The sequence below is a fragment of the Streptomyces mutomycini genome, from assembly GCF_001700505.1.
Lineage (GTDB): Bacteria > Actinomycetota > Actinomycetes > Streptomycetales > Streptomycetaceae > Streptomyces > Streptomyces mutomycini.
Window position 1 is genome coordinate 1 of record NZ_MAPV01000029.1, and the last position, 50,872, is coordinate 50,872.

Sequence of the window (50,872 nt, forward strand, 5' to 3'; positions counted from 1 at the left end):
GGCCGGCGGTCAGCGTGACGGCGGCCGTGGTGGCGAGCGTGACGGCGGCCGTGGCGGCGAGCGCGGCGGAGACCGTCCCGCACGTCCCGCCGGCCAGGGCGCACCGCGCCCCGGCGGCGCGCGTCCGGCCGGACCCCGTCCGGGCAACAACCCCTTCACCAGCGGCGGCTCCACCGGCATGGCGCGCCCCCAGGCGCCCCGTCCCGGCGGTGCCCCGCGCCCCGGCGGCGGTCAGGAGCGCCCCGGCGCCCCGCGTCCGCAGGGTGGCCCCGGCGGCGCCCCGCGCCCGCAGGGTCAGGGTCAGGGCGGCGCACGTCCGTCCCCGGGCGGCATGCCCCGTCCGCAGTCTCCCCGTCCGGGCGGTGCCCCCGCGGGTAACCGTCCGAACCCGGGCATGATGCCGCAGCGTCCCGCCGCGGGTCCGCGTCCCGGCGGTGGCCCCGGCGGTGGCCGTGGTCCCGGTGCCGGCGGCGGCGGTCGCCCCGGTGGCGGCGGCGGTCGTCCCGGTGGCGGCGGCTTCGCAGGCCGTCCGGCCGGTCCCGGTGGCGGCGGTGGCGGCTTCGCAGGCCGTCCCGGTGGTCCCGGTGGCGGTGGCGGCGCAGGCCGTCCCGGTGGTGGCGGCGGCTTCGGCGGTCGTCCCGGATTCGGTGGACGTCCCGGCGGCCCGGGTGCCCGTGGTGGCACGCAGGGTGCGTTCGGCCGTCCCGGTGGTCCCGCGCGTCGTGGCCGGAAGTCGAAGCGTCAGAGGCGCCAGGAGTACGAGGCCATGCAGGCCCCGTCGGTGGGCGGCGTCATGCTGCCTCGCGGCAACGGGCAGGCTGTCCGGCTGTCGCGCGGTGCGTCCCTGACCGACTTCGCGGAGAAGATCAACGCCAACCCGGCGTCGCTCGTCGCCGTGATGATGAACCTCGGCGAGATGGTCACCGCCACGCAGTCCGTCTCCGACGAGACGCTGAAGCTCCTCGCGGACGAGATGAACTACGTCCTCGAGATCGTCAGCCCGGAGGAGGAGGACCGCGAGCTGCTCGAGTCCTTCGACATCGAGTTCGGCGAGGACGAGGGCGGCGAAGAGGCTCTGGTCTCGCGTCCGCCGGTCGTGACCGTCATGGGTCACGTCGACCACGGTAAGACCCGACTGCTGGACGCGATCCGCAAGACGAACGTCGTCGCGGGCGAGGCCGGCGGCATCACGCAGCACATCGGTGCGTACCAGGTCTCCTCCGAGGTCAACGGCGAGGACCGCAAGATCACCTTCATCGACACCCCGGGTCACGAGGCGTTCACCGCCATGCGTGCCCGTGGTGCGAAGTCGACCGACATCGCGATCCTCGTGGTGGCGGCCAACGACGGTGTGATGCCCCAGACGATCGAGGCGCTGAACCACGCCAAGGCGGCCGAGGTGCCGATCGTGGTCGCGGTCAACAAGATCGACGTCGAGGGCGCCGACCCGACCAAGGTGCGCGGTCAGCTCACCGAGTTCGGTCTGGTGGCCGAGGAGTACGGCGGCGACACCATGTTCGTCGACATCTCCGCCAAGCAGGGCCTCAACATCGAGGCTCTTCTGGAGGCCGTCGTCCTCACCGCCGACGCCTCGCTCGACCTGCGGGCCAACCCGGAGCAGGACGCGCAGGGTATTGCGATCGAGTCCCACCTCGACCGCGGTCGCGGTGCCGTCTCGACCGTCCTGGTCCAGCGCGGAACGCTGCGCATCGGTGACACGGTGGTCGTGGGCGACGCCTACGGCCGAGTCCGCGCCATGCTCGACGACAACGGTCAGAACGTCCAGGAAGCGGGTCCCTCGACCCCCGTCCTGGTGCTCGGTCTCACCAACGTCCCGGGCGCCGGCGACAACCTCCTGGTGGTCGACGAGGACCGTACGGCCCGTCAGATCGCCGAGAAGCGTGCCGCCCGTGAGCGCAACGCCAACTTCGCCCGCAAGGGCGTCCGGTTCTCCCTGGAGAACCTGGACGAGGCGCTCAAGGCCGGTCTGGTCCAGGAGCTCAACCTCATCATCAAGGGCGACGCGTCCGGTTCGGTGGAGGCCCTCGAGTCCTCGCTGCTCCAGCTCGACGTCGGCGAAGAGGTCGACATCCGGATCCTGCACCGCGGTGTGGGTGCGGTCACCGAGTCGGACATCAACCTGGCGACCGGCTCCGACGCCATCGTGATCGGCTTCAACGTGCGCGCCGCAGGGCGTGCCGAGCAGATGGCCGAGCGCGAAGGCGTGGACGTCCGGTACTACTCGGTCATCTACCAGGCGATCGAGGAGATCGAAGCGGCCCTCAAGGGTCTGCTCAAGCCGGAGTACGAAGAGGTCGAGCTCGGCACGGCGGAGATCCGCGAGATCTTCCGCTCGTCCAAGCTGGGCAACATCGCCGGTGTGCTGGTCCGCTCCGGCGAGGTCAAGCGCAACACCAAGGCGCGCCTGCTGCGCGATGGCAAGGTCATCGCGGAGAACCTCAACATCTCCGGTCTGCGCCGCTTCAAGGACGACGTCACCGAGATCCGCGAAGGCTACGAGGGCGGTATCAACCTCGGAAACTTCAACGACATCAAGATCGACGACGTCATCGCGACGTACGAGATGCGCGAGAAGCCGCGAGGCTGATCAACGGGGATTCCCGGGGGAGCCCCCCGGGCTCTCCTGCACGGTCGGGGCCGGTCGACGGGTCGTTATTTCCGTCGATCGGCCCCGGCCGTTGCGTGTACGGTTCTGAGGTCCCCGCCAAGCGATGGCGGGGCGCGACCCCGAACCGGCGGGACATCCGGACACACATGTATGTGGGGACACTGTCCTTCGATCTGCTCCTCGGCGACGTACGGTCGTTGAAGGAGAAGCGCTCGGTCGTCCGCCCGATCGTCGCCGAGCTCCACCGCAGGTTCGCGGTGAGTGTCGCGGAGACGGGCGACCAGGACCTCTACCGCAGGGCCGAGATCGGTCTTGCCGTGGTCTCCGGGGACACCGGGCACCTCACAGACGTACTCGACCGGTGCGAGCGAATGATCGCGGGCCGGCCGGAAGTGGAGCTGCTGTCCGTACGACGGCGGCTGCACAGCGACGAAGACGATTGAGCACGTTCAGATAGGAGACGGACCAGTGGCCGACAACGCGCGGGCAAAGAAGCTGGCGGACCTCATCCAGGTGGTGGTCGCCGAGAAACTGCAGCGCGGTATCAAGGACCCGCGTCTGGGCACGCACGTGACCATCACGGACACCCGTGTCACCGGCGACCTGCGGGAGGCCACGGTCTTCTACACGGTCTACGGGGACGACGAGGAGCGGGCCAGCGCGGCCGCCGGACTGGAGAGTGCCAAGGGCATCCTGCGCTCGGCGGTCGGTGCCGCGGCGGGGACGAAGTTCACCCCCACCCTGGCCTTCGTGGCCGACGCCCTGCCGGACAACGCCAAGGCGATCGAGGACCTGCTCGACCGGGCACGCGCCTCGGACGCCAAGGTCCGTCAGGCGTCCTCCGGTGCCACGTACGCCGGCGGCGCCGACCCGTACCGCAAGCCCGAGGACGAGACCGACGAGAACGACGGGGACTCGCCTTCCGCATGACGCAGAACAAGCAGGACAGGACGCCGGACGGACTTGTCATCGTCGACAAGCCGTCCGGCTTCACTTCGCACGACGTCGTGGCCAAGATGCGCGGCATCGCCCGCACACGGCGGGTCGGCCACGCCGGCACGCTGGACCCCATGGCCACCGGTGTCCTCGTGCTCGGTGTGGAGAGGGCGACCAAGCTGCTCGGTCATCTCGCGCTCACCGAGAAGGAGTACCTGGGGACGATCCGGCTCGGCCAGGACACCGTCACCGACGACGCGGAGGGCGAGATCACCTCGTCCACCGACGCCTCGGGGGTGACCCGCGAGGGCATCGACGCGGGGGTCGCCGCACTGAGCGGCGCGATCATGCAGGTGCCGTCCAAGGTCAGCGCCATCAAGATCGACGGCAAGCGGTCCTACGCCCGGGTGCGCGGCGGCGAGGAGTTCGAGATCCCGGCCCGCCCGGTGACCATCTCGTCCTTCCGCGTCTACGACGTGCGCGAGGCGGTCGCGGAGGACGGCACCCCGGTCGTCGACCTGGTCGTCTCCGTCGTGTGCTCCTCGGGTACGTACATCCGCGCCCTGGCCCGTGACCTCGGCGCCGGGCTCGGTGTCGGCGGGCACCTGACCGCGCTGCGCCGCACGCGCGTCGGACCGTACGGCCTCGACGCGGCGCGGACGCTGGAGCAGCACCAGCAGGAGCTGACCGTGATGCCGGTGGCCGAGGCGGCCGCCTCGGCCTTCCCGCGCTGGGACGTCGACGAGAAGCGCGCCAAGCTGCTGCTCAACGGCGTAAGGCTGGACATGCCGTCGTACCCGCCGGGGCCGGTCGGGGTATTCGGGCCCGACGGGGCGTTCCTGGTGCTCGTCGAGGAGCAGAAGGGCAAGGCCAAGAGCCTCGCCGTCTTCGCCTGACGCGACGTCCCCATGGGCTCCGCCCATCGTGGAGCGGGCCCGCCCCCTCGGGTGCGAGCCCGCTCCACGATCCCCCTCCAGGGACCATCCCTGTCCAGAAGAACCCGCCGATTCACCCCAACGGGCGGGCGCTCGGAGTGACTGAGGGGTGCGAGGGGGGCGCTTTCGTCCCGCGCGTTTCCGGTGGCGATCACCTGGGACCTACCGTCGGAGCATGGGCAGCGGGGACCGGTCGAAACTTGTGAGAATCTGCGATCAGGCAGGCCGGCCGCGGGGGACCGGATTCGTCGCGGACGACCGGGGCACTGTCGTCACCAGCCACCAGGCCGTGGGGCGCTCCACGCACCTGACGCTGCACGCCGCCGACGGCCGCAGTCGCACCGTCGGCCCCGACGACATCACGGCGCTGCCCGCTCTCGGCCTCGCCCTGCTGCGCACCGGTGGCCCGGAGGCGCTGGGAGTCGAGCCGCTCCCCATCGCCGTACGCGAGCAGATCGACACGGGCACCTATGTCCGGATCGCCGCCCACGGCTGGCGTGAGGCACGGGTGCTCGGCACGACCCCGGCGACGTATTCCGAGGGCGGACACGAGCACGCCGTGGGCGACGCGCTGGAGCTCGCCCTCGGTACGGACGGGCGCGACGCGCTGCGCTCCGGCGGAGCCGCCGTCGGCGGGCCCGTGACCGACCCGCGCACCGGGGCCGTCCTGGGCGTGCTCTCGACCGCGCTGAGCGCCGGGCGCGAGACCGCCGGCCTCGCGGTGACGCTGACGCCCAGGGACACCCCTGGGCCGCTGGCCGAGGTGCTCCGGCGCAACGCGGGCGGTGTCCCGGGGTACGGCTGCGACCTCAACCTGGCGGGCGCGCTGCTGCTGACCGCCACCTCGCTGGGCCAGGCCGACGGCCGGCCCTGCGGCACGGAGGCCGTCGAACGTCCGGAAATCAGCGTGGAGTTCACCGCCTTCGAGGCCGGGACGGGGCCCGTGCTCGGTCTGGTCGGAGCCCCGGGAACCGGCCGCACCACGGAGCTCGCGGCCCTCGCCGGCCGCCGTGCCCGCGGGCCCGTGCCCGCCCTGACGCTCTGGCTGCGCGGAGCCGATCTGCTGGCCGACGACCTCTCGGTCGCCGACGCGATGACCCGGGCGCTGGAGCGCTCCGGGAGGATCGTCACCGCTGCGGGCGGCCGGGGCGACATGGAGGCAGCCACTCCGGAGCGGGTGGCCCGCCTCGCCGCGGCCTCCGGGAACCCGCTCCTCGTCGTCGTGGACGGCCCGGAGGAGATGCCGCCCGTGCTGGCCCACCGGCTCGCCGGGTGGACCGTGGCGACGGCCGAGTGGCTCCTGGCGCACGAGGTGCGGATGGTCGTCGCCTGCCGTCCCGAGCACTGGGAGACCGCCGGTGCGCTGTATCCGCCGGGCGCCCTGCACAGGCCGGAGCGGGCGGAGGAACCGGTCGGGGGGCTGCCGCCCGCCGTCCGGCTCGGCGACCTCACGGCGGAACAGGCCGAGCGGGCGGGCGAGCGGTACGGCATCCCGCCCGGCTCGATCGCGCAGGGTCACGACCGGCACCCCCTCACCCTGCGCCTGCTCGGCGAGGTGCGTGCGGCGCTGCCTCCCGACGTACCCGGCGTGCCCGGGACAGAGGAGGTCTTCGCCGCCTATCTGGACCTCGCCTGCGTCCGGGTCGCCGTCCGCATCGGCGCCCGGGCCGAGCCCCGGCTCCGGGGCGCCGCGGTCCGCAGGCTGGCGGCGAAGGTCGCCGGCCAGGTCCACGAGGCGGCCAGGCGCTGCCTCGGTCCGGGGCAGGGCGAGCTGGACCGTGAGACCTTCGAGGAGATCTTCCCCTGGCGCACGGGATGGGCCCCGGCCGTCCTCACCGAGGGGCTGCTGGTCCCGGCCGGTGCGGGATACCGCTTCGCTCACGAGGAGCTGGGCGACTGGGTGCAGGGCGCGCACCTCGACCTGGACGCGGCGCTGCACTCGCTGGTCCACCGCTGGCACGCGGACGGCGCCGCCGCGGCGCCCGCACCCGCCCCGCAGGACCCGGCGGAACCCGGCAGCCTCCCCGTGCCGCGCCATCGCATCGGCCCGGTGCTCCAGGCGATGCTCCTGCTGGAGCGGCGGCAGGGACACGCGGCGCTGGCCCACCGGATGGCGGACCTGATCGAGGCGATGGACCGCCTGCCGTCCGCACCCGGCGCACACGAGCGCCTCACCGACGCGGCCTGGTGGGCTGCCCGCCTGCTCCGTGAGAGCCTGCTCCGCGTGCCGGACGCCCGGCCCTGCCTCGGGGTGCTGCGGGTGCTCGCGGGCCGGATCACCCGGCGGTCCCTCTCCGGCGGCCAGGCCGCCCTCGGCCCCTACGCCGAATTCGGGCCCTGGTTCTGGCGCCGGATCCGGCTGCCGGAGGACGACCGGATCGACCTCCTGCGCCGCCTCCTGCCCGCCGACGGCGCCCCGCGCACGGAGGGCGGCGAGCGGTATCTGGATGCCGTGTCCCGGCGCCTCTCCGCCCGCCCCAGGACCGTCCAGGCCCTGCTGTGCCGCTGGTTCACCGACGAGACCCCGCTGCCCGCCGAGGAGGGTGTGCCGATGAGGCTCACCGTGGCCGCCGCGGCACAGGCCCTCCTGTACGCCCGCCGGGACCTCGCCGTCGACGACCTGACCGAGGCGCTCGTGGACACCGCGCACCCGCGCGCCGCCGAACTGCTCGCCGCCCTCGCCGAGGACGGGACCGGCGCCCTCTGCCGGGCCGTCGACCGGTGGGCACGTGACGAGGAGCGGCCCGCCCGGCGCGCCGCCGCAGCCCTCCACGCCACGCTCGCCGCCGTCCGTACCCACTCCGAGTCCGACCGCGCACTGCTGCGCGGCGCGGCGCTCACGCTGCTGGCCCGGCCGGACGACACCGCCCTGCACGCCCAGGCCCTCACCGTCCTCGTAAGGGACCCGGGGGCAGGGCGCCGCTACCTGCCGCAGGCCCTCCGGATCTTCGCCGCCGGTGACCCCCGGCTGCCGGTGGCGCTGCTCACGGAGGTGTTCCCCGAGCACCCCGAGCCGGTACTGGCCGCACTGCGCGCCCGTCTGTCCCTCCCCGGGAACGGCGCCGACGGCGTACTGCGGGAGCTGGCCTCCCTGGACACGCCCGCCCTGGCGCTGCACGCCCCCGGTCTCGTACGCCACTACGTCGAGAGCCGCGGCCGTGCCGGCCAGGACGCCGCTGCTGAGACCGCCGCCTACGTCGGCCTCAGGCTGGAGCACAGCCCGGCCGCCCGCGCCCTGCTGCTGCCCCTGCTGACCGGGCTGCTGCGGGACCGGCCCGCTCCGCCGCCCGTACGCGCCGCGCTCGCCCGGGTGCTCGCCGACACCGGGAGCGCGGCGTCGAGGCCGCTGCGGGCCGAGCTGCTGGAGGTCCTGCTTGAGTTCGAGCAGGACACCGGCAGGGATCCGGAGGTCCTCGACGCCCTGCTGCGGGCGGCCGCGGCAGGTTCCGGACGCCGTCCCGAAGCCCGCACACGGGCTCTGGTGCACCGCACCGGGATGCTCCTCGCGCGGACTCCCGAGGGCGCGGCCCGCTTCGACCACGGGCTGGCCGAACTCGCCCGGGACGTTCCCGGATTCGCGGCGCTCGTCACCCGCTGGCTCGCGGACGCCCCCGACGAGTGGGCCGTCGTCGTGGGCCCCGGCGCCAGGCGGACGATGGAGGAACTGGACGGTCCGAGGTCCGGGATCCCGGTGCCGATGCAGGCCGCAGGACGTGAGCATGGCAGTCTTAGACCTGCGTAATCGACATCTACACGTACACAGGTTCGGGCAAGGAGCGGTCACAGTGCACTGCTGGCGTGGCTTGGAGGACATCCCTGAGGGCTGGGGACGAAGCGTCGTCACCATCGGCTCCTACGACGGGGTGCACCGCGGACACCAGCTGCTCATCGGCCGTGTCGTGGAGCGGGCGCGCGAGCTCGGTGTGCCCTGCGTCGTCGTGACCTTCGACCCGCACCCCAGCGAGGTCGTCCGCCCCGGCACCCACCCGCCGCTGCTCGCCCCGCACCACCGGCGTGCCGAGCTCATGGCCGGACTGGGTGTGGACGCGGTACTGGTCCTGCCGTTCACCGCCGAGTTCTCGAAGCTCTCGCCCGCCGACTTCGTCGTGAAGGTGCTCGTCGACAAGCTGCACGCGCAGCTGGTCGTGGAAGGCCCCAACTTCCGCTTCGGACACCGGGCGGCGGGCAACGTCGCCTTCCTGGCCGAGCTCGGCCCGACGTACGACTTCCGGACCGAGGTCATCGACCTCCATGTGACCGGCGAGGCGGGCGGCGGCGCGCCGTTCTCCTCCACGCTCACCCGGCGCCTGGTCGCCGAGGGAGATGTCGGGGGCGCCGCTGAGATCCTCGGCCGCCCCCACCGCGTCGAGGGCGTCGTCGTGCGCGGCGCCCAGCGCGGCCGCGAGCTCGGCTTCCCCACGGCGAACGTCGAGACCCTGCCGCACACCGCGGTCCCCGCCGACGGCGTCTACGCCGGCTGGCTCACGGTGAACGGCGAGGCGATGCCCGCCGCGATCTCCGTGGGCACGAACCCGCAGTTCGACGGCACGGAGCGCACGGTCGAGGCGTACGCGATCGACCGCGTCGGCCTCGACCTGTACGGGCTGCACGTGGCGGTGGACTTCCTCGCCTACGTACGCGGGATGCTGAAGTTCGATTCGATCGACGAACTGCTCGTGGCGATGGCCGCGGACGTGAAGCGTTCCAGCGAGCTGGTCGCGGCGTACGAACGGGCCTGACGCCCGCCTCGCCCCGGCGTACCGGACGCCCTGACGACCGCAGCGCCGGGCCCGCGGCCCCGCCACGGGGACCGCGGGCGGGGTGTCGTCCCTATCCGGCCGTGGTCACCGGAGCCCCCGCCGCCGCCCAGTGGCAGGCGACCTGGCTCCGTCCGTCACCCTCCAGCACCGGCAGTTCCGCCGTGCGGCACGCGTCCGCGACGCCCGCGCGCTGCGCCTCGCCCGAGGCGAGGACCTGGCAGCGGGCGTGGAAGCGGCAGCCGGACGGGATCTTCGAGGGGTTCGGCGGCTCGCCCGTCAGGATCACCGGCTCGCCGTCACCTTCCGGCAGCACGGACAGCAGCGCCTGTGTGTACGGATGCCGGGGAGCCGTGAGGATCTGCTCGACGTCACCCGTCTCCACGATCCGGCCGAGATACATCACCGCCACCCGGTCCGCGATGTTCCACGCCAGCCCCAGATCGTGCGTCACCACCAGCGCCGACAGACCCAGCTCGTCACGCAGCCGCAGCACCAGGGCCAGGATCTCGCCGCGCACCGAGGCGTCCAGCGACGCCACGGGCTCGTCCGCGACGATGAGCTCCGGCTCCAGGACCAGCGCGCCCGCGATCACGACGCGCTGGCGCTGACCACCGGACAGCTCGTGCGGAAAGCGCAGGAAGAACCGCTCCGGGGGCCGCAGCCCCGCCCGCGCCAGTGCCCCGGACACCGCTGTCCGCTCGTCGCCCGCGTAGCCGTGGATGCGCAGGCCCTCCGCCACCGCGTCGTACACCGTGTGGCGGGGGTTGAGGGAACCGCTGGGGTCCTGCAGCACCAGCTGCACCCGCCTGCGGTACGCCTTGAGCGCCCGGCCCGTGTAGTCGAGGGGCTCGCCGTCGAAGGTGACCCGGCCGGCCGTGGGCGGCACCAGGCCCAGCAGGGACCGGGCCAGCGTCGTCTTGCCGCAGCCCGACTCACCGACCAGGGCGACGATCTCGCCGGGACGGATGTCGAGGTCGACCCCGTCGACGGCCCGGGCGGTCGCCGCCCCGCGACGGCCGGGGAACGCGACCTCCAGCGACCGGGCGCTGAGCAGGGGGGCCGGGGGAGTGGTCGTCATGGGGTGCTCCTTGCTTCCCCGGCACCGCCGTGCGGACCGGGCGTCACGGTCGCTTCCGGTTCCACCAGCACACAGGCCGCCCGCCGGGACTGACCGGCCGGCCGCAGTACCTGGTCCTCGGTGGCGCAGGAGTCCAGCGCCGCCGTGCAGCGCGGATGGAACGTACAGCCGGAGGGCAGGGCCGATGGATCCGGCGGGTCACCCGGCAGGCCGCGCGGCGCGCGCCGCGACGAGAGGTCCCCGATGCGCGGGAACGCGGCCGACAGGGCGCTGCCGTACGGATGCCTGGCGCTGTCGTGAACCTGTTTGGCGGGACCCTCCTCGACGACCCGGCCCGCGTACATCACCGACAGCCGGTCGCACGTGTCGGAGAGCACCGCGAGATCGTGGCTGATCATGATGAGACCGAGGTCCTGGTCGCTGACGAGCTGTTCGATCAGCCGCAGGATCTGCGCCTGGATCATCACGTCGAGCGCGGTGGTGGGTTCGTCGGCGATGATCAGCCGGGGGTCGCAGGCCAGCGCCATCGCGATCATCACGCGCTGGCGCTGACCGCCGGACAGCTCGTGCGGATAGGCGTCCGCGCGCGCGGCCGGAAGACCCACCTGCTCCAGCAGCTCACCGGCGCGCCGGCGGGCGGCGGCCGGGGCCCCTCCGCCGTGCAGCAGGATCGGTTCGGCGATCTGGTCCCCGATGCGGTGCACGGCGTTCAGCGAGTGCATCGCGCCCTGGAAGACGATCGACGCACCCGCCCAGCGCACGGCCCGCAGCCGCCCCCACTTCATGGTGAGGACGTCCTCGCCGTCCAGCAGGATCTCGCCGCTCAGAGTCGCCGACGCGGGCAGCAGCCGCAGCAGGGCGAGCGCCAGCGTCGACTTACCGCAGCCGGACTCGCCGGCGATGCCGAGTTTCTGCCCCGCCTCCACCCGCAGGTCCACACCTCGCACGGCGGGGACGGCCGAGGCCCCCGAGCCGTAGGTGACGTGCAGATTCCGTACGTCGAGCAGCGGCTGCCCGGTCTCCGGCCTCTCGACGCTCTCGGTCTTCACAGCGGTCAACGGGACACCCCCAGCTTGGGGTTGAGCACGGATTCGACGGTGCGGCCGCACAGGGTGAACGCGAGGGCGACGACCGCGATGGCGAGTCCGGGCGGAGCGAGGTACCACCAGTTGCCGGAGCTGACCGCTCCGGCCTCACGGGCGTCCTGGAGCAGTCCGCCCCAGGAGACGATCGTGGGATCGCCGAGCCCGAGGAAGGCGAGGGTCGCCTCCGTGAGGATGGCGGTGGAGATCACCAGCGTGGTCTGTGCGAGCACCAGCGGCATCACGTTGGGCAGGACGTGGCGGGACATGATGTGGCCGTGCCCGCCGCCGAGCGCCTTGGAGCGCTCGATGTACGGGCGTGACTCGACGGACAGCGTCTGCGCGCGTACGAGCCGCGCGGTCGTGGGCCAGGTCGTCACGCCGATCGCGAGGATCGTCGTCCAGACCGACCGCGAGAGCACGGTGGCCAGAGCGATGGCGAGCACCAGCGTCGGCATCACCAGGAACCAGTCGGTGATCCGCATGACGATGTTGCCGTACCAGCCCTTGAAGTGGCCGGCCGTGATCCCCACCAGGGTCCCGATGGCCACAGAGAGGAACGCGGCGAGCAGGCCCACGGTCAGGGAGACCCGTGTCCCCCACACCAGGAGGGCGAGCAGACTGCGCCCGAACTGGTCGGTGCCGAGCGGGAACCCGGCACTCGGTGACTCCAGCGGGCCGCCCGGCGCGGCGGTGACGCTCCGGGAGCCCTCGCCGACCAGCAGCGGGGCGGCCAGCGCGGTCAGGGCGATGACCGCGAGCACGGCCAGGCCTACGAGGCCCGCCCGGTGGCCGCGGTACTGCTGCCAGAAGCGGCCCGCCGCCTGACGCCTGCGGGCCCAGGTGAGTGCGCGCGGGCCGGGGGCCGGCGCGGCGTCGGTAGTCGTCGTCATCGGCCCACCCGGGGATCGAGGAGCGGATAGATCACATCGGCGAGCGTGTTCATCAGGATCACCGCGGCGGCGAAGACGAAGAACAGCGCCTGCACCAGTGGCAGGTCGGGCACGCTGAGCGCCTGGTAGAAGAGCCCGCCGAGGCCCGGCCAGGAGAACACCGTCTCCACCAGGATGGCGCCGGCGACCGTGTTGCCCAGGTTGACGAAGAGCAGCGTCACCGTCGGCAGCATCGCGTTCGGGACGGCGTGCCTGCGGCGTACGAGGTCGTCGCGCAGCCCCTTCGCCCGTGCCGTCGTCAGGTAGTCGCTGCCCATCTCGTCGAGCAGCGAGGACCGCATCACCAGCAGGGTGCGCGCGTACTCGACGGCGACGAGGGTGACGACGGGCAGCACCATGTGGTGGGCCACGTCGAGGACGTGGGCGAGGCCGCTCCCCCCGCCGGACTCCATGCCCCCGGTCGGGAACATGCCGGGGACCGGCCCGATGCCCACCGACAGGGTGACGATCAGGAGCAGACCGAGCCAGAACGAGGGCACCGAGTACAGCGTCAGCGCGAAGGCGGTGTGGAAGCGGTCACCGGCCGAGCCGTTGCGCCAGGCGGACCTGGCGCCCAGCCAGATGCCGATCGCCGTGTAGATCACGAACGCGGTGCCGGTGAGGAGCAGTGTCGCCGGCAGCGCCTCGGTGATCTTGTCCATGACGGGGGCGCGGAACTGGTACGAGGTACCGAAGTCCCCGGTCAGAGCCTTGCCGCAGTATTCGGTGAACTGCTGCCACAGCGGCAGGTCCAGGCCGAACTCCCGCCGCATCGCCGCGATCTGCTCGGTCGACACCTGCCGGCCGCCCGTCATCTGCTTGACCGGGTCGCCCGGGATCAGGCGGAACAGGAAGAAGCTGGTCACGAGCACGGCGAAGAGCGAGACGGCCGCACCGGCCAGCTTGCCCGCCGCATAGCGGAGGTAGGCGGTCGTGCTCCGGGCGCGTGGACTGCGGGCCGGCGGACCGGCCGGAGCCGGGCCGCCGGTCCGCACAGCGTCCACGCCCGCCACGCCCTTCAGGAGCGCGGGAGTGCTTTCTGTGCTCATGGGCTATTCACGGTCTTCCGCGGTGGAACGGCGACGCATGGCGAACAGCAGCCCGCCACCGGCGAGGACGGCTACGGCGACACCGACACCGATGAGGACCCCGGTGGAGCTGCCGCCGTCGCCGGACGAGCCGCCCGACGCGCCGTCGGCCGGGACAGCCGACCACCAGCTCCAGTAACCGTCCTGACCGTAGATGTTGCCCGCGTCCGAGGGCATGGTCGTGATCGACTCGATCTGGTCGGTCCGGTAGGCCTCGACGGCATTCGGGTACGCCATGACATTCATGTATCCCGTGTCGTACAGCCGCGACTCCATCTGCTTCACGAGGTCGGCCCGTTTGGCGGGGTCGTATTCGGCCAGCTGCTTCGCGTAGAGCTCGTCGTACTGCTTGTCGCAGATGAAGTTGTCCGTCGCCGCGGACTCCTTCGCCTTGGCGGGCAGCGCAGCGCAGGTGTGGATCGACATGACGAAGTCGGGGTCCGGGTTGACGGACCAGCCGTCGAAGGCGAGGTCGTACTCACCCGCGTACCAGGGGTCCGAGACGTTGTCGAGGCAGTCGACCTTCAGACCGATGCCGAGATCGCCCCACCACTCCTGGAGGTACTTCCCGATGGCCTTGTCGTTGGGGTCCGTGGCGTGGCACAGGATGCGGAAGTCGAGCGCCTTGCCGTCCTTGCCGGTCCGCTTGCCGGCGCTGTTCTTCCGGTAGCCCGCCTCGTCGAGCAGGGCAGCGGCCTTCGCCGGGTCGTAGGCGAGCTTCTGCCCGGCCGTCGGCTTCCAGAAGTACGAGCCGTAACGCGGCGGGATGTAGCCCTCACCCTCCATGGCGTAGCCCTGGAAGACCTTGTCGATGATGGCCGTGCGGTCCACGGCCATGAACAGCGCCCGGCGGACCTTCTGGTCCAGCAGCGCCGGGTGCCCGTCGCCGAACTTCTGGCCGTCCTTGGTCCGTGCGCCGGGGTTGGTGGCAAGCGCGTAGAAGCGCCGGCCGGGGGCGTCGTTCACCTTGATGTTGTCGGTGGTCTTGAGTGACTCGGCCTGCGCGGGCGTCAGACTCGGACTTCCGGCGACGAAGGAGACTTCACCCTTTCGGAGGGCCGCCACGGCCGCGTCCTGGTCCTTGTAGTACCGGAAGACGAGCTCGTCGAACTTGGGGGCGCCGCGCCAGAAGTCCTTGTTGGCCTTCAGCTTCACGTAGCTGTCGACCTTGTAGTCCGTCAGGATGAAGGGCCCGTTGCCGACGACGGGGAACTTCGTGTCGTTGTTGAACTTCGAGAAGTCGCCGACCTTCTCCCAGACGTGCCTGGGGACGATGGGCACGTCCAGCGCCGTCATCGTGGCCTGAGGCTGCTTCAGCTCTATGACCAGCTTGTCCGGGCCGGTCGCCGTCACCTTCTTGAAGTTGCCGACGAAGCTGCCGTTCGAGGTGGCGGCGCCCTCGTCCGTCATCATCTTGTTGAAGGTCCACGCCGCGTCCTCGGCGGTGGCCTTCTCGCCGTCCGACCACTTCGAGTCCGACCGGATGGTGTACGTCCACGTCAGCTTGTCCGCCGAGGTCTCCCACTCGGTGGCGAGCCCGGGGATCGTGCGGCTGTCCTTGGCGTCGTAGTTGGTGAGGTAGTCGTACATCAGGCGGTGGATGCTCGTGGACACCAGCCGCTGCGCGAGGAACGGACTCAGGGAGTCGACGCTCTGCGCGACCGCGACCGTGAGGGTCGACTTCCCGTCGGCGGCCTGCGCTTCCTGCGGGGAGGGGCCGAAGGGGCTGCCGAGGACGACCGATCCGGCGGCCAGGGCCAGGGCGGCGGCTCCGGAGGCGAGGAGGATACGCAGGCGGCGGCCTGGGGGGCGGAAGGAACGTGAGGGGAATCTTGTGACCATGGACGGTGACCTCGCGTCATTACTCGCATGGTGAAGGCGGGCAGATCTCTGGTTCGCCAGCTGGTGAAGCGAAGGTCTATCAGCGCCGTCGGGTCGCGTCAACGGTCCGCCAAACCGCGTGTGGTCTGCGGGAATGCGATGAGGGCCCGCACCGTGTACACGGTGCGGGCCCTCATTGGTTCAGACCTCTCCGGCCCTACTGCTGAGGCGCCGGCGGTGGCTGGGGAGGGTGCTGCTGCCGGCCCGACGGCGGAACCGGTCCTCGCAGTTCGGGCTGTCCTGGCTGATGTGCCTGGCCATCGTGTTGCGCGGGCGGCGGAGGCGGTCCGGCCGGGCCCCCGCCGGGCGGTGCCTGGGAGGGCTGCTGCTGCCAGCCGTTGCTCCCCGCACCCGGCCCCGCGTACGGCTGCTGCGGTGCGGCGGCGGCCTGATGGGGCGGGGGCTGCTGTCCCCCGTACGGCTGCTGCCCACCGTAGTGCTGCTGTCCCCCGTACGGCTGCTGCCCACCGGGTGCGTGCGGCTGCTGGGGTGGATACGGCTGCTGCCCGGGGTACGGCTGTCCGGGGTACTGCTGCCCGGGGTACGGCTGACCCGGGTACGGCTGCCCGGGCTGGGGCTGGGGTGCGTACTGCTGCTGCCCGGGCGTCTGCTGACCGGGCATCGGCGGGGCGAACTGGGGTGGCGGGCTGGTGCCGTCCGCGGTCCACAGTCCCTGCTGCTGCTGGGCCCGCTGGAAGTCCTCCGCGACGAGCGCGGAGAGGTTGAAGTAGGCCTCGCGGGTCTTCGGGCGCATCATGTCGAGGTCCACCTCGGCGCCGGCCGACAGGTGCTCGTCGAACGGCACGACCACCACGCCCCGGCAGCGGGTCTCGAAGTGCTGCACGATGTCGTCGACCTTGATCATCTTTCCGGTCTCGCGGACACCGGAGATGACGGTCAGGGAACGCTGCACCAGTTCCGCGTAACCGTGCGCCGACAGCCAGTCGAGCGTGGTGGACGCGCTGGAGGCACCGTCGACGGACGGCGTCGAGATGATGATCAGCTGGTCGGCGAGGTCCAGCACCCCGCGCATCGCGCTGTAGAGCAGGCCGGTGCCCGAGTCGGTGAGGATGATCGGGTACTGCTTGCCCAGGACGTCGATCGCCCGGCGGTAGTCCTCGTCGTTGAAGGCCGTGGAGACCGCCGGGTCCACGTCGTTGGCGAGGATCTCCAGACCGGACGGCGCCTGCGAGGTGAAGCGGCGGATGTCCATGTACGAGTTGAGGTACGGGATCGCCTGGACCAGGTCGCGGATGGTGGCCCCGGTCTCGCGGCGCACCCGCCGGCCGAGCGTGCCGGCGTCCGGGTTGGCGTCGATGGCGAGGATCTTGTCCTGCCGCTCGGTGGCGAGGGTGGAGCCGAGCGCGGTGGTCGTCGTGGTCTTGCCGACACCGCCCTTGAGGCTGATCACCGCGATCCGGTAGCACGACAGCACCGGCGTGCGGATCAGGTCCAGCTTGCGCTGCCGCTCGACCTCCTCCTTCTTCCCGCCCAGCTTGAAGCGCGAGGCGGCCGACGGGGTGCGGCTGCTCTTGGCCTTCTGCTTGCCCCGGACCAGCCGGTCCGAGGACAGCTCCACGGCGGCCGTGTAGCCGAGCGGGGCGCCCGGCACGGAGCGCTCGCGCTGGTCGTGGGTGACCGGCGTCGGCCAGGCGGAACCGGTGCGCGGATCGACGGGCGGGGCCTGCGGTGCAGGCGGCTGGGCCTGGTAGGCCTCGTGCTGCTGCTGCTGCTGCTGCTGCTGCCGCTGCTGCTGCTGCTGGGCAGGCAGGTTCGGGGTGCCATGGGCCGGCTGCTGCGGGATCTGCGGGGGGAGCGGGGCCCCCTGCGCCGGGAACCGCTGCTGCTGGCCGGCCTGCGGGGCCGGGAACCCGTAACCGCCCTGGGGCTGTGCCGCCGGGGGCTGTTGGGGCGTGCCCTGGGCGGGGAACTGCTGCTGGGGCGCCTGCGGGAACCCGTAACCGCCTTGCTGTTGGGGCGCCTGCGGGAACCCGTAACCTCCCTGCTGGGCAGGCGTGTTGGGCTGAACCTGCTGCTGGGGCGCAGGCGGGGACGGCTGTGCGGGCGGCGGTGTCGGGCCCTGAGGGAATCCGTAGCCCCCCGGTGCTCCGGCAGCCGGAGGGGGCTGCTGTGCGGGCCACTGCGGCGCGGCTTGCGGCGCGCCCGGTTGCGGCGCGGCCGGCTGGAAGGCGGGCGGCAGCGGAGGGAGGGCGCCCTGCGGGGGCGGCGCCGGTGTCCACGGGGCCGGTGCGTTCGACGGCACGGGACTCGGACTCCGGGGCACGTCCGCCGGCGCTGCGCCGGCCTGCGGCGTAACCGTGGGCGGCGTACCGGTCCGCGGCGTAACCGTGGGCGGCGTACCGGTCGGTGCGTCCTGGGGTGTGTCCTTGGGCGCCGCGTCCGTCACGGAGGCCACGGGTACGTCGGATTGGCCGGAGGCCTGTTCGCCGTCCGTCTCCGGGTCGTCGGCGGACGTCCGTACGGGGTCTTCCGTCGCGTCCGCCACGGAGCTCTTCGCCGCGTCCGGCTCCGCCGCGTCCGGCTCCGCCGCGTCCGGTTCGGGGGAGTCCGCGCCGTCGCTCCCTTCGGAGCCCCTGTCGTTCACCGGACCGGCCGGTTCTGCGGCTGCCGGCCCGGATGGGGCGGCAGCGTCCGGCGGCCCGGCCGGATCGCCGGAGCCCGACGTCGTGGGTGCGGCCCCGGCCCTGGCCGCCTCGCGTTCGGCGATCTCCTGCTTCAGCGCGGCGGGGGAGAAGCGCATGGTGGCGCCGCTCTCCACGTCGCCGCCGCCGAACGCGCCGCTCGCCGCGTCCGGCTGACCGGAGCCCGCCGCAGGCGGTGCCGGGACCGGGGGAGCGGGGGTGAATGAAGGCGAGGGCGGCTCCGACGAGGCGGCGGAAGATGCCTCGGACGGTGCTGCCGGAACCGGCGGCCAGCCGCGCTCGAAGCCACCCGAGGCCGGCGGCCCCGGTACGGACAGCGGCGCCCCCTGCGGCGGAGGCGGCGCAAGGTGCGAGCCCGCTCCACCCGACGAGTCACCCGGCGCGTTCTGCGTGTACCAGGCGGGCGGGGTGTAGTCGATGGTGAACTCACCCGTCATCTCGGCGGGATCCGCGTCGGACGACTCGTCGACGGGCGTGTTCCATCCCCCGTTGATCTCGTCCCGATCGCCGTTCACTTTGCCTCCTGGTGTGGTCGAGCACCCTTGTGCCGTGATGGGTGGGGGCGACCGTTCCGGCAGTCCGGTCCGCCCGGCTCTCCCCCTTGCGACGCGCGGCGCCTGCCCGCAGGTTCCTCCGCCGTGTCCCTACCCACCCTAATCGCCGCGGGGCGCACTGCGGCAGGCCGTATCGCACAGCGGCAACTGTCCCTCGGATCACACCCAGCCGTCGAGCGGAGCACGGAGGGAGAACGTGATGGAACGGGCCATTTGTCGCACCCGGGACGCGCCGGGTCACAGTGCGGGACGCGCCAGGGAGCAGCCAGGGACGCGTCAGGACACAGCGCGGGGGCGGCCGTCCCGGACAGCCGCCCCCGCACTGCGCACCCGCCTACTTGAGGTCGAATTCACCGTCCCGCGCGCCCAGTACGAACGCGCGCCACTCGGCCTCCGTGTAGCGCAGCACCGTCCCGGGGTCGAGCGAGGAGCGCATGGCGACCGCACCCCCGGGGAGGTGGGCGATCTCCACCCGTTCCTCGGCGTCCTCGGTACCGGGTGCGCTCAGCCACTCGGCATCCGAGATGTCGAGAGCGTAGAGCTCGTCCTTTTCCTGCTGGGTGCCCATGCGCACGTCCCTTCGGTCGAACCGTGTCGTTCATCGCCATGATCCTGAATGGCGGCGCGTTCCGGGGTGCAAACGAGACAGGATTCAGTCCATCCTGCGCGCGGTGCCCAGCAGTCCGGTCTCGACGTCCGTAGCGCTTGTCATCACCCAGTGGCGTTCGCGGCCCGCCACCCAGAGGGTGACACCGTCCGCCAGGGTGGGCAGGGCCTCGCTCTCGGCCCGCGCGAGCCCCAGGATCCGGCCGATCTGCTCCGCCTCGGCCGGTGACACCCGCTGGATGCCCACGAGCGTCGCTGCCCGCATCAACCGCGGTGCCACCGGGCTCAGATAGGGCAGGAGCGTCAGCACCGACTGCCACGGCGAGGACACCACACGGCCGCGCGGCGGACGCATGCCGCAGTCGCGCACGACCACGACCGGGCTGCCCACGGTCGCTCCGGTCGGCGGAACCCGCCCCACGTCATGGAGCGAGATGCACTCGAGACCGGCGCCCGCGGCCTGCGCCAGCGTGGTCCACGCCTGGGTACGGCCCGTCTCGACCGCCACCCGCGCACCCGTACCCGCGGCGCGCAGCGCCAGCACCTGCGCGGTCCACAGGCCGCCGATCAGCAGGACATCGTACGGTGCCGGCCGGTGGAACCCGATCATCTGCGGGTGGCCTTCGGCGTCGTCACCGATGATCACGCCGTCGTCGCCCACCGGCAGTGACAGCGCACCCAGGTGGTCCGCGGCCAGTGTGTGGCCGGCGTGGCGGGGGCCCAGCAGACCCCGCCTCGGAGCGATGTGCTTCGTCACTGCGCGCCTCCCAGCGGGAGCGTGGCGAGTACGCCCGGCAGCTGTTCACGGTCCAGCCGTACGAGCCCGACCTCCGCATGCCGTGCGGCCTGCTCCAACGTCCTTCGTACACCGACCAGTTCGGTGTCGCTACCGCCGGTGATCCGTACGTGTCCACGCACGGACACGTGCCCCTGGTGCGCGCCTCGGCGCACCGTCAGGCTGAAGGTCGTCGCGTACGCGGGCACCGAGGTCAGCAGCGCGACGAGCCGCGGGAGCGGAGTCGCCCCCCGGCCCAGTTCGGGCCAGCGGTCCACCGCGTACGTGGTGTGCCAGCGGTCGTCGCAGCGCCAGACCCGCGTCGTCTCCGCCGTGCGCCGCTGTGGCGCGGCGTCCGGACGCCCGGCACGCGCCGACAGGATGGGGCTGGCGCACGCGGACGTGGCCACGGCGGAGTTCAGCTCCTCCTGGTCCAGCACCGTCGCCCGGAACCCGGCGCCGGTGATCCTGCTCGCCACATGGTCCGCGACCCGCACCAGACAGCGCTGGGCGCCTCCGACTCCACCACCGCGGGCCTCCACGGCCTCCCGGCACAGCTCCGGATCCAGCTTCACCGCCACCCAGGTCATCCGCAGAGCCGGCGCCCCGGCCCGGTCCTGGAGGGGGGCGTACGACAGGCGGGCAACCGAACGCTCCGGCAGGTGCGGGGCGGGAGCGGGCCGTACCTGCTGCACGAGCTGCGCGGACTCCAGCACGATGTCGTCCACCGCGAGCGCGTCGCCCAGGAGTGACAGGGGAAGAGCCCTGGCCCCCATCGCCTGACGGAGCGACTCACCGCTCGCCTCGACCCGTACGACCGCGGTCAGGAACGTGCCGTCCCCGACCATGCCCACCGTGCGGCGGGCGCCGTCCACATGGATGAAGGGAGCGAATCCCGGCACGTTCTCCGCCACCGGTGCCAGTTGCGGCTCCGTCTCGGCAGGGGGTGCCTCGGCAGTCCGCCTGCGACGGCGGAGGGACGACACCGTCGACAGCCAGTCCTGCACGGCCCGGCCCCGGCGGCGCACCACCGCGAGAAGGATCAGCAGACAGGCGATCACGCCGGCGGGGATCAGCCAGGCACCGCCCAGCGCGGCGCCGACCACGCCGACCGCCAGAGCCGCCTCGACGAGCACCAACTGCCGGAGTGCGGGCCCTACGCGACCGCTCCTGGAGATCGAATGGAGCGTGGTCGCCGCGGGGGCGTCCGCGGGACTGTGGGGAGCTGCGCCGCCCGGCCCGTTGCTGCGTTGCCGCCGGGAAGATCCGGGTGTTCGTTGGGCGGACCGCCTCGTGCGCTCCCCCGTAGCTGCACCCATCGCCGCGTTGCCCCCTCGTGTCCGTATTCACCGTTTTTTGTACGGGCGTTGATCGGGCGATCACCCTACCTGAGCGATGAGAGCCAAGTGCCAACAGGCATAGTAGGGGTCCCGGTCGGGGGCAGCGGTCCGCGAGGGGTGTGGGAACCTGGTCGCCCACTGGGGAGAAGGGGCAGCGCGCACATGGCATCACGGCGGGACGAACTCAATGCCTACACCTTCGCGAAGCGGAGGTTGGTCGCACAGTTCCTGCAGCCCCACCCGTCCGGTACGGAAGAGGGCGCCCCGCGTCCCCTTCGCGCGGTGGTGCCGGGAGCGATCGTCGGTGTGGTCGTCCTGGCGGTGTTCGGAGCCTGGGGCATGTTCAAGCCCGTCGCACCCCAGAAGTGGGACACCCCGTACGAGAACGTCATCATCGCCAGCAAGTCCACCACCCGTTACGTGGTGTTGACGACCGACGGCAAGACGCAGCTCCACCCGGTACTGAACATGTCCAGCGCCAAGCTGCTCCTGGCCCCGGACAAGGGCACGGTCGTCAACGTCGACGAATCGGTCCTCGACAGCGGCAAGATCCCGCACGGGGCGACGCTCGGCATCCCCTACGCCCCGGACCGCCTGCCCGATAAGACCGAAGCGGGCTCCGCGAAGCGCTGGGCCGTCTGCGAGCGGCCCGGCGAGGGCGGCAGGGCCATCCAGAAGGCGGCGTTCGTCCTCGCGGAGCGCGAGCAGAAGAAGACCGAGGGCACGGGGAAGCTGCGCGGCGGCGAGCTGATGTACGTCGAGGGCCCGGGACCGGACAGGACCCGCTACATCGTGGACGCCACCGGCAAGGCGTACGCGGTGGAGAAGGACGAACTGCTGCTGCGCACCCTGGTCGACCAGAACCCCACCCCTCAGCGGGTGACCGCCGACTGGCTCGCCACGCTGCACACCGGCGACCCCGTCAGCTTCCCGGTCATCGACGGGGTCCCCGGTACCGACGCGGGTGTTCCGGGGGATCTGCAGCCCGCGGACAACAAGGTGGGCATGGTCCTCGCGGCTACGGCCGGCACCAGGACACAGCAGTACGTGGTCCTGCAGGGCAGGGTGGCCCCGGTCTCCGACTTCGTCGCCAAGCTCCTGCTCAACAGCCGCCCCCTGGTAAAGCTGAATCAGGACGGCAAGGCGAAGAACGTCAGCGCCGCGGCGTTCGAGCCCGGTGAGGCGTTCGGGCAGGAGAGGGACTGGCCCACGAGCAGGCCGGCGACCGTCAACTCCGCGAGCACGGCGAGCGGAAGCCGCAACACCGTGTGCAACGTCCTGCGCGGCGTCTCGGACAAGACCGGCGCCAGCACGCTCAGCACCTGGGCGGGCACAGGCTTCCCCGCGACGCTGCCCACCGGCTCCAGCAGCGCCTACGTCACTCCCGGATCCGGCCAGCTCTTCCGGCAGTTCAAGGGTGCCAGCCCCCAGTCGGGCCCGCTCTTCCTGGTGACCGACACCGGTCTGCGCTACGCGATGCAGTCCAACGGCGACAGCGTGCAGGACGACTCGGGCATCGGTGAGTCCGGCTCGAAGAAGGAGCGGGAACAAGCTCAGCAGGAGGCGCAGCAGGCGCAGATCCAGCTCGGGTACAAGGACGTCGACCCCGCGCCCGTCCCCGCCGCCTGGTCCACCTTCCTGCCGACGGGCCCTCGCCTGTCGACCGGCGCCGCGCGCCAGCCGCAGGGTTCGTGAGGAGCGACGACGTGACCACGACCCCCTCCCGGCGTCTGCTGACAACCGCGGCCGCCACCGCCGTACTCCTCGTCACGGTGCCGGTGGTGCCGGCAGCCGCGGACGACGCCACCCAGTGCACCTTCCCCTCGAAGAACTACACGGGGCGGCCCTGGGCACTGCAACGCGTGCTGATGGACGAGCTGTGGGAGCAGTCCACCGGCAAGGGCGTACGCGTGGCGGTCATCGACACCGGCGTGGACGTCAAGCACCCTCAGCTCACGAAGGCCGTGGACGCCGGTAGCGGGCGCAATCTCCTGGACAAGAACCTCAAGGACGAGAACGGCACCAAGATCGAGCGCGGCAAGGAGAACGGCACCACCGACGTGGTCGGCCACGGCACCAAGGTCGCGGGCATCATCGCCGCGCGCGAGATGAAGGGCACCGGCTTCACGGGCCTGGCACCCGACGCGACGATCATCCCGATCCAGCAGAACGACGCCGAGGGTCACGGGACCGCGGAAACACTGGCGCAGGCCATCGACTACGCCGCCGGGCAGGCGAACGCCGACGTCATCAACATCTCCCAGGACACGGCCAACGCCGTGAAGCCCGCGCCCGAGCTGCAGCAGGCGGTGAACGCCGCCCTGGCCAAGGACATCGTGATCGTCGCCTCGGCGGGCAACGACGGGCTCGGTGGCAACATCAAGAAGACCTACCCGGCCTCGTTCGCCGGTGTCCTGGCCGTCGCCTCTTCCGACCGCAACAACGAACGGGCGGCCTTCTCACAGTCCGGCGACTTCGTCGGTGTGGCGGCACCGGGCGTGGACATGATCTCGACGGTTCCCGGCGGGGGACACTGCTCCGACAACGGCACCAGCTTCTCGGCCCCGTACGTCGCGGGAGTCGCGGCGCTCATCAAGGCCAAGCACAAGGACTGGACGCAGAAGCAGATCGTCGCGCAGATCGAGCAGACGGCGGAACGCTCGATCGCGGGCCATGACCACCTGGTCGGCTGGGGCGTGGTCGACCCGGTACGCGCACTGACCGAGGACGACAAGCCCATCGAGGAGCCGGTGGCACACGAAGGAGTGAGCAGGGGCAAGGCACCGGTCCCTGCCGCGATCCATCTGGGCGAGACCGCCGACGAACGCAACGCCCGGCTCGCGACGTACGTGGTGGTGGGCGGAGCAGTGCTGGTCGCCGCCATCGCGGGTGCGTCCGTGGCCGTGCGCGACGGGCGGCGGAGGCAGGGACGACCGGGCGGCGCGTGATGCGCGGGACCTGTACCGGCGACCGCGACCGGCGTCGATGTGGGGGAAGTTACGTCATGGACAAGACAGTTGGTCCTGTCAGTGCCATTGGCTACAGTGATGCTATGGGGTCAGTCATGTTCACGCGGGTGCGATAGCAACGCGAAACGGGCTGAGCAAACGGGGACACGGGGAGAGGCAGCAACGTGGGTGAAGGAAAAGGGGATCTCCGAAAGGGCGTAGGGGCCCTCGAAAAGTTCCAGAAGAGCGTGAACGCGTTGCTGGCAGACCTCGAGAGTTCGGCGGCCGGGAAGTCGAAGGTCGCGGCACAGTCCGTGTCGCGCACCGCCTTCAGCGGCCAGAACACATGCTTCGCGGAAGCGGATGGGCTGTTCACGCAGTACAACCGTGTCCACGAGTCACTCGTCACGCTCTCCAGGTCTCTGGGCGACCAGATCGAGTACCTCAACCTGGGCGTGCACGCCGCTGCGGTCGGCTTCGACAACGTGGACGACGACACGCGGCGGCGCTTCCACGAGATCCAGACTCGTCTGTACAAGGAGCAGGAGCGGGCGCAGGAGGAGAGGTCGGGCAAGCCCGAACAGCCGCGCTCCGACAGCAAGACCGGCTCTGCCTACGACGACTTGGGTGACAGCTGATGAGTGACGAGAAGCAGCCGGAACTGACTCCTGCCGAACAGCAGAAGCAGGACGAGGCCGCGGTCAAGATCCAGATGAGTCAGACGGACATCAGCCGTGCCGTGCGGGAAGGCCTGGGCGGACTCTTCTCCGGAGGCGCCGGGTCTTCGGGACGGACCTCCTTCGAGAACCACCAGATCAACTCGATGATCGACCTGATCGAGAACTCCCAGCCGGAGCAGCTCGAAGAGGCGGGTGAGGCGCTGTGGAAGGCCCGGGACGCAATCAAGAAAGCGGCGGGGGAACTGCGCGACTTCATCAAGGGTGTCGACTGGGAAGGTGAGTCCGGAACCGCCTTCCGCGACTGGGGCAGTGGCCTGGTCACCCATGCCGAGAAGCTGGGCGACTTCGCGGATGTGGCAGGGACACAGATCACGGTCGCGGGCACGGGCCTCGCTTCGGTGCGCAAATCACTTCCGCCTCGTGATACCCGCCAAGTCCGCAAGTCACCGGACGAGATCGAGCTCCCGAAGCGGACCGAGGGCAACGCGGAGTACGCGGCGGCGTTGAAGGTCGAGAAGGACCGCCAGGAGGCCATCAACCAGGCAAGCCGGCTGGCGTCGTACTACGCGGTCTCGGAGGAGAGGCTGGCGGCCCAGGAGCCGCCGCGGTTCGAGAAGAAGCTCGATGTTGCGATGCCGCGGCCGCAGGGCTACGACGCGCCCTCTGGGACGGAGGGCGCGGCGGAAGGAGCCGGGGCGGCAGGCAGGGGTGGCTCCGGAAATGTGGCTGGGCCTGCGGTAGCCGCCGGCCAGGAACATGTGGCGAACAGCCGTGGTTACGAAACCCCCGCGGCGGTGGCGGCTGTTCCCGAGAGGGGCACGTCGACGGAGATCAACAGCGTCGCGGCGCCTCCATCCCCGGTGACCGCCCCGAATACACCTTCTCCGGCACCGACTACGGCCCCCGCACCCAGTGGAGGCCCTACTACTCCTCCCATGGCGACCGGGTTCGTGAACCCCGTGAAAAGCAGTTCGCGGGGACCTCAATCAGCCGCAGGCGCGTCCAAAACTGTTGGCCAGCCTGGGAACAGCGGCGCGCGAACAGGGAGCGGCCCGGTGGCAAACGGCCGCGCCGGATCTCCCGTGGGGCGTCCCGCACCCATGGGTGGAGGGTCTACCCCAGGAAACGCCGCACGTCCGGGTGGCGGGCCGCAGTCTCCCACTGCCGGTCGGGCGGGGATCACCGGTGGCAGGCCCATGGCATCAGGCCCTGCCGGTACGTCTGGAACCACCGGCCCGCGTGCCGGCCGAGCGAACGGCATCGTAGGCGGGACCCCGCAGCGCCCCGTTCCAGGCGCGGGTACGTCTGCGGGAGCTCGCGGTGTCCCGCGCGGCACGGTCATCGGAGCAGGCGGAGCTGCACGGACCAGCGGCCCTGCCGGCACGGTCGGTCAGCGTGGCGTCGTCGGCTCTGGCAGCACGGCCGGCGCGTCCCGCCCTGGTGGGCGAGGCACTCCCAGCACCAAGGGCGTCGTCGGCACACCCCGCGGTGGTGTGGGTTCCGGTGCAGGCGCGAAGGGTTTCACCGTCGGCGGGGCCGGCCTCGTGCGTGGACCAGCTGGCCGCAAGGACTCCAGGGATGAAGACCAGGACGACGGCACCCCACGCCCGGACTACCTGACGGAGGACAGAGAGACGTGGGAGGCCGGCCGGCGTGACACCGCTCCGCCGGTGATCGAGTAGGTATAGGGAAGGTTCGGAAGTCAGGATGACAGCAGGAATGAGCCAGACCCGTAAGCGCCGTGTACCTCTCGGATTGCGAGGGCGTCTGCTCGGCATGCTGGCCGCGGCCGCTGCCTGGAGTGTGGGATTCGTAGGGGCTGCTCCGGCTGCGATCGCTGAGGACGTGCAGTCGAAGCAGTGGTATCTCGAGCCCATGCATGCCGAAGAGATGTGGAAGACGACCACAGGAGAAGGCATCAAAGTTGCTGTCATCGACTCGGGGGTCAACCCTCTGACGCCGTCTCTGAAGGGGCAGGTCCTCAAAGGGCTCGATGCCTCGGGGACCGACGGTGACGAGTACGACGACAATGGCGGACACGGCACCACCATGGCTGAGCTGATCGCAGGAACGGGAAAAGGGGGAGGCCTGCAGGGTCTTGCTCCAGGGGCGAAGATTATTCCCTTCCGAATTACCGACACAGCTCTACAGAACCAAAAGTCCGTGAACGCGTACGACACGCGAGATGCGATCAGATCTGCAGCAGAAAGTGAGGCGCAGATCATCAGTATGTCGTTTAGTAGTGAATTCCCAACCTCCGAAGAGCGCGAAGCTGTGGAGTACGCGCAAGGTAAGGGAAAGCTGCTATTCGCGTCAGTCGGGAATAACGCGAAGAAGGGGAACAAGGAAGGGTTTCCCGCTTCGTACCCGCAGGTCGTAGGTGTCGCTGCGACTGATAGCAGCGGCAAGGTCTCCACCTACTCCCAACATGGTGACACTGTAGATATTGCGGCGCCAGGAGATGGAATTCCAACATGGTGCGACTCGAAGTTTGAGAAGTACTGCGACTCCAACGGCGGCACCAGCCAGGCCACGGCCATCACCTCGGCTTCCGCTGCCCTGATCTGGTCCGCCCACCCCGACTGGACAGCGAACCAAGTCCTCAACGTCCTCTTCGACACGGCCGGGCGAGGCGACTGGGAAAAGGGCACGCTCAGCAACTACCTCGGTCACGGCATCATTCGCCCCGCCGTCAACATCCTCAAGGGCAAGGGAACTCCCGGCGCTCCGGACATCAGCCCTCTCACCAAGGAGAAGACGTCCGGCTCCACGGCCTCGCCGGCCGCTTCCGCATCAGCTTCGTCACAGCCTGAGAAGAAGGACAAGGCGCAGGACGCTTCCATGGCAGGCTCCAGCACTGAGAAGAACGACGGCAGTCAACTGGGCCTGATCCTCGGCGGAGTGGCAGTAGTGCTCGTACTCGGCGGCGGTGCTTTCGCTCTCATTCGTAAGCGCCGTACCGCCTGACTGACCGCAGTTCCTCATATGCACCCCCGGCGGTGACGCCGGACCGTACAAGAGCACCAGAAAGGATGCCAGCACCATGGCAGATCAGAAGCTTTCAGATGATGCGCTCATCAAGATCGAGGGCGAGCTCTCCACGCGATTCGAATCCGTGAGGGGCCAGATCAAGACGCTGCAGGGGACGATCGACAGCCTGGAAGGCGCTTGGAGGGGCATTGGCGCCACGGCCTTCAACAGCAAGCAGGATGAAATCAACCGGAGGATGGGCAACATCGCCGTCCGGATGGCCAACTTCCAGGAAGCCATCAAGGCGGCCCGCGTCATCTCGGGCAACACCGAAGACGAGATCAAGGCGGCCCTTCAGGGCGTCGACGTCGTCGACGGTTACTCGGCCGGTGCGGAGGCCAAGACCGCGGCCATCACCCCTCCGCCCTCGGCGTTCAACTCCCTCTGAGCCTTGCGGTAGCCGTACCACGTACGGACCATCACATCGAACTAGATTGAACTGGAGGACCGTATGCCGACCAACGACGGCACGATGGTTGTCACTTATTCGAGCCTGGAGCAGGCCGCTGGTGACATCGACCGGCAGAGCAGGCAGCTTCAGGAGGACCTCGCGGCGATCAAGCGAGTGGTTGCCAGTGCGTCCGAACTCTGGGTGGGCGAGGCCAAGACGGCGTACGACGCGGCGCAGGCCGGTTGGGACCGTGACGCCACGGCGATTCAGACGGCCCTGACTGAGATCTCCCGCAAGGTGCGCGACGCCGGCGCGGCCTACCAGGGCGGCGACAAGCGGGCGAGGGCCAACTTCGAGTAGATCTCGACAGTGAACAGACAGGTCAGGGTGGGCACGCACGGGAGGTGCCCACCCTGACCTGTTTCGTGAGTGCGTACAGCCGGGAAGACCACTCATTGCTCGCTGCCGACCAGGAATCCCTCGACGATCGGCCCCGGGCCGAGGGGCGTCCCGCGTGTACAGGCCCGCGGGTACGGCTGAACCGCAACGCCTCTGAGAGCACGGCCTCGGGCGAGTACGGCGGTGAGCCGACTCAGGACTCAGGTCACTTCTCCTCCAGCAGGTCCCACCACCAGGCGACGCTGGCGATCGGCAGAGGCTCGTCCGCTTCCCGTTCCTGGAACGGGGAGGCCGCACTGCCGGCTGGAAGGTCGGCGGGGTTCTCCGGATTGACGTAGCGATGGGTGGTGAGGGACCAGTCGTAGTCGGCACGGATCCAGGAGTCGCAGTCCGTGATCCACCGGTGGAGTTCGGGGCCGGCGTCGCGCAGTATCTGGTCGCGGAGACGGAGATAGAGGGCCATGGCGCGGGTGTGCATCACGGCGGTCTCGCTCACCGCTTCGTCGAGGGAGCACCCCCGTTCGTAGGCGATCAGATCGACGATGTTTCCGTAGCCCTCTTGGCTGCGTTGACGCTCCTTGTGGTACGAGACCAGGTCGTTGGACCAGCCGATGATCGCGGCGAAGACCTCGACGAACGCGCGCACGTCGTGGCGCTCGTACTCGGCCGCGGAGAGGTCGTATCCGTGGATGATCTCGCTGAGCGTCGAGAAGATCTTGACTCCGGAGGAGTCGAGCCGGACGGCCAGATGGTCGGAGAGGCTGGGAATCCGCCCGTGAGCGCCGTTCGCGGCCATCCAGATCTGGCCCTGGAGGTAGGCACGGAAGCTGGCGGCCCAGCGGGCGGTCTGCACCGGCGTGGTGAGGTCGTCGAGCCGCAGACGTAACTCGAGCAGCGCGGTGCTGTAGTTGTCGTCGGTGGTGGCGGCCCAGGGTACTTCGACCACGCGTTGAAGCTTCGTGATGATGAGCAGGGTGGCATCCGGGGACGCCGCGACCGGCCCCTCGTCGCAGTACTCGTCGTCGAACGCGAAGAGCCACATCAGGAAGTCGGAGGTCCACTGCAAGCCGGCCAGACGCCCGGACGGGGCGCCGCGGCTGGTGATCTCGCCGACGGAGATGCGCGTCAGCCGGTCGCGTTGCGCCCGGTCCGAGTAGAGGCCGAACCGATCGAGCCAGGCGGCCGAACGTTCGTCGATCTCGCGCCAACTCGGGTGAATCCCCGACGGAAGGGGGACCCACAGCTGAGGGATCTTCGGCGCTGGAGCTGGGGAGGTCATGTACCGCCCTTTCACATGTACGTACCGATGCCTCTGAGACCCGGAAGTTAGCAAGGGTCGCGGGCGGCGGGTACAGCCGTTTCCAGCCTGCTTGGCCTACGGAGCACTGTCCCTTCCCCGCAGGATAGAGTCATTTGTGCATGCCCCCGGGGCATGTGAAAGGGAGAGGAACGATTGATCACGCCTCGATTGCGGTTGATCGCCCGCGGCGCGGCGCTGGCCCAAAAGTGACTCTTGCCAGTTCGAGAGTCACAGAATCTGCGCGGAGACCCGGGTATTGCCGACGCTGGCCCCGAAGCGGGTAGGGCGTGGTCGATGCGGGATTTGGTGGCCCAGGCACTTTCTCCCCGAGCAGGCACCGTCAGATCCAACAGGTTGTTCCCACACGAGGTTCCGGCCATCGAGTTCGGATAGGACCGAGTGCATGACCGCGAGATCGCCGACGCCTCGCGAGACCGTTGCTCCGGCGCGGTGATGACTCGGCGGCCAAAGGCTGTCGCTACGAGGTGAACATTCGATTCGTCACCGACTTCATCGGCAAACCGCTGTCCCACTCGTCCCTGCTGCCCGGGCCGTGCGCAAGGCCCGGGCAGCGGCTCGCGCCCACCGGCGGACTGGAGGATGGGTGACAGGGCGTCCCCGGCCTGACCGTCTATTTACAGAGGGGCCCGGGGGGCTCCAAGCGCACCCAGCAGCAAGTATCCCCAAAGGTACCTTCAGTCGTTGTGTTGCATCGGTTCAACTGTCGCGTGTGCACTGATCTGACGAGCTCAGGGCCGTTGTGAACGCGGTAATGATCTTCTTCACCGCGGTTGCGTCCGCTCTCCCGGGTTCGGGTACCTGAATCACGGTGAAAAGTTCGTTCTCCGGTCGCATCGGTTCTGCGCACTTGACTTTGGCGACGGCACCCCGCCCGGAATAGATATAATTTCCGTCGTCCGAGAACTGTTCAAGCTCTACGTAAGCCTGGCCCTGTGCTATTTGCCTCAGATTCGGTTTGTCGCTCCACCATTCCTGCCCTGCTACTAGTACGATCTTACTGTCCACTGATACCTGGCAGCGCTTGACTCCGTCGGCAGGCGAGACAGATTTTTGCGATACCTTTTCTCCTGCAGGGAGTACCGGGGTCAGTGAAGCCGCTGTAATTGATACACCGCACAGGGATGTAGGCACGTTGTAGTTGCGCTCCGCCCCATCCGAGCAGCTCACCAGGCCGAACCCCAAAGCAGCAGCGAGTGTCAAAAGTTTTGATCGCTTACTGAGAATTAGATGGCGTGCGATATAAGCTGTCAATGCGCTCATCCTATACTTGCCATAAAGAAGGCTTGATGGATTCCGAAGAAGCGGTGCTCTAAACGTCAGTTTTCAGGTCGGGGCCCATTGCCTCAACGTTTGTTCCGGCATCCGTGAAGCCGTCGCGTGCGCCTATTCTGGCATGCGTCGCAAGGTCCTGCAGGGGGATTCCGTGAGCCTTTGCGGCCTCGATCACTGCCTCTTGACTGTGCTTGAAATTCTTATCGCGTCCATTCTCCCAATGCTCGGCCATGACAGGCCCAGCCTCGTTTTTGGCCTCCCCTTCGTAGTCCTTAAAAATTCCCTCAAGGAACATGCTGCTCACGGTGCCGGCCGCACCTCCAACGGCAGCACCAACGGCCGGCGTTGCAATGAATGATGTACCGACGCCAATGCCGATCCCAATGGTTCCCGAGATGCCCCCCTTTGTCTGAGTTAGTGCGTGAGCGTAGGCTTTATCCTCCTCTTCTGCATCGCCCGCGATTTCTTCCTGTCGGCCAATCGCCAGAGTTCCGGATACTTCTCCTGTGCCATAAGCAATCTGAGAGACCGTCAAATTTTTGTCGGATGAGAATCGCTGATCTGTTGGCAGGTCTGGGTTGAGGTGATAATCCATCAGGTTTGCCATGTACTCCTTCTGGGTGAGCTCTACTCGGGCGTAGCCTTCGGGGGTTTGGCCTACTGCCAGAAGGAAACGAGTTGCGTCTCTGTGGTTTATGTCCGCCGGGCTGCCGGTGATCGGGAATAGTTTGTTGACCTTTCCGGCCTGTCCGTCTTCCAGGACTTCCGGGTCGTCGCTCATGGCTTGATTTATGTCAGGCAAATATTCGGATGCGATCTGGCCGATGCTGTCGCCCATGTAACTGTTATCCGTCAGGCGCGTTTTATCATCGGAGATCGAGGCGACGATATCTCCCATCAGCCTGGCCTGCTGAGCACTGTGGGGGGGTGCATTGTCCGGGGGGCCCATACCCGCAGGGTGTCCGGTTGTCGCTGCCTCAAGGGCTAGAGCCATGTTATTCCGGCCGGAGATGCTGTCCTCGCCCTTGTTGGTATAGTCCTTGGGCCAGTCCCGCTCCTCGAAGAGGTAGTCGAAGTTGCTGAGTTCCTTCATCCCCTTCTTTCCGTCCCCATCGGTATCTTCCTTGAACTCGTGGTCCTCCTCCTTCGTGAGGAACGTGTCGCTGAAGAACTCCGTCGCAGCATCAGGGCTGCTCGACAGAGCCTTCATGAAGCCCGTCATCGGGTCCGTCCCGGAATCCGAGCCCGTGCGGTTGAGTACCGGGTCCATAGGGCTGCCGGTACGCCAGGCCCCGTGTCGACCGTTGTCGGTGCGCTCCTTCTCGGCCTTGATCAATTCGTTTCCGTAATCGTCGAGGAACTTATTGTCGAAATTTCCCCATCGCATGAGATTGCTCATCACCTGGAATCCCACGGTGTTCGATCCCCTTGCGATTGGCTGGCTGCCGAGATCCACCATGTCCCGCTTCCAGTCCGTCATCCCCCGGCTGTCGCTCTGGGTGGCGGTGGCCAGGGTCAGGCTCAGGTTCTTCTGCAGCTCGTCATACTGGTCGCCCCGGGCGCTCTGCAGGTCGGTAGGCCTCGGGGTGTTCAACTCCGTCCAGAAGTCCAGCATCCCCTGTGCCTTGAGCTTCTCCGCGAAACGGGCGCTGAACAGTTCGTCGCCCGACATCTTTTTGAGCCCGGCGTTCAGCTTGTCGAATTCCTTGACGGTGAGGTCGGCGGGATCCTTCTTGGCGATAGCTGCCAACGCGTCGGCCTGCTTGATCGCGTTGTCCGCGGAGTCCCGGTCCTTGTACTCGGCGCCTGTGAATCCGAGTTCAGCCTGGTCGGACAGGGCCCTGAGGGCCACCGAGCCCGTGTGATCGCTCTCGGTCGCCTTGCCGAGGATGTTCTGGATCTCAATGCGGAGGGCGTTCATGGCACTCTCGCTGTCGGCGGGAGCGGGTGTTCCCGTGCTGCTGGGGCCGATGCGCATCGAGACCGTGAACCCGCCTCCGCCGTTCGCGGAGACCGTAAGATTCTTCTTCAACCCACGTTCTATGGCCTCGTCGAGCTGACTCCGGTACGACTTCAGCTCGTCGCGCGTGTCTCTGAGGATGTTCCACAGGGACTTGGCCTGCTTGTGGGCGTCATCGAACTCGAGCACCGTCTTGTCGACGAACCCTTTGGTGACATTGGCGTTGTCGCCTGACCAGTCGGCCTTGTCGGCCTTTTTCTTGAGGCCGTCCCGGGCGTCCTCCTTCAGGGAGGCGAGGTTGGTCACCATCGTCGCCCAGTCGGTGACGGCCGTGTCCAGCTGTCCGAACTTGGCGAAGCGCAGGGTCTCGAAATCCATCAGTTGTCCGCCTTGTTCTTCTCACCCTTGGGCGCGTTGTGGTCGTCGAAGGCCTGATCGAGCGTGGCGATACTGCTGACTCTGTTCAGGACGTACTGGTCGTCACCCTGGTGCACGTACTTCGTGAAGTCGATGTGATTCGCTATGTGCCCACACGCGTCTTTGAGGGACTTCAGCTGGACGTCCCATCGATCCGCCACGTGCTGGAGGGCGCCGCCGAGTTCGAAGCCCTGCTTCGCGAGGTCGCCTGCCGCCGTCTCGCTGGTGGGAACCGCGACGCGGGCCTCATTCCACAGGCGATTGTGCAGCTTGTCGGCATCGTCACGCACGCCCGACAGATCGGTCTGGTTGACGGCCAGGTCGCCCTTCTTGCTTCCGCCGCCTCCGGGCTCGGCCGTGTTCAGCCGCATCTGCGTGCCGGCCTTGTCAGCCGCTTCGGCCTTCAACTGCTCCCACTCGGCCCATGCCATGTGCGGAACCCCCGTCAGTCAGTAAGTAGAATGTCGAACTTCGGAATCTCTTCCGCCTCAATGTCTGGCCCACACACAGAAACGGGCGGTGAGAGCGGCATCTCGCCACTGTCACCGCCCGCCCCGTCACTGCCGCGTGTCCCGCCGCGCCCCTGGCCGCGCGTCCTACGGCTGCCCGTCCATGAGCCCGGTCTGTACCAGCGGATTCCCGCGGCGCCGGGTGACGAAGACCCCGCGCCCCGGGGGCATCGGGCGCGGTCGGACGTTGCCGAGCACGTCGCCCTCGACGGGGTCGCCCGACAGCATCACGCCCTGCGCACCCAGTTCCAGGATGCGCTGCATGAACGGCTCGTACAGCGCCCGGCTCGCGCCCGCCGTGCTGCGGGCGATGATGAACCGCACGCCGACGTCGCGGGAGAACGGGAGCATCTCGGTGAGCTTCGCGAGGGGGTTCCCGCTGGACGTCGAGACCAGGTCGTAGTCGTCCACGACCACGTACACCGTCGGGCCGCTCCACCAGCTGCGCTCCCGCAGCTCCTGGGCCGTGACCTCGGGCGACGGCGTACGGCGCTTCATCAGGTCGAACAGCGCGTCGGCATGGTGCTCCATGTTGTTGGACATGGGCACGTACTCCGCGAGGTGCGTCGCGGGGGTGACGTCCAGCAGCGCCCGCCGGTTGTCGATGACGAAGAACTTGGCGGCGTTCCCGTCGTACCTCTCGGTCAGCTGCTTGATCAGCAGGCGCAGCAGATTGGACTTGCCGGACTCGCTCTCGCCGAACACCAGGAAGAACGGGTCCCGCTCGAAGTCGAGGAAGACCGGCTCCAGGTTGTTCTCGTCGATGCCGAACGCGATGCCCCGCTCCGGCTGCGCGTAGCCCGCGGGCAGTTCGTGGACCGGGAGTTCGCGGGGCAGCAGCCGGACCGCCGGGGCTGGCGCTGCGGTCCAGTGCCGGGCCACCTCCTGGTTCATGGCCGCCGTGGCCTCCGAGAGGTCGCTGTCGGAGTTGATGCCGTCGATCCGCGGTACCGCTGCCATGAAGTGCAGCTTCTCCGGCGTGAGACCTCGTCCGGGGACTCCGGCGGGCACGTTGACCGCGGCCTTGCGGTCGAGTTCCGAGTCCATGACGTCACCGAGCCGCAGTTCGAGCCGGTTCATCAGGTGGTCCTTCAGGTTCGCCCGGACCTCCATGGAACGCGACGCCGTGACGATCAGGTGGATGCCGTAGCCGAGGCCGCGCTGCGCGATGTCCACGGCCGCCGATTCCAGGCCCTCGTAGTCCGTACGGAAGTTGCCCCAGCCGTCGACGATCAGGAAGACGTCACCCCACGGCTGGTCCGTCGCCGAGATCTCGCCACGCGCCCTCAGCCTGCGGAAGGTGGCGATGGAGTCGATGCCCGCGCTCCGGAAGTACTCCTCGCGGCGAGCCATGATCCCGTACACCTCGGAGACTGTACGGCGCACCCGTTCGGGATCGAGGCGGGAGGCGACCCCGCCGACGTGAGGCAGGCCGGAGACCGAGGCCATGCCGCCGCCACCGAAGTCGAGTCCGTAGAACTGGACCTCCTGGGGCGTGTGGGTGAGGGCGAAGCCCGCGATGAGCGTGCGCAGCAGCGTGGACTTGCCGGACTGCGGGCCGCCGGTGATCTGCATGTGGCCCGCCGCACCTGAGAAGTCCCGGTAGAGCGTGTCGCGGCGCTGCTCGTACGGCTTGTCGACCACACCCAGCGGTACGACGAGACGGCCCGAGCCCTCGAACCCGGGCTGGGTCAGCCCCCGGCCCTCGACCGCGGAGAGTCCCGGCAGGAGCTCGTCCAGCGACGGCGGATTGTCCAGCGGAGGCAGCCACACCTGGTGCGCGGAGGCCCCCCGGCCCTCCAGCCGGCGCACGATCACGTCGAGGACCGTGTCGGCCAGGGCATCGTCCTCGGACCTGCGCGCATCGGGTACGCCGGCCTGTGCCGCCGGCTGTACGTAACGCACCGGCACCGGAGCCGCGGTGAACACCACCGGCCTGCGGTCCACGGGCAGAGGACCGGAGGACGCGGCCGGCTGGGCGCCCGAGCGGTACACCCCCGAGACGTACGCCGCCTTGAAGCGCACCATCTCGTCCGTGCCGTACTTCAGGTAGCCCGAACCCGGGACGTTGGGCAGGTGGTAGGCGTCGGGGACGCCCAGCGCGGCCCGTGACTCGCCGGCGGAGAACGTACGCAGACCGATCCGGTACGACAGATAGGTCTCCAGGCCGCGAAGCCGCCCCTCCTCGAGGCGCTGCGAGGCCAGGAGCAGATGGACGCCCAGCGAACGGCCGATGCGCCCGATCTGGACGAACATCTCGATGAAGTCCGGCTTGGCCGTGAGCAGCTCGCTGAACTCGTCGATGACCAGGACGAGCGAGGGGATGGGCTGCAGCGGGGCCCCCGCGGCGCGCGCCTTCTCGTAGTCGTGGATGTTGGCGTAGTTGCCCGCGTCGCGCAGCATCTCCTGACGGCGGTTGAGCTCGCCGCTGATGGAGTCGCCCATGCGGTCCACCAGCGTCAGGTCGTCCGCGAGGTTGGTGATCACCGCTGCGACGTGCGGCATCTGTGCCATACCGGCGAAGGTCGCACCGCCCTTGAAGTCCGCGAGGACGAAGTTCAGGGTCTCCGAGGTGTGGGTGACCGCCAGGCCCAGTACGAGCGTGCGGAGCAGCTCGGACTTGCCGGAACCGGTGGCGCCGACACACAAACCGTGCGGACCCATGCCCTCCTGCGCCGCCTCCTTGAGGTCCAGCATCACCGGGGAGCCGTCCTCGCCCACGCCGATCGGGACCCGGAGCCGCTCCGCCTGCGAACGCGCCCGCCAGGTCCGGCTCACGTCGACCGAGGCCGCGTCACCGAGATTCAGCAGATCGGTGAACTCCAGGTTGGCGAGCAGTGGTTCGTCGTCGTCCCCGCCCGAGGCGACGTGCAGCGGGGCCAGCTGTCGCGCCAGCGCCTCGGCGGCCTCGTGGCTCAGCAGGTCCGGCAGACCGTCGTACACCAGGCCGTGCCCCGACTCCAGCTGCAGCGAGTGGGGGTCCACCACGATGGAGAGGCCGCCGCGCGCTCCGTTGACCTGGCCCGTGACGATCTCGACGACGGTGACGCCCTGAAGGCCCTCGGCCGACGCGAGCGCGGACGTCGCCGGTACGGACTCGCCGTCGAGCACGACGACGACGTGCGGCTGGTCGAGGATCGGCTGACCCCCGGGCTGGAAGCGGGGCCGGCCGTCGAGGCGGCCCGCGAGCATCTCCTCCAGCTCGGCGAGACTCGTGGAGATCAGGCGGCGGCTTCCGGCGCCGTCGACCGATCCCCGCGCCTGGACGTGAGGGAGCCACTTCGTCCACTCCCAGCGCGGAGCGGCGTCACGGCTGGTCGCGACGGCGATGACCAGGTCCTCGGGGGAGTGCAGCGAGGCGAGCGCCCCGACCATCGCGCGGGCCGTGGCGCGCGCGGACTCCGCCTCGCCGCTGATGGTCAGGTGGTAGAAGGCGCGGAGCGAGACCGCCATCGGCAGCCCGTCCAGCGTGCTGTGCGTCGTCAGGAACTGCTGCATCGCCCCGGCCGTCAGCGGCTCCAGCTCATCGACCGGCGCGGTGTCGGGTGCGACGAGCGGAGTGGCGAGTTCCTGGCTGCCCAGGCCGATGCGTACGTGCGCGAAGTCCGCGTCCCCGACCCGGCGCTCCCATACCCGGCTGCCCTCGGCGACGAGCGCCCACAGCTGCTCCGGAGACGGGTGGAGGTAGAACTGCGCGTCGCGCTGCTGCCGTGCCGTCCTCAGCACCGCCCGTCTGGTCTGCGTCAGGTACTTCAGGTAGTCGCGCCGCATGTCCGCGAGCTGACCCTGGGTGCCGCGCCGGAAACGAACGAGCATCGCGATGGCCATGGCGATCGTCGACGCGATCATGATCATGCCCATGATCCGCATGATCGGGTTCGGCGTCATGAAGAAGAAGACGACGGAACCACCCATACCGAGCATCGGCAGCAGCTGCATCATCACCCCCTCCTGCTGCCCGCGAGGCAACTCGGGCGGAGGTTGCAACTGCACCTGCTCGCCCGGAACTTCGGAGGGGAGGGCCCGCGGTGGGCGCTTGACGACGATCTGGCTCACAGCTCACCAATTCCCTTGCCGGACGGAACTGTTCCTATCGGCGCCCCCGTGGCGACGGGCTCCATCCGCGGGAGGATCCTACTGGCGTACCGGGTGACCCGAGGGCGGTAGGGTGTCGCGACGCGTGTACGCATCCGCTAACTACCGCAAAAAAATGGGTCATTCGGGACGCAATCGGAGCCCGTGACGCAGGGGTGCGTCCACAGGAGGTCCAGGAGAAGCATGAGGGGGAGCAGCACGTGACTATGACGGCCCAAACGGCGGCTACCGGATCCGGCCGGCCGGGTCCCGGAGTTCCGGCCGGCAACGGAACCGGCTTCTGCCGGGTCACGGTCGTCGCGCCCGACAGCCGCGTCGACGTGGCGCTGCCCGAGGACATCCCCGTGGCCGACCTCTACCCGGAGATCCTCCGGCTGGCGGGGCAGAGCCCCGCCCAGGGCGCCCCGGTCGGCTATCACCTGGTGCGCCGTGACGGCACGGTCCTGGACAGCGGTCGCACGCTGGCAGGCCAGCGCATCCTCGACGGCGAGCTGCTGTCCCTGCGGCCCTTCTCCGAGTCGCTGCCCCCCGCGGTCTTCGACGACGTCTCCGACGCCGTGGCCACCGCGGTGGCCCGGGACCGCACCCTGTGGGGCGACAGCCTCATGCGCTCGGCCGGTCTCTTCGGCGGGTCGGTCCTGCTGGTCCTGCTCGGCTTCGTGCTCTGGACCTCCGACGTGCGGCACGACATGAACGGGCTGCCGGGCATCCTGGCCGCCGTCACCGCCCTGCTCCTGCTCGCGCTGGCCTGCGTGCGCGCGCGCGTGTACGCGGACCGCGGTTCGTCCATCGCGCTGGGGATCGGCGGCCTCACCAACGCGGCGGTCGCGGGTGCCGGGCTCCTGCCGCTCAGCCAGGGCCAGGGCGTCGGGAGGCTCCAGTTCCTGCTCGCCTGCTCCGCCGTGCTGGTGGCCTCGGTGATCCTCATGATCGCCGCTCCCAGGGGTGACGGCACCTTCGTCGCGTTCGTCTTCGCCTCCGCCATCGGCGTGCTCGTGACCTTCATCGCGATCATGACCGGTATGGAGCCGGCCGAGACCGCGGCCGTGTGCGCACCCCTCTCCGTGGGGCTCCTCGCCTTCCTTCCCGGGCTCTCCACCCGCTTCGCCCGGCTCCCGATCGGCTTCGAGCCGCCCCGCACCACCGCCGGCGACTACGGCACCTCCGAGCCGGCGCCGCAGGGACCGATCGACGCCGACCGCATCACCGCCCAGGCGCGGCGCGGCCACGAACTGCTCCTCGGCCTGGTCGGGGGATGCGCCCTGGTCGCCGTGGGATCCGCCGCGGTACTCGGCTTCTCCGACAGCGTCTGGGGCCAGCTGCTGGCGCTCGCCACCGGCATCGCGATGCTGATGCGCGCCCACCTGTTCCGCTACACGGCCCAGGTCGGGTGCGCCCTGGGAGCGGGCCTCGCCGCGCTCGTACTCCTCGGCCTCGGACTGTCGCTCAACCCGCCGGTCGAGCTGATCCGCGAGGCGTTCAAGGGCGACAGCGCGGGACTCGACATCCGTACGATCTGGCTCACGGCCGCGGTCGCCGGTGTCGCCGCGCTGATCACCGCCATAGGGCTGATCGTGCCGCGCAAGGGTGTCACGCCGTTCTGGGGGCGCTTCCTCGAGATCGCCGAGGCCTGCGTACTCCTGACGCTGCTCCCGCTGTGCCTCGCCGTTTTCGACGTCTACCACTCGATCAGGGCACTCACCAGCTGATCGGCCCGTCAGAGGCGCTCCGAAGGGCTGGTACTCTGACCAGTGGCCGTTTGTGTACGCGTCCCCGGATCATCCTGGGGGCTGCGCTCATCGGACCTTCGCCTCCGAGTCATGGAAGCTCCCCTGAGATCAAGACCAGGGGCACTCGTGGGCGCATCGAACACCAAGAGGAGTACGCGTGCCGCTCGACGCCGCTACGAAGAAGCAGATCATGTCCGAGTTCGCCCAGAAGGAGGGTGACACCGGATCCCCCGAGGTCCAGGTCGCCATGCTCTCCCGCCGGATCTCGGACCTGACGGAGCACCTCAAGACGCACAAGCACGACCACCACTCCCGTCGTGGTCTGCTGATCCTGGTCGGCCAGCGTCGCCGCCTCCTTCAGTACCTCGCCAAGAAGGACATCCAGCGCTTCCGTGCGCTCGTCGACCGCCTCGGCATCCGCCGTGGTGCGGCCGGCGGCGCCAAGTAAGGACGCTGTGAGAGGGAGCGGTACCCCGGTTCCAGGGGGCCGCTCCCTTTGCTGTACGTGCGTGACCGGGGTCAGGCTCAGTAACCTGGACGTACGACAACAGAACGAGGAGAGGCGCGCCACGGCCGCCGCCGGTCCTCGGTAGTGGCCCCCGGGGCAGTGCCCGGGAGCTTCGATCGAAGACCGGCCCGCACACACGGCGCGCCTCTCCGCACCGTCCTCCGCCACACGGGCGGCAGGACGAAAGACGACGAGTATGGAGAAATCACTAGTGGAGAACGAGACCCACTACGCCGAAGCCGTGATCGACAACGGTACTTTCGGCACCCGCACCATCCGCTTCGAGACGGGCCGCCTGGCCAAGCAGGCCGCCGGCTCCGCCGTCGCGTACCTGGACGACGACACCATGGTGCTGTCGGCCACCACCGCTTCCAAGCGGCCCAAGGACCAGCTCGACTTCTTCCCCCTCACGGTGGACGTCGAGGAGCGGCAGTACGCGGCCGGCAAGATCCCCGGCTCCTTCTTCCGCCGTGAGGGCCGGCCCTCCGAGGACGCGATCCTCACCTGCCGCCTGATCGACCGCCCGCTGCGCCCCTCCTTCAAGAAGGGCCTGCGCAACGAGATCCAGATCGTCGAGACGATCATGGCGCTCAACCCCGACCACCTGTACGACGTGGTCGCGATCAACGCCGCCTCCGCCTCCACGATCCTGGCGGGCCTGCCCTTCTCCGGCCCCATCGGCGCCACCCGCGTCGCCCTGATCAAGGGCCAGTGGGTCGCCTTCCCGACGCACACCGAGCTCGAGGACGCCGTCTTCGACATGGTCGTCGCCGGTCGCGTCCTCGAGGACGGCGACGTCGCGATCATGATGGTCGAGGCCGAGGCCACCGAGAAGACCATCCAGCTCGTCAAGGACGGCGCCGAGGCCCCGACCGAAGAGGTCGTCGCCGCCGGTCTGGAAGCCGCGAAGCCCTTCATCAAGGCGCTCTGCAAGGCCCAGTCCGACCTCGCCGCCAAGGCCGCCAAGCCCACCGGCGAGTTCCCGGTATTCCTCGACTACCAGGACGACGTCCTGGCAGCGCTCGGCAAGGCCGTCAGCACCGAGCTCGCCAAGGCGCTCACCATCGCCGGCAAGCAGGAGCGCGAGGCGGAGCTGGACCGCATCAAGGAGATCGCGGGCGAGAAGCTCCTCCCGGCCTTCGAGGGCCGCGAGAAGGAGATCTCCGGTGCCTACCGCGCGCTGACCAAGAAGCTGGTCCGCGAGCGCGTCATCAAGGACAAGGTCCGCATCGACGGCCGCGGGGTCACGGACATCCGTACCCTCGCCGCCGAGGTCGAGGCCATCCCGCGCGTGCACGGCTCGGCGCTGTTCGAGCGTGGCGAGACCCAGATCCTGGGCGTCACCACCCTCAACATGCTCCGCATGGAGCAGCAGCTGGACACCCTCTCCCCGGTGACCCGCAAGCGCTACATGCACAACTACAACTTCCCGCCGTACTCCGTCGGTGAGACCGGCCGCGTGGGCTCGCCCAAGCGCCGCGAGATCGGCCACGGCGCACTCGCCGAGCGCGCCATCGTGCCGGTGCTGCCGTCGCGCGAGGACTTCCCCTACGCGATCCGCCAGGTCTCCGAGGCGCTGGGCTCCAACGGCTCGACGTCCATGGGCTCGGTCTGCGCCTCCACCATGTCCCTGCTGAACGCCGGTGTGCCCCTCAAGGCCGCCGTCGCCGGTATCGCCATGGGCCTGATCTCCGAGGAGATCGACGGCAAGACCCACTACGTCGCCCTCACCGACATCCTCGGTGCGGAGGACGCCTTCGGTGACATGGACTTCAAGGTCGCCGGCACCAAGCAGTTCGTGACCGCGCTCCAGCTCGACACCAAGCTCGACGGCATCCCCGCCTCGGTCCTGGCCGCCGCGCTGAAGCAGGCCCGTGACGCGCGGCTGCACATCCTGGACGTCATGAACGAGGCCATCGACGTCCCGGACGAGATGTCCCCGAACGCCCCGCGGATCATCACCGTCAAGATCCCGGTGGACAAGATCGGTGAGGTCATCGGCCCGAAGGGCAAGATGATCAACCAGATCCAGGAGGACACCGGCGCCGACATCACGATCGAGGACGACGGCACCATCTACATCGGTGCCCAGCAGGGCTCGCAGGCCGAGGCCGCCCGCGCCACGATCAACGCCATCGCCAACCCGACCATGCCGGAGGTCGGCGAGCGCTACCTGGGTACGGTCGTCAAGACCACCACCTTCGGTGCGTTCGTCTCCCTGATGCCCGGCAAGGACGGCCTGCTGCACATCTCGCAGATCCGCAAGCTCGCCGGTGGCAAGCGCGTGGAGAACGTCGAGGACGTGCTCGGCGTCGGCGCCAAGGTGCAGGTCGAGATCGCGGAGATCGACTCCCGCGGCAAGCTCTCCCTCATCCCCGTGGTCGAGGGCGAAGAGGACGAGAAGAAGGACGACACCGACAAGTGACGTCCCGTAGTTCCGTGACGACGGCCCGCCCCTCCTCGGAGGGGCGGGCCGTCGCCCGTACCCAAACGCTTCTCAAGGGCAGCAACGGCATCGGCACGGTCCGACGCACGGTCCTCCCCGGCGGCCTCCGGGTCGTCACCGAGACCCTGCCCTCCGTCCGCTCCGCCACCTTCGGAATCTGGGCCAACGTCGGTTCGCGCGACGAGACGCCCACCCTGAACGGCGCGACGCACTACCTCGAACACCTCCTCTTCAAGGGCACCGCCAAGCGCAGTGCCCTCGACATCTCCTCCGCGATCGACGCGGTCGGCGGCGAGATGAACGCCTTCACGGCGAAGGAGTACACCTGCTACTACGCGCGGGTCCTGGACACCGACCTGCCGCTGGCCATCGACGTCGTCTGCGACATGCTGACCGGCTCCCTGATCGCCCCCGAGGACGTCGACGCCGAGCGCGGCGTCATCCTCGAGGAGATCGCGATGACGGAGGACGACCCGGGCGACTGCGTGCACGACCTGTTCGCGCACACCATGCTCGGCGACACCCCGCTCGGCCGCCCGGTCCTCGGCACGGTCGACACGATCAACGCGCTGAACCGCGGCCAGATCGCACGCTTCTACAAGAAGCACTACGACCCCACGCACCTGGTCGTCGCCGCCGCCGGCAACGTCGACCACGCCACGGTCGTGCGACAGGTCCGCAAGGCGTTCGAGCGCGCCGGGGCCCTCACCCGCACCGACGCCGTTCCCACGGCGCCGCGCGAAGGTTCCCGCACCCTGCGCGCGGCCGGCAAGGTCGAGCTGCTGAACCGCAAGACCGAGCAGGCCCACGTGGTCCTCGGTATGCCGGGCCTGGCCAGGACCGACGAGCGCCGCTGGGCACTCGGCGTCCTGAACACCGCGCTCGGCGGCGGCATGAGCTCGCGCCTCTTCCAGGAGGTACGGGAGAAGCGCGGTCTCGCCTACAGCGTGTACTCGTACACTTCCGGGTTCGCCGACTGCGGCCTCTTCGGCGTGTACGCGGGCTGCCGGCCCAGCCAGGTCCACGACGTGCTGAAGATCTGCCGCGACGAGCTCGACCGCGTGGCGGCGGACGGCCTCGGTGACGAGGAGATCGGCCGTGCCGTCGGCCAGCTCGCCGGGTCCACGGTCCTCGGGCTGGAGGACACCGGCGCGCTCATGAACCGCATCGGCAAGAGCGAGCTCTGCTGGGGCGAACAGATGTCCGTCGATGACATGCTGGCGAAGATCGCGGCGGTCACCCCCGACGAGGTGCGGGCGGTTGCGGCCGACGTCCTCGGACAGCGGCCCTCGCTCTCGGTCATCGGCCCGCTGAAGGACAAGCAGGCCGACCGCCTCCAGGAAGCGGTCTCTCTCACCACCCCGTAAGGAATGAACAGATGAGCAAGCTGCGCGTGGCCGTTCTCGGCGCCAAGGGACGCATCGGGTCCGAGGCTGTACGAGCCGTCGAGGCCGCCGACGACATGGAGCTGGTGGCCGCCCTCGGCCGTGGCGACACGCTGGAGACCCTCACCGAGGCCGGCGCCCAGGCAGTCGTCGAGCTCACCACACCGGCGTCGGTGATGGAGAACCTCGACTTCTGCGTCCGGCACGGCATCCACGCGGTCGTCGGCACCACGGGCTGGACCGACGAACGGCTCGCGCAGCTGAACACCTGGCTCTCCGGCTCCACGGGGACCGGTGTGCTCATCGCGCCGAACTTCTCCATCGGCGCCGTGCTCACCATGAGGTTCGCGGAGCAGGCAGCCCGCTACTTCGAGTCCGTCGAGGTGATCGAGCTCCACCACCCGAACAAGGCGGACGCCCCCTCGGGCACCGCGACCCGCACGGCCCAGCTCATCGCGGCCGCCCGGGAGAAGGCCGGCGCGGCGCCGCAGCCGGACGCCACGGCCACGGCGCTGGACGGAGCACGCGGCGCGGACGTCGACGGCGTGCCGGTCCACTCGGTCCGGCTCCGCGGCCTCCTCGCCCACCAGGAGGTCCTGCTGGGGGGCGAGGGCGAGACCCTCACTCTGCGCCATGACTCGCTGCACCACAGCAGCTTCATGCCGGGCATCCTGCTCGGCACCCGCCGCGTGGTGACCACTCCCGGCCTCACTTTCGGCCTGGAACACTTCCTCGACCTGAACTGACTGGGCCCGAACCCATGCGCGCAAAGATCACCTACGCCGTCACCGCTGCCGTCCTGGTCTTCTACTTCGTCCTGGCCGGCAGCCGCGGCGTCCTGCTCATCCGGCACGGCACGCTGCTCACGGTCACCTTCGGAGTGGCGGTGCTGATCCTGCCGGTGATCGGCATCTGGTTTCTCTGGAAGAACACCCAGTTCGTCCGCAGGGCCAACGCCCTGGCCGCCGAGCTGGACGCCGAGGGCGGCCTCCCCGTGGACGAGCTGGTGCGCACCCCGTCCGGGCGCATCGACCGCGACTCGGCCGACGCCGTGTTCACCAGGCGCCGTGAGGAGACCGAGGACAGCCCCGACGACTGGCGCTGCTGGTTCAGGCTGGCCGTGGCCTACCAGGACGCCAGGGACACCCCACGTGCCCGTAAGGCGATGCAGCACGCCATCGCCCTGCACGCGAACAAGCCGGTAAGCGCCTGAGCGGCGCCGTACCGGCTTGTCCGTGTGCTGCAGAGCCCCGGCCGTCAGCCGGTGCGGTATTCGTCGCCCCACGCCTCGATGGAGTCGGTGGCACGCTCGAATGCCTCGGCCCGGGCCAGGAAGTCCGCATTGTGGTCGGTGACCAGCGGCGCCAGCAGCTCACCGCTCCTGCGCACCACGGTCAGCGCCTGGCCCTGGACGGTGCGCGGCAGGCCGAGCCACTTCACCGGCTGCTGGACCGTGCGGACCGCTGTCGCGTCGTCCCACGGCACGGTGGTCGTACGGAAGAAGCCCACCCGGCGTACACCGTGCCGGCTCACCCAGGCACCGACTCGCAGGAGCCGCAGCGCGCCGGTGATCACCACGGCGGCGAGCGCGAAGCACACGGTGGCGCTGGACAGCGAACCGGCGAACGTGATGATCATCGCGGCGAGCAGGACGAAGGACGCCAGCAGCAGCAGGGTGGCTGCCGCCGCGACCCGCCACGGGCCGGGGCGGTAGGGCCGCCGCCAGCTGTCGTGGTCGTCGAACGGCAGCGCGATGTCCTCTGCGTCCGCGTCGAATGCGCGGTCGGCCGTCAGAAAGGGCAGGGGCACGACTGATCCTCACTCACAAGCACGCTCGATTGCTGTGCCCGGTGAGGCTACCGAGCAGCCCCCGGGCGGACCACCCCAGGGGGCCCGTACGGGTCAGCGGTGCTGAGAGGCCTCGGACGTCTGACCGTGGGACGGCGTCCGGTCCGTGTCGAGAGCGGGCAGTCCGAAGAGCAGCGATCCGGCGAAACCCGCGATCAGCGTGAGCCCTACGAGGGAACGAGCGGCCAGCTGTGAGCGACTGGCGCGCTGGCGGGGAGGCGGAGTGACATTACTGCGGAACCGGTCGGCCTCGGCAACGAACGAGAACGGGACGGATTCACGCCGGCGGAACATGAGGAAGGTCTCCTTGAACTATGTGACGGGTGCTGCTAATGAGTCAGACGTACGAGAGGCCCGATCGGTGCCCCGAATCGCCGAACCCGTCCAAAATTTCCCGCTGACGGATGCCGCCTCCCTGGCCCGTAGAGTGGACGCCGCCCGAGCGACGCCATTGGAAGGACCCCCGCCGGTGACCGACACCCCCGAGCCCACGAAGGCCCACTTCCGCAGCGATGTCACCGTTGACCTGGTGAAATCCGCGGCCGGTGACTCCGACGTGCTCTTCGCAGCCCGCGTGTCCACGGCCGGGGAACAGTCCCTGGAAGAGGTCACCAAGGACCCCGAGCGCTCCAAGGGGCTCATCAACTACCTGATGCGGGACCGGCACGGCAGCCCGTTCGAGCACAACTCCATGACCTTCTTCATCAGCGCCCCGATCTTCGTGTTCCGCGAGTTCATGCGCCACCGCGTGGGCTGGTCGTACAACGAGGAATCGGGCCGCTACAGGGAGCTCGAACCGGTCTTCTACGTCCCCGGGGAGTCCCGCAAGCTCATCCAGCAGGGCCGCCCCGGCAAGTACGAGTTCGTCGAGGGAACCCCGGAGCAGCACGAGCTCACCAGCCGCGCGATGGAGGTCTCCTACCGCCAGGCGTACGACGCCTACCAGGAGATGCTCGCCGCAGGGGTCGCCCGGGAGGTCGCCCGTGCGGTGCTCCCCGTGGGGCTGTTCTCCACGATGTACGCCACCTGCAACGCCCGGTCGCTGATGCACTTCCTCGGTCTGCGCACACAGCACGAGATGGCCAAGGTGCCGTCCTTCCCGCAGCGCGAGATCGAGATGGTCGGCGAGCAGATGGAACAGCACTGGCAGCGCCTGATGCCGCTCACTCATGCCGCCTTCAACAAAAACGGACGGGTCGCCCCGTAGGCGGTGTCCGTATTGCGGCGTTTCGTGAAGTTCATCTAGGCTGATCAAACGGACCCGGCACTGCTTGAACCCCCGAGCAGGCAGTGCCGGGCTCCTCTTCCTCGTCCCCCCGAGGGGACACGACGCTCCGAGCAACGAGTAGCGTGTTACCCATGGCTCCGATCTCCACTCCGCAGACCCCCTTCGGGAGGGTCCTCACCGCTATGGTCACGCCGTTCACGGCGGACGGCGCACTCGACCTCGACGGCGCCCAGCGGCTCGCCGTCCATCTGGTGGACGCAGGCAACGACGGCCTGGTCGTCAACGGCACCACGGGTGAGTCCCCGACCACCAGCGACGCGGAGAAAGACCAGCTCGTACGGGCTGTGCTCGAAGCCGTAGGAGACCGGGCCCACGTCGTCGCGGGCGTCGGCACCAATGACACCCGGCACAGCATCGAGCTGGCCCGCACCGCCGAGCGCACCGGCGCCCACGGGCTCCTCGCCGTGACGCCGTACTACAACAAGCCGCCGCAGGAGGGCCTCCTCCGCCACTTCGGCGCCATCGCGGACTCCACGGAGCTCCCGGTGATGCTGTACGACATTCCCGGCCGCAGCGGTGTGCCGATCGACACAGAGACGCTCGTACGCCTTGCCGAGCACCCCAGGATCGTCGCCAACAAGGACGCCAAGGGCGACCTGGGCCGCTCCAGCTGGGCCATCGCCCAGTCGGGCCTCGCCTGGTATTCCGGTGACGACATGCTCAACCTTCCGCTGCTCTCGGTCGGCGCAGTCGGCTTCGTGTCCGTCGTCGGCCATGTCGTGACCCCGGAGCTGCGCGCACTCATCGAGGCACATCTCGGCGGCGACGTTCAGAAGGCCACGGAGATCCACCAGAAGCTGCTCCCGGTCTTCACCGGGATGTTCCGCACCCAGGGCGTGATCACCGCCAAGGCCGCGCTCACCCTGCAGGGCCTGCCGGCCGGTCCGCTCCGCCTCCCGCTGGTGGAACTCACCGCGCAGGAGACGGCCCAGCTCAAGATCGATCTGGCTGCCGGCGGGGTACAGCTCTAATCACTGACTTCACAACTGAATACGCGAGGACACTCGCGGCGGAAACACCACCTGACAACAGCAAGTGCACGAATGACATGCGCGCCACGTGCCCTCCGCGGTACGTGGCGTGCGTGGTAAGGAGAGTCTTTTGAGTCATCCGCATCCCGAACTCGGTACCCCGCCGAAGCTCCCCAAGGGCGGCCTGCGGGTCACCCCGCTGGGCGGCCTGGGCGAAATCGGCCGCAACATGACGGTCTTCGAGTACGGCGGCCGCCTGCTCATCGTCGACTGCGGTGTGCTCTTCCCCGAGGAGGAGCAGCCGGGCATCGACCTGATCCTGCCGGACTTCACCACCATCCGGGACCGCCTGGACGACGTCGAGGGCATCGTCCTCACGCACGGCCACGAGGACCACATCGGCGGCGTCCCGTATCTGCTCCGGCTGAAGCCGGACATCCCGCTCATCGGCTCCAAGCTGACCCTCGCGCTCATCGAGGCCAAGCTCCAGGAGCACCGCATCCGCCCCTACACCCTCGAGGTGACCGAGGGGCAGCGCGAGCGCATCGGCGTGTTCGACTGCGAGTTCATCGCGGTCAACCACTCCATCCCCGACGCCCTCGCCGTCGCCATCCGCACCCCTGCGGGCATGGCCGTCGCGACCGGTGACTTCAAGATGGACCAGCTTCCGCTGGACGGCCGTCTCACCGACCTGCACGCCTTCGCCCGGCTGAGCGAGGAAGGCATCGACCTTCTCCTCTCCGACTCGACGAACGCGGAGGTCCCCGGATTCGTTCCGCCGGAGCGGGACATCTCCAACGTCCTGCGCACGGTCTTCGCCAATGCGCAGAAGCGCATCATCGTGGCCAGCTTCGCCAGCCACGTGCACCGCATCCAGCAGATCCTGGACGCCGCCCACGAATACGGCCGCAGGGTCGCGTTCGTCGGGCGTTCGATGGTCCGGAACATGGGCATCGCCCGTGACCTGGGTTATCTCAAGGTGCCCGCCGGTCTGGTCGTCGACGTGAAGACCCTCGACGATCTGCCCGACGACGAGGTCGTGCTGGTCTGCACGGGGTCCCAGGGCGAGCCGATGGCCGCGCTCTCCCGGATGGCCAACCGCGACCACCAGATCCGGATCGTCCCGGGCGACACCGTGATCCTGGCGTCGTCCCTGATCCCGGGCAACGAGAACGCGGTGTACCGCGTGATCAACGGCCTGACCCGCTGGGGCGCGAACGTCGTGCACAAGGGCAATGCCAAGGTGCACGTCTCGGGTCACGCCTCGGCCGGCGAGCTGCTGTACTTCTACAACATCTGCAAGCCGAAGAACCTGATGCCGGTGCACGGCGAATGGCGCCACCTCCGGGCCAATGCCGAACTGGGTGCGCTGACCGGCGTGCCGAAGGACCACATCGTCATCGCCGAGGACGGCGTGGTCGTCGACCTCGTCGACGGCAAGGCGAAGATCGTCGGCAAGGTCCAGGCCGGCTACGTGTACGTGGACGGTCTCTCGGTCGGCGATGTCACCGAGACCTCCCTCAAGGACCGCCGCATCCTCGGCGACGAGGGGATCATCTCGGTCTTCATCGTGGTCGACAGCTCGTCCGGCAAGATCGTGGGCGGGCCGCACATCCAGGCCCGTGGCTCCGGTATCGACGACTCCGCTTTCAGCGCCGTTGTGCCGAAGGTCCAGGAAGCCCTCAACAAGTCGGCCCAGGACGGGGTGATGGAGCCGCACCAGCTCCAGCAGCTGGTCCGCCGCACGGTGGGCAAGTGGGTGTCGGACACCTACCGCCGGCGTCCGATGATCCTCCCGGTCGTCGTCGAGGTCTGACCCGACGCCGCCCGACCGGAGCGGGGCTCCCTCGATTTGCATCGAGGCGCCCCGCTCCAGTACGTTTACGGCTCCGCCTTACCGGGAAGCACCGCGCGCAGCCATGCGACGGGACGCACCGAGCGGGGCGGGAATTCTGACTCAGAATCTCTGATAAAGTCGGATCCGCCGAAAGGCAAAGACCATTCCACAGGTCGCCGGAATCAAGTTCGGACCGGAAACGGGACGGAAAAGAGTCTGGTAAAGTCGGACTCGCCGGAAAGGGAAACGCGAAAGCGAAGAACTGGAAAGCGAAAAAGCAGTAACCCGCTTCGACCGGGAATCGGACACGAAAGAGTCTGATAGAGTCGGAAACGCAAGAACAGAAGGGAAGCGCCCGGAGGGCCCCGGTGAAACGGGACCGAAGGAAGCGTCCGTTCCTTGAGAACTCAACAGCGTGCCAAAAGTCAACGCCAAATATGTTGATACCCCGGCCCACTTCGGTGGGTTGGTGGTTCCTTTGAAGTCCTGCCGGCCCATGTGGCGGGTAGGCAACATCAGCGAGGACGCAGTGGATTGCCAACCCTATTCCGGTTGGTTGTCCCGCTCTTCTATGGTGC

Annotated in this window: 37 protein-coding genes; 22 read left to right on the top strand and 15 right to left on the bottom strand. The window is 69.3% G+C overall.

All coding sequences use genetic code 11. The features are described 5' to 3' along the window. From infB to BFF76_RS04165, 6 genes are all read left to right on the top strand, one after another. Positions 1–2,608, top strand: a 2,608-nt coding sequence (infB, locus tag BFF76_RS04140; RefSeq protein WP_107418391.1) for a translation initiation factor IF-2, incomplete at its 5' end; no start/stop codon positions are given. 167 nt (positions 2,609–2,775) lie between these two features. Then, the gene (locus BFF76_RS04145) at positions 2,776–3,072 is read left to right on the top strand and encodes a DUF503 domain-containing protein (RefSeq protein WP_053929043.1); all 297 of its coding nucleotides are present in this window, start codon (positions 2,776–2,778) and stop codon (positions 3,070–3,072) included. Positions 3,073–3,097: 25 nt separating this feature from the next. Beyond that, a complete protein-coding gene (gene rbfA / locus BFF76_RS04150; protein WP_031100367.1) occupies positions 3,098–3,559 on the top strand; it encodes a 30S ribosome-binding factor RbfA in 462 nt (153 codons plus the stop codon). Continuing rightward, positions 3,556–4,461: a tRNA pseudouridine(55) synthase TruB gene (truB, locus tag BFF76_RS04155; protein WP_053929044.1), complete on the top strand. Its 906-nt coding sequence runs from the start codon at positions 3,556–3,558 to the stop codon at positions 4,459–4,461. The genes rbfA and truB overlap by 4 nt, the downstream gene beginning before the upstream one ends. A gap of 214 nt (positions 4,462–4,675) precedes the next feature. Then, on the top strand, positions 4,676–8,242 hold the full coding sequence (locus BFF76_RS04160) for a trypsin-like peptidase domain-containing protein (protein ID WP_065847214.1): 3,567 nt from the start codon (positions 4,676–4,678) through the stop codon (positions 8,240–8,242). A 43-nt stretch (positions 8,243–8,285) separates the two neighbouring features. Continuing rightward, complete coding sequence (locus BFF76_RS04165) at positions 8,286–9,239, top strand: bifunctional riboflavin kinase/FAD synthetase (protein ID WP_053929046.1); 954 nt, start codon at positions 8,286–8,288, stop codon at positions 9,237–9,239. A gap of 91 nt (positions 9,240–9,330) precedes the next feature. On the opposite strand, the gene BFF76_RS04170 is transcribed toward BFF76_RS04165, so the two are convergent. The 9 genes from BFF76_RS04170 to eccE form a co-directional block, all read right to left on the bottom strand. Then, on the bottom strand, positions 9,331–10,338 hold the full coding sequence (locus BFF76_RS04170) for an oligopeptide/dipeptide ABC transporter ATP-binding protein (RefSeq protein ID WP_065847216.1): 1,008 nt from the start codon (positions 10,336–10,338) through the stop codon (positions 9,331–9,333). After that, the gene (locus BFF76_RS04175) at positions 10,335–11,396 is read right to left on the bottom strand and encodes an ABC transporter ATP-binding protein (RefSeq protein ID WP_031100379.1); all 1,062 of its coding nucleotides are present in this window, start codon (positions 11,394–11,396) and stop codon (positions 10,335–10,337) included. The genes BFF76_RS04170 and BFF76_RS04175 overlap by 4 nt, the downstream gene beginning before the upstream one ends. After that, entirely contained in the window at positions 11,393–12,313 is a 921-nt protein-coding gene (locus BFF76_RS04180) for an ABC transporter permease (protein WP_031100381.1), read from the bottom strand. The genes BFF76_RS04175 and BFF76_RS04180 overlap by 4 nt, the downstream gene beginning before the upstream one ends. Beyond that, positions 12,310–13,401, bottom strand: a complete 1,092-nt coding sequence (locus tag BFF76_RS04185) for an ABC transporter permease (protein WP_031100383.1) — start codon at positions 13,399–13,401, stop codon at positions 12,310–12,312. The genes BFF76_RS04180 and BFF76_RS04185 overlap by 4 nt, the downstream gene beginning before the upstream one ends. A gap of 3 nt (positions 13,402–13,404) precedes the next feature. Continuing rightward, a complete protein-coding gene (locus BFF76_RS04190; RefSeq protein ID WP_065847218.1) occupies positions 13,405–15,282 on the bottom strand; it encodes an ABC transporter substrate-binding protein in 1,878 nt (625 codons plus the stop codon). Between the two features lie 196 nt (positions 15,283–15,478). Beyond that, the gene (locus BFF76_RS04195; protein ID WP_065847220.1) at positions 15,479–18,499 is read right to left on the bottom strand and encodes an SCO5717 family growth-regulating ATPase; all 3,021 of its coding nucleotides are present in this window, start codon (positions 18,497–18,499) and stop codon (positions 15,479–15,481) included. 373 nt (positions 18,500–18,872) lie between these two features. Continuing rightward, positions 18,873–19,106 (bottom strand): DUF397 domain-containing protein, encoded by a 234-nt coding sequence (locus BFF76_RS04200; RefSeq protein WP_031100392.1) that lies wholly within the window; start codon positions 19,104–19,106, stop codon positions 18,873–18,875. Positions 19,107–19,190: 84 nt separating this feature from the next. After that, positions 19,191–19,901 carry a hypothetical protein gene (locus tag BFF76_RS04205; RefSeq protein WP_031100393.1) on the bottom strand — a complete coding sequence of 237 codons (711 nt, stop codon included), beginning with the start codon at positions 19,899–19,901 and terminating at the stop codon, positions 19,191–19,193. Then, complete coding sequence (gene eccE, locus BFF76_RS04210) at positions 19,898–21,238, bottom strand: type VII secretion protein EccE (RefSeq protein WP_053929048.1); 1,341 nt, start codon at positions 21,236–21,238, stop codon at positions 19,898–19,900. Before eccE ends, BFF76_RS04205 begins: the two co-directional genes overlap by 4 nt. A gap of 183 nt (positions 21,239–21,421) precedes the next feature. On the opposite strand from eccE, the gene eccB reads away from it, so the two are divergent. The 7 genes from eccB (at position 21,422) to BFF76_RS04245 (ending at position 28,668) form a co-directional block, all read left to right on the top strand. After that, positions 21,422–22,954, top strand: a complete 1,533-nt coding sequence (gene eccB / locus BFF76_RS04215) for a type VII secretion protein EccB (protein ID WP_031100397.1) — start codon at positions 21,422–21,424, stop codon at positions 22,952–22,954. Positions 22,955–22,965: 11 nt separating this feature from the next. Next, a complete protein-coding gene (mycP, locus tag BFF76_RS04220) occupies positions 22,966–24,207 on the top strand; it encodes a type VII secretion-associated serine protease mycosin (protein WP_065847222.1) in 1,242 nt (413 codons plus the stop codon). Between the two features lie 185 nt (positions 24,208–24,392). After that, positions 24,393–24,845, top strand: a complete 453-nt coding sequence (locus BFF76_RS04225) for a hypothetical protein (RefSeq protein WP_031100402.1) — start codon at positions 24,393–24,395, stop codon at positions 24,843–24,845. After that, positions 24,845–26,569, top strand: a complete 1,725-nt coding sequence (locus tag BFF76_RS04230) for a TrbL/VirB6 family protein (RefSeq protein ID WP_065847224.1) — start codon at positions 24,845–24,847, stop codon at positions 26,567–26,569. The genes BFF76_RS04225 and BFF76_RS04230 overlap by 1 nt, the downstream gene beginning before the upstream one ends. 25 nt (positions 26,570–26,594) lie before the next feature. Beyond that, positions 26,595–27,854 (top strand): S8 family serine peptidase, encoded by a 1,260-nt coding sequence (locus BFF76_RS30915; RefSeq protein ID WP_078958791.1) that lies wholly within the window; start codon positions 26,595–26,597, stop codon positions 27,852–27,854. 76 nt (positions 27,855–27,930) lie between these two features. Next, complete coding sequence (locus BFF76_RS04240; protein WP_031100407.1) at positions 27,931–28,305, top strand: WXG100 family type VII secretion target; 375 nt, start codon at positions 27,931–27,933, stop codon at positions 28,303–28,305. Between the two features lie 63 nt (positions 28,306–28,368). Next, complete coding sequence (locus BFF76_RS04245) at positions 28,369–28,668, top strand: WXG100 family type VII secretion target (protein ID WP_031100409.1); 300 nt, start codon at positions 28,369–28,371, stop codon at positions 28,666–28,668. Between the two features lie 244 nt (positions 28,669–28,912). On the opposite strand, the gene BFF76_RS04250 is transcribed toward BFF76_RS04245, so the two are convergent. The 4 genes from BFF76_RS04250 to eccCa form a co-directional block, all read right to left on the bottom strand. Continuing rightward, on the bottom strand, positions 28,913–29,986 hold the full coding sequence (locus BFF76_RS04250) for a (+)-(1(10)E,4E,6S,7R)-germacradien-6-ol synthase (RefSeq protein WP_053929051.1): 1,074 nt from the start codon (positions 29,984–29,986) through the stop codon (positions 28,913–28,915). Between the two features lie 1,351 nt (positions 29,987–31,337). Further along, positions 31,338–33,638 carry a DUF6571 family protein gene (locus BFF76_RS04255; RefSeq protein WP_065847226.1) on the bottom strand — a complete coding sequence of 767 codons (2,301 nt, stop codon included), beginning with the start codon at positions 33,636–33,638 and terminating at the stop codon, positions 31,338–31,340. Next, positions 33,638–34,108, bottom strand: a complete 471-nt coding sequence (locus tag BFF76_RS04260; protein ID WP_031100415.1) for a hypothetical protein — start codon at positions 34,106–34,108, stop codon at positions 33,638–33,640. The genes BFF76_RS04255 and BFF76_RS04260 overlap by 1 nt, the downstream gene beginning before the upstream one ends. Before the next feature lie 165 nt (positions 34,109–34,273). Next, on the bottom strand, positions 34,274–38,242 hold the full coding sequence (eccCa, locus tag BFF76_RS04265; RefSeq protein WP_031100418.1) for a type VII secretion protein EccCa: 3,969 nt from the start codon (positions 38,240–38,242) through the stop codon (positions 34,274–34,276). Between the two features lie 245 nt (positions 38,243–38,487). On the opposite strand from eccCa, the gene eccD reads away from it, so the two are divergent. From eccD to BFF76_RS04295, 6 genes are all read left to right on the top strand, one after another. After that, on the top strand, positions 38,488–39,990 hold the full coding sequence (eccD, locus tag BFF76_RS04270; protein ID WP_065847228.1) for a type VII secretion integral membrane protein EccD: 1,503 nt from the start codon (positions 38,488–38,490) through the stop codon (positions 39,988–39,990). Between the two features lie 178 nt (positions 39,991–40,168). After that, positions 40,169–40,459: a 30S ribosomal protein S15 gene (gene rpsO / locus BFF76_RS04275; protein ID WP_003965855.1), complete on the top strand. Its 291-nt coding sequence runs from the start codon at positions 40,169–40,171 to the stop codon at positions 40,457–40,459. A 271-nt stretch (positions 40,460–40,730) separates the two neighbouring features. Further along, a complete protein-coding gene (locus BFF76_RS04280; protein WP_065847230.1) occupies positions 40,731–42,944 on the top strand; it encodes a polyribonucleotide nucleotidyltransferase in 2,214 nt (737 codons plus the stop codon). Beyond that, a complete protein-coding gene (locus tag BFF76_RS04285) occupies positions 42,941–44,332 on the top strand; it encodes a M16 family metallopeptidase (RefSeq protein ID WP_065847232.1) in 1,392 nt (463 codons plus the stop codon). The genes BFF76_RS04280 and BFF76_RS04285 overlap by 4 nt, the downstream gene beginning before the upstream one ends. Positions 44,333–44,343: 11 nt before the next feature. After that, positions 44,344–45,096 carry a 4-hydroxy-tetrahydrodipicolinate reductase gene (gene dapB, locus BFF76_RS04290; protein WP_065847234.1) on the top strand — a complete coding sequence of 251 codons (753 nt, stop codon included), beginning with the start codon at positions 44,344–44,346 and terminating at the stop codon, positions 45,094–45,096. A gap of 14 nt (positions 45,097–45,110) precedes the next feature. Continuing rightward, positions 45,111–45,563 carry a tetratricopeptide repeat protein gene (locus BFF76_RS04295; RefSeq protein WP_065847235.1) on the top strand — a complete coding sequence of 151 codons (453 nt, stop codon included), beginning with the start codon at positions 45,111–45,113 and terminating at the stop codon, positions 45,561–45,563. A 44-nt stretch (positions 45,564–45,607) separates the two neighbouring features. Here the strand turns inward: BFF76_RS04295 and BFF76_RS04300 are convergent, their stop codons facing one another. Then, positions 45,608–46,159 (bottom strand): hypothetical protein, encoded by a 552-nt coding sequence (locus BFF76_RS04300; protein ID WP_065847237.1) that lies wholly within the window; start codon positions 46,157–46,159, stop codon positions 45,608–45,610. A gap of 93 nt (positions 46,160–46,252) precedes the next feature. Continuing rightward, entirely contained in the window at positions 46,253–46,492 is a 240-nt protein-coding gene (locus tag BFF76_RS04305; protein WP_065847239.1) for a hypothetical protein, read from the bottom strand. A gap of 175 nt (positions 46,493–46,667) precedes the next feature. Here BFF76_RS04305 and thyX point away from each other — a divergent pair, with 175 nt between their 5' ends. The 3 genes from thyX (at position 46,668) to BFF76_RS04320 (ending at position 50,273) form a co-directional block, all read left to right on the top strand. Next, positions 46,668–47,405, top strand: coding sequence for an FAD-dependent thymidylate synthase (thyX, locus tag BFF76_RS04310; RefSeq protein WP_031100438.1), 738 nt, complete (start codon positions 46,668–46,670; stop codon positions 47,403–47,405). 152 nt (positions 47,406–47,557) lie between these two features. Then, positions 47,558–48,457 (top strand): 4-hydroxy-tetrahydrodipicolinate synthase, encoded by a 900-nt coding sequence (gene dapA / locus BFF76_RS04315; protein WP_065847241.1) that lies wholly within the window; start codon positions 47,558–47,560, stop codon positions 48,455–48,457. A 130-nt stretch (positions 48,458–48,587) separates the two neighbouring features. Next, the gene (locus BFF76_RS04320; RefSeq protein WP_065847243.1) at positions 48,588–50,273 is read left to right on the top strand and encodes a ribonuclease J; all 1,686 of its coding nucleotides are present in this window, start codon (positions 48,588–48,590) and stop codon (positions 50,271–50,273) included. The last annotated feature ends 599 nt before the right edge of the window (positions 50,274–50,872 follow it).

Coding starts and splice junctions, on each gene's coding strand:
- BFF76_RS04145 (WP_053929043.1), top strand. CDS start 2,776: ATGTATGTGGGGACACTGTCCTTCGATCTGCTCCTCGGCGACGTACGG.
- truB (WP_053929044.1), top strand. CDS start 3,556: ATGACGCAGAACAAGCAGGACAGGACGCCGGACGGACTTGTCATCGTC.
- BFF76_RS04160 (WP_065847214.1), top strand. CDS start 4,676: ATGGGCAGCGGGGACCGGTCGAAACTTGTGAGAATCTGCGATCAGGCA.
- BFF76_RS04170 (WP_065847216.1), bottom strand. CDS start 10,338: ATGACGACCACTCCCCCGGCCCCCCTGCTCAGCGCCCGGTCGCTGGAG.
- BFF76_RS04180 (WP_031100381.1), bottom strand. CDS start 12,313: ATGACGACGACTACCGACGCCGCGCCGGCCCCCGGCCCGCGCGCACTC.
- BFF76_RS04185 (WP_031100383.1), bottom strand. CDS start 13,401: ATGAGCACAGAAAGCACTCCCGCGCTCCTGAAGGGCGTGGCGGGCGTG.
- BFF76_RS04190 (WP_065847218.1), bottom strand. CDS start 15,282: ATGGTCACAAGATTCCCCTCACGTTCCTTCCGCCCCCCAGGCCGCCGC.
- BFF76_RS04200 (WP_031100392.1), bottom strand. CDS start 19,106: ATGGGCACCCAGCAGGAAAAGGACGAGCTCTACGCTCTCGACATCTCG.
- eccE (WP_053929048.1), bottom strand. CDS start 21,238: ATGGGTGCAGCTACGGGGGAGCGCACGAGGCGGTCCGCCCAACGAACA.
- eccB (WP_031100397.1), top strand. CDS start 21,422: ATGGCATCACGGCGGGACGAACTCAATGCCTACACCTTCGCGAAGCGG.
- BFF76_RS04230 (WP_065847224.1), top strand. CDS start 24,845: ATGAGTGACGAGAAGCAGCCGGAACTGACTCCTGCCGAACAGCAGAAG.
- BFF76_RS30915 (WP_078958791.1), top strand. CDS start 26,595: ATGACAGCAGGAATGAGCCAGACCCGTAAGCGCCGTGTACCTCTCGGA.
- BFF76_RS04240 (WP_031100407.1), top strand. CDS start 27,931: ATGGCAGATCAGAAGCTTTCAGATGATGCGCTCATCAAGATCGAGGGC.
- BFF76_RS04245 (WP_031100409.1), top strand. CDS start 28,369: ATGCCGACCAACGACGGCACGATGGTTGTCACTTATTCGAGCCTGGAG.
- BFF76_RS04250 (WP_053929051.1), bottom strand. CDS start 29,986: ATGACCTCCCCAGCTCCAGCGCCGAAGATCCCTCAGCTGTGGGTCCCC.
- BFF76_RS04255 (WP_065847226.1), bottom strand. CDS start 33,638: ATGGATTTCGAGACCCTGCGCTTCGCCAAGTTCGGACAGCTGGACACG.
- BFF76_RS04260 (WP_031100415.1), bottom strand. CDS start 34,108: ATGGCATGGGCCGAGTGGGAGCAGTTGAAGGCCGAAGCGGCTGACAAG.
- eccD (WP_065847228.1), top strand. CDS start 38,488: ATGACGGCCCAAACGGCGGCTACCGGATCCGGCCGGCCGGGTCCCGGA.
- dapB (WP_065847234.1), top strand. CDS start 44,344: ATGAGCAAGCTGCGCGTGGCCGTTCTCGGCGCCAAGGGACGCATCGGG.
- BFF76_RS04295 (WP_065847235.1), top strand. CDS start 45,111: ATGCGCGCAAAGATCACCTACGCCGTCACCGCTGCCGTCCTGGTCTTC.
- BFF76_RS04305 (WP_065847239.1), bottom strand. CDS start 46,492: ATGTTCCGCCGGCGTGAATCCGTCCCGTTCTCGTTCGTTGCCGAGGCC.
- dapA (WP_065847241.1), top strand. CDS start 47,558: ATGGCTCCGATCTCCACTCCGCAGACCCCCTTCGGGAGGGTCCTCACC.